At 36.0% G+C, this 57,179-nt stretch carries 70 protein-coding genes, 1 pseudogene and 1 other annotated feature (2 of these 72 only partly in view); of the genes and pseudogenes, 19 read left to right on the top strand and 52 right to left on the bottom strand.

The genetic code is table 11. From position 1 onward, the window contains the following. From K332_RS0101560 to K332_RS24145, 4 genes are all read right to left on the bottom strand, one after another. Positions 1-559: the start of a MotA/TolQ/ExbB proton channel family protein gene (locus K332_RS0101560; RefSeq protein WP_026905844.1), read on the bottom strand. It extends 1,271 nt beyond the left edge of the window; the window shows 559 of its 1,830 coding nt (coding positions 1-559); the start codon lies at positions 557-559; the stop codon falls past the left edge of the window. A gap of 312 nt (positions 560-871) precedes the next feature. Beyond that, the gene (locus tag K332_RS21805) at positions 872-2,083 is read right to left on the bottom strand and encodes an alanyl-tRNA editing protein (protein ID WP_084287617.1); all 1,212 of its coding nucleotides are present in this window, start codon (positions 2,081-2,083) and stop codon (positions 872-874) included. A 141-nt stretch (positions 2,084-2,224) separates the two neighbouring features. After that, on the bottom strand, positions 2,225-3,055 hold the full coding sequence (locus tag K332_RS0101550) for a mechanosensitive ion channel family protein (RefSeq protein ID WP_026905843.1): 831 nt from the start codon (positions 3,053-3,055) through the stop codon (positions 2,225-2,227). A gap of 155 nt (positions 3,056-3,210) precedes the next feature. Next, the gene (locus K332_RS24145; RefSeq protein ID WP_169727339.1) at positions 3,211-3,378 is read right to left on the bottom strand and encodes a hypothetical protein; all 168 of its coding nucleotides are present in this window, start codon (positions 3,376-3,378) and stop codon (positions 3,211-3,213) included. Between the two features lie 142 nt (positions 3,379-3,520). Between K332_RS24145 and K332_RS0101540 the strand changes: the two genes are divergently transcribed. Next, the gene (locus K332_RS0101540; protein ID WP_026905842.1) at positions 3,521-4,438 is read left to right on the top strand and encodes an SDR family oxidoreductase; all 918 of its coding nucleotides are present in this window, start codon (positions 3,521-3,523) and stop codon (positions 4,436-4,438) included. 36 nt (positions 4,439-4,474) lie between these two features. On the opposite strand, the gene K332_RS0101535 is transcribed toward K332_RS0101540, so the two are convergent. The 9 genes from K332_RS0101535 to K332_RS0101495 all read right to left on the bottom strand — a co-directional run bounded on the left by K332_RS0101535 (position 4,475) and on the right by K332_RS0101495 (position 9,605). Next, a complete protein-coding gene (locus K332_RS0101535) occupies positions 4,475-4,999 on the bottom strand; it encodes a hypothetical protein (RefSeq protein ID WP_026905841.1) in 525 nt (174 codons plus the stop codon). A 292-nt stretch (positions 5,000-5,291) separates the two neighbouring features. After that, complete coding sequence (locus K332_RS21800; RefSeq protein ID WP_036687818.1) at positions 5,292-5,807, bottom strand: STM3941 family protein; 516 nt, start codon at positions 5,805-5,807, stop codon at positions 5,292-5,294. A 123-nt stretch (positions 5,808-5,930) separates the two neighbouring features. Next, positions 5,931-6,395 carry an NUDIX hydrolase gene (locus K332_RS0101525; protein ID WP_026905840.1) on the bottom strand — a complete coding sequence of 155 codons (465 nt, stop codon included), beginning with the start codon at positions 6,393-6,395 and terminating at the stop codon, positions 5,931-5,933. Positions 6,396-6,408: 13 nt separating this feature from the next. Further along, positions 6,409-6,840: an NUDIX domain-containing protein gene (locus tag K332_RS0101520; RefSeq protein ID WP_051359311.1), complete on the bottom strand. Its 432-nt coding sequence runs from the start codon at positions 6,838-6,840 to the stop codon at positions 6,409-6,411. Between the two features lie 110 nt (positions 6,841-6,950). Continuing rightward, positions 6,951-7,169 carry a PepSY domain-containing protein gene (locus K332_RS0101515; protein WP_026905838.1) on the bottom strand — a complete coding sequence of 73 codons (219 nt, stop codon included), beginning with the start codon at positions 7,167-7,169 and terminating at the stop codon, positions 6,951-6,953. A 151-nt stretch (positions 7,170-7,320) separates the two neighbouring features. Then, positions 7,321-7,461 (bottom strand): YpzI family protein, encoded by a 141-nt coding sequence (locus tag K332_RS23505; protein WP_010098795.1) that lies wholly within the window; start codon positions 7,459-7,461, stop codon positions 7,321-7,323. Between the two features lie 174 nt (positions 7,462-7,635). Further along, the gene (locus K332_RS0101505; RefSeq protein ID WP_026905837.1) at positions 7,636-8,400 is read right to left on the bottom strand and encodes a MerR family transcriptional regulator; all 765 of its coding nucleotides are present in this window, start codon (positions 8,398-8,400) and stop codon (positions 7,636-7,638) included. Positions 8,401-8,618: 218 nt separating this feature from the next. Beyond that, positions 8,619-9,002: a CopG family transcriptional regulator gene (locus K332_RS0101500; protein WP_036687814.1), complete on the bottom strand. Its 384-nt coding sequence runs from the start codon at positions 9,000-9,002 to the stop codon at positions 8,619-8,621. Positions 9,003-9,131: 129 nt separating this feature from the next. Beyond that, positions 9,132-9,605 carry a DinB family protein gene (locus K332_RS0101495; protein ID WP_026905835.1) on the bottom strand — a complete coding sequence of 158 codons (474 nt, stop codon included), beginning with the start codon at positions 9,603-9,605 and terminating at the stop codon, positions 9,132-9,134. 109 nt (positions 9,606-9,714) lie between these two features. Here K332_RS0101495 and K332_RS0101490 point away from each other — a divergent pair, with 109 nt between their 5' ends. After that, entirely contained in the window at positions 9,715-10,029 is a 315-nt protein-coding gene (locus K332_RS0101490; protein ID WP_026905834.1) for a hypothetical protein, read from the top strand. Positions 10,030-10,077: 48 nt separating this feature from the next. On the opposite strand, the gene K332_RS0101485 is transcribed toward K332_RS0101490, so the two are convergent. Then, a complete protein-coding gene (locus K332_RS0101485; protein WP_026905833.1) occupies positions 10,078-10,926 on the bottom strand; it encodes a DegV family protein in 849 nt (282 codons plus the stop codon). Positions 10,927-11,223: 297 nt separating this feature from the next. On the opposite strand from K332_RS0101485, the gene K332_RS0101480 reads away from it, so the two are divergent. Continuing rightward, the gene (locus K332_RS0101480) at positions 11,224-12,780 is read left to right on the top strand and encodes an ABC-F family ATP-binding cassette domain-containing protein (protein ID WP_026905832.1); all 1,557 of its coding nucleotides are present in this window, start codon (positions 11,224-11,226) and stop codon (positions 12,778-12,780) included. Positions 12,781-12,852: 72 nt separating this feature from the next. Here the strand turns inward: K332_RS0101480 and K332_RS0101475 are convergent, their stop codons facing one another. The 6 genes from K332_RS0101475 to argS all read right to left on the bottom strand — a co-directional run bounded on the left by K332_RS0101475 (position 12,853) and on the right by argS (position 16,936). Next, positions 12,853-13,158, bottom strand: a complete 306-nt coding sequence (locus tag K332_RS0101475; RefSeq protein ID WP_026905831.1) for an MGMT family protein — start codon at positions 13,156-13,158, stop codon at positions 12,853-12,855. A gap of 98 nt (positions 13,159-13,256) precedes the next feature. Next, positions 13,257-13,388, bottom strand: a complete 132-nt coding sequence (locus tag K332_RS24645; protein WP_281170883.1) for a hypothetical protein — start codon at positions 13,386-13,388, stop codon at positions 13,257-13,259. Between the two features lie 62 nt (positions 13,389-13,450). Further along, entirely contained in the window at positions 13,451-14,074 is a 624-nt protein-coding gene (locus tag K332_RS0101465; RefSeq protein WP_026905830.1) for a class I SAM-dependent methyltransferase, read from the bottom strand. Positions 14,075-14,217: 143 nt separating this feature from the next. After that, positions 14,218-14,304 carry an anti sigma factor C-terminal domain-containing protein gene (locus K332_RS24350; protein WP_281170885.1) on the bottom strand — a complete coding sequence of 29 codons (87 nt, stop codon included), beginning with the start codon at positions 14,302-14,304 and terminating at the stop codon, positions 14,218-14,220. Positions 14,305-14,530: 226 nt separating this feature from the next. Then, positions 14,531-15,169, bottom strand: coding sequence for a PAQR family membrane homeostasis protein TrhA (trhA, locus tag K332_RS0101460; protein ID WP_026905829.1), 639 nt, complete (start codon positions 15,167-15,169; stop codon positions 14,531-14,533). A gap of 87 nt (positions 15,170-15,256) precedes the next feature. Then, positions 15,257-16,936 (bottom strand): arginine--tRNA ligase, encoded by a 1,680-nt coding sequence (gene argS / locus K332_RS0101455; RefSeq protein ID WP_026905828.1) that lies wholly within the window; start codon positions 16,934-16,936, stop codon positions 15,257-15,259. 69 nt (positions 16,937-17,005) lie between these two features. Further along, positions 17,006-17,229, bottom strand: a binding site (T-box leader). A gap of 145 nt (positions 17,230-17,374) precedes the next feature. Here argS and K332_RS0101450 point away from each other — a divergent pair. Continuing rightward, on the top strand, positions 17,375-18,643 hold the full coding sequence (locus tag K332_RS0101450; RefSeq protein ID WP_036687810.1) for an ATP-binding protein: 1,269 nt from the start codon (positions 17,375-17,377) through the stop codon (positions 18,641-18,643). Between the two features lie 118 nt (positions 18,644-18,761). Beyond that, the gene (locus K332_RS24345) at positions 18,762-19,061 is read left to right on the top strand and encodes a hypothetical protein (RefSeq protein WP_245604615.1); all 300 of its coding nucleotides are present in this window, start codon (positions 18,762-18,764) and stop codon (positions 19,059-19,061) included. 388 nt (positions 19,062-19,449) lie between these two features. Here K332_RS24345 and K332_RS0101435 read toward each other — a convergent pair whose 3' ends face one another. After that, the gene (locus K332_RS0101435) at positions 19,450-19,926 is read right to left on the bottom strand and encodes a hypothetical protein (RefSeq protein ID WP_026905825.1); all 477 of its coding nucleotides are present in this window, start codon (positions 19,924-19,926) and stop codon (positions 19,450-19,452) included. A gap of 89 nt (positions 19,927-20,015) precedes the next feature. Here K332_RS0101435 and K332_RS0101430 point away from each other — a divergent pair, with 89 nt between their 5' ends. Next, on the top strand, positions 20,016-21,512 hold the full coding sequence (locus K332_RS0101430) for a nitrate/nitrite transporter (RefSeq protein ID WP_026905824.1): 1,497 nt from the start codon (positions 20,016-20,018) through the stop codon (positions 21,510-21,512). Between the two features lie 275 nt (positions 21,513-21,787). Here K332_RS0101430 and narI read toward each other — a convergent pair whose 3' ends face one another. The 7 genes from narI to K332_RS0101395 all read right to left on the bottom strand — a co-directional run bounded on the left by narI (position 21,788) and on the right by K332_RS0101395 (position 29,400). Continuing rightward, on the bottom strand, positions 21,788-22,483 hold the full coding sequence (gene narI / locus K332_RS0101425) for a respiratory nitrate reductase subunit gamma (protein ID WP_026905823.1): 696 nt from the start codon (positions 22,481-22,483) through the stop codon (positions 21,788-21,790). 36 nt (positions 22,484-22,519) lie between these two features. Then, positions 22,520-23,122: a nitrate reductase molybdenum cofactor assembly chaperone gene (narJ, locus tag K332_RS0101420; RefSeq protein ID WP_026905822.1), complete on the bottom strand. Its 603-nt coding sequence runs from the start codon at positions 23,120-23,122 to the stop codon at positions 22,520-22,522. Continuing rightward, complete coding sequence (gene narH, locus K332_RS0101415; RefSeq protein WP_026905821.1) at positions 23,119-24,627, bottom strand: nitrate reductase subunit beta; 1,509 nt, start codon at positions 24,625-24,627, stop codon at positions 23,119-23,121. Before narH ends, narJ begins: the two co-directional genes overlap by 4 nt. Then, positions 24,617-28,294 carry a nitrate reductase subunit alpha gene (locus tag K332_RS0101410; RefSeq protein WP_026905820.1) on the bottom strand — a complete coding sequence of 1,226 codons (3,678 nt, stop codon included), beginning with the start codon at positions 28,292-28,294 and terminating at the stop codon, positions 24,617-24,619. The genes narH and K332_RS0101410 overlap by 11 nt, the downstream gene beginning before the upstream one ends. Beyond that, a complete protein-coding gene (locus tag K332_RS0101405; RefSeq protein WP_026905819.1) occupies positions 28,295-28,564 on the bottom strand; it encodes a hypothetical protein in 270 nt (89 codons plus the stop codon). Between the two features lie 62 nt (positions 28,565-28,626). Further along, a complete protein-coding gene (locus K332_RS0101400; protein ID WP_026905818.1) occupies positions 28,627-28,944 on the bottom strand; it encodes a hypothetical protein in 318 nt (105 codons plus the stop codon). 39 nt (positions 28,945-28,983) lie between these two features. Then, positions 28,984-29,400, bottom strand: coding sequence for a hemerythrin domain-containing protein (locus tag K332_RS0101395; protein WP_026905817.1), 417 nt, complete (start codon positions 29,398-29,400; stop codon positions 28,984-28,986). Between the two features lie 443 nt (positions 29,401-29,843). Here K332_RS0101395 and K332_RS0101390 point away from each other — a divergent pair, with 443 nt between their 5' ends. Then, positions 29,844-30,431 carry a cell wall hydrolase gene (locus K332_RS0101390; protein ID WP_026905816.1) on the top strand — a complete coding sequence of 196 codons (588 nt, stop codon included), beginning with the start codon at positions 29,844-29,846 and terminating at the stop codon, positions 30,429-30,431. Positions 30,432-30,511: 80 nt separating this feature from the next. Here the strand turns inward: K332_RS0101390 and K332_RS0101385 are convergent, their stop codons facing one another. The 5 genes from K332_RS0101385 to K332_RS0101365 form a co-directional block, all read right to left on the bottom strand. Next, positions 30,512-30,871 (bottom strand): VOC family protein, encoded by a 360-nt coding sequence (locus K332_RS0101385; RefSeq protein WP_084287613.1) that lies wholly within the window; start codon positions 30,869-30,871, stop codon positions 30,512-30,514. 13 nt (positions 30,872-30,884) lie between these two features. After that, the gene (locus tag K332_RS0101380) at positions 30,885-31,835 is read right to left on the bottom strand and encodes an RNA polymerase sigma factor (RefSeq protein WP_026905814.1); all 951 of its coding nucleotides are present in this window, start codon (positions 31,833-31,835) and stop codon (positions 30,885-30,887) included. A 722-nt stretch (positions 31,836-32,557) separates the two neighbouring features. After that, positions 32,558-32,869 carry a DMT family transporter gene (locus K332_RS0101375; protein WP_026905813.1) on the bottom strand — a complete coding sequence of 104 codons (312 nt, stop codon included), beginning with the start codon at positions 32,867-32,869 and terminating at the stop codon, positions 32,558-32,560. Continuing rightward, on the bottom strand, positions 32,869-33,210 hold the full coding sequence (locus K332_RS0101370) for a DMT family transporter (protein ID WP_026905812.1): 342 nt from the start codon (positions 33,208-33,210) through the stop codon (positions 32,869-32,871). Before K332_RS0101370 ends, K332_RS0101375 begins: the two co-directional genes overlap by 1 nt. A gap of 128 nt (positions 33,211-33,338) precedes the next feature. Next, positions 33,339-33,932: a TetR/AcrR family transcriptional regulator gene (locus K332_RS0101365; RefSeq protein WP_026905811.1), complete on the bottom strand. Its 594-nt coding sequence runs from the start codon at positions 33,930-33,932 to the stop codon at positions 33,339-33,341. 206 nt (positions 33,933-34,138) lie between these two features. On the opposite strand from K332_RS0101365, the gene K332_RS0101360 reads away from it, so the two are divergent. After that, positions 34,139-34,600, top strand: coding sequence for a CBO0543 family protein (locus tag K332_RS0101360; protein WP_026905810.1), 462 nt, complete (start codon positions 34,139-34,141; stop codon positions 34,598-34,600). A 22-nt stretch (positions 34,601-34,622) separates the two neighbouring features. After that, positions 34,623-35,147 (top strand): CBO0543 family protein, encoded by a 525-nt coding sequence (locus K332_RS0101355; RefSeq protein ID WP_026905809.1) that lies wholly within the window; start codon positions 34,623-34,625, stop codon positions 35,145-35,147. A 17-nt stretch (positions 35,148-35,164) separates the two neighbouring features. Here the strand turns inward: K332_RS0101355 and K332_RS0101350 are convergent, their stop codons facing one another. Then, positions 35,165-35,590 (bottom strand): OsmC family protein, encoded by a 426-nt coding sequence (locus K332_RS0101350; protein WP_026905808.1) that lies wholly within the window; start codon positions 35,588-35,590, stop codon positions 35,165-35,167. 184 nt (positions 35,591-35,774) lie between these two features. Between K332_RS0101350 and K332_RS0101345 the strand changes: the two genes are divergently transcribed. Together K332_RS0101345 and helD are read left to right on the top strand one after the other, a co-directional pair. Next, entirely contained in the window at positions 35,775-36,152 is a 378-nt protein-coding gene (locus K332_RS0101345; protein ID WP_026905807.1) for an SLAP domain-containing protein, read from the top strand. A gap of 160 nt (positions 36,153-36,312) precedes the next feature. Then, a complete protein-coding gene (helD, locus tag K332_RS21790) occupies positions 36,313-38,586 on the top strand; it encodes an RNA polymerase recycling motor HelD (protein WP_036687805.1) in 2,274 nt (757 codons plus the stop codon). Positions 38,587-38,675: 89 nt separating this feature from the next. Here the strand turns inward: helD and K332_RS24780 are convergent, their stop codons facing one another. The 7 genes and pseudogenes from K332_RS24780 to K332_RS0101315 form a co-directional block, all read right to left on the bottom strand. After that, complete coding sequence (locus tag K332_RS24780) at positions 38,676-39,155, bottom strand: GyrI-like domain-containing protein (protein ID WP_342665442.1); 480 nt, start codon at positions 39,153-39,155, stop codon at positions 38,676-38,678. Between the two features lie 78 nt (positions 39,156-39,233). Beyond that, positions 39,234-39,377: pseudogene (locus K332_RS24775) on the bottom strand (helix-turn-helix transcriptional regulator); the annotation flags it as partial. Then, positions 39,378-39,536: an AraC family transcriptional regulator gene (locus tag K332_RS24770; protein WP_342665441.1), complete on the bottom strand. Its 159-nt coding sequence runs from the start codon at positions 39,534-39,536 to the stop codon at positions 39,378-39,380. 102 nt (positions 39,537-39,638) lie between these two features. Further along, positions 39,639-40,295, bottom strand: coding sequence for a reverse transcriptase-like protein (locus K332_RS0101330; protein WP_026905806.1), 657 nt, complete (start codon positions 40,293-40,295; stop codon positions 39,639-39,641). A gap of 753 nt (positions 40,296-41,048) precedes the next feature. Continuing rightward, positions 41,049-42,218 (bottom strand): hydroxymethylglutaryl-CoA synthase, encoded by a 1,170-nt coding sequence (locus tag K332_RS0101325; protein ID WP_026905805.1) that lies wholly within the window; start codon positions 42,216-42,218, stop codon positions 41,049-41,051. 120 nt (positions 42,219-42,338) lie between these two features. Further along, positions 42,339-42,512 carry a hypothetical protein gene (locus tag K332_RS24140; protein WP_169727342.1) on the bottom strand — a complete coding sequence of 58 codons (174 nt, stop codon included), beginning with the start codon at positions 42,510-42,512 and terminating at the stop codon, positions 42,339-42,341. 67 nt (positions 42,513-42,579) lie between these two features. Continuing rightward, the gene (locus tag K332_RS0101315) at positions 42,580-42,870 is read right to left on the bottom strand and encodes a HesB/YadR/YfhF family protein (protein ID WP_026905804.1); all 291 of its coding nucleotides are present in this window, start codon (positions 42,868-42,870) and stop codon (positions 42,580-42,582) included. Positions 42,871-43,067: 197 nt separating this feature from the next. On the opposite strand from K332_RS0101315, the gene K332_RS0101310 reads away from it, so the two are divergent. Beyond that, entirely contained in the window at positions 43,068-43,769 is a 702-nt protein-coding gene (locus K332_RS0101310) for a Crp/Fnr family transcriptional regulator (RefSeq protein WP_026905803.1), read from the top strand. Positions 43,770-43,812: 43 nt separating this feature from the next. On the opposite strand, the gene K332_RS0101305 is transcribed toward K332_RS0101310, so the two are convergent. The 4 genes from K332_RS0101305 to K332_RS0101290 form a co-directional block, all read right to left on the bottom strand. Beyond that, positions 43,813-44,208, bottom strand: a complete 396-nt coding sequence (locus K332_RS0101305; protein WP_026905802.1) for a VOC family protein — start codon at positions 44,206-44,208, stop codon at positions 43,813-43,815. A gap of 67 nt (positions 44,209-44,275) precedes the next feature. After that, positions 44,276-44,863: a GNAT family N-acetyltransferase gene (locus tag K332_RS0101300; RefSeq protein WP_026905801.1), complete on the bottom strand. Its 588-nt coding sequence runs from the start codon at positions 44,861-44,863 to the stop codon at positions 44,276-44,278. Further along, positions 44,853-45,377: a DNA topology modulation protein gene (locus K332_RS0101295; RefSeq protein WP_026905800.1), complete on the bottom strand. Its 525-nt coding sequence runs from the start codon at positions 45,375-45,377 to the stop codon at positions 44,853-44,855. Before K332_RS0101295 ends, K332_RS0101300 begins: the two co-directional genes overlap by 11 nt. Before the next feature lie 13 nt (positions 45,378-45,390). Next, entirely contained in the window at positions 45,391-45,945 is a 555-nt protein-coding gene (locus K332_RS0101290) for a histidine phosphatase family protein (protein ID WP_026905799.1), read from the bottom strand. Positions 45,946-46,818: 873 nt separating this feature from the next. Between K332_RS0101290 and K332_RS0101285 the strand changes: the two genes are divergently transcribed. Continuing rightward, entirely contained in the window at positions 46,819-47,544 is a 726-nt protein-coding gene (locus K332_RS0101285) for a Crp/Fnr family transcriptional regulator (RefSeq protein ID WP_084287611.1), read from the top strand. A gap of 205 nt (positions 47,545-47,749) precedes the next feature. On the opposite strand, the gene tnpA is transcribed toward K332_RS0101285, so the two are convergent. After that, entirely contained in the window at positions 47,750-48,232 is a 483-nt protein-coding gene (tnpA, locus tag K332_RS0101280; protein WP_026905797.1) for an IS200/IS605 family transposase, read from the bottom strand. Positions 48,233-48,448: 216 nt separating this feature from the next. Between tnpA and istA the strand changes: the two genes are divergently transcribed. The 6 genes from istA to K332_RS0101250 all read left to right on the top strand — a co-directional run bounded on the left by istA (position 48,449) and on the right by K332_RS0101250 (position 52,920). Beyond that, positions 48,449-49,900: an IS21 family transposase gene (gene istA, locus K332_RS0101275; RefSeq protein ID WP_026905796.1), complete on the top strand. Its 1,452-nt coding sequence runs from the start codon at positions 48,449-48,451 to the stop codon at positions 49,898-49,900. Next, positions 49,897-50,628 (top strand): IS21-like element helper ATPase IstB, encoded by a 732-nt coding sequence (gene istB / locus K332_RS0101270; RefSeq protein ID WP_026905795.1) that lies wholly within the window; start codon positions 49,897-49,899, stop codon positions 50,626-50,628. Before istA ends, istB begins: the two co-directional genes overlap by 4 nt. Positions 50,629-50,891: 263 nt before the next feature. Further along, a complete protein-coding gene (locus K332_RS0101265) occupies positions 50,892-51,134 on the top strand; it encodes a DUF2249 domain-containing protein (RefSeq protein WP_026905794.1) in 243 nt (80 codons plus the stop codon). Beyond that, a complete protein-coding gene (locus K332_RS0101260) occupies positions 51,134-51,352 on the top strand; it encodes a DUF2249 domain-containing protein (RefSeq protein ID WP_026905793.1) in 219 nt (72 codons plus the stop codon). Before K332_RS0101265 ends, K332_RS0101260 begins: the two co-directional genes overlap by 1 nt. A 1-nt stretch (position 51,353) precedes the next feature. Continuing rightward, positions 51,354-52,601, top strand: a complete 1,248-nt coding sequence (locus K332_RS0101255; protein ID WP_026905792.1) for a hypothetical protein — start codon at positions 51,354-51,356, stop codon at positions 52,599-52,601. A gap of 16 nt (positions 52,602-52,617) precedes the next feature. Beyond that, complete coding sequence (locus tag K332_RS0101250; protein WP_026905791.1) at positions 52,618-52,920, top strand: metal-sulfur cluster assembly factor; 303 nt, start codon at positions 52,618-52,620, stop codon at positions 52,918-52,920. Between the two features lie 149 nt (positions 52,921-53,069). Here the strand turns inward: K332_RS0101250 and K332_RS0101245 are convergent, their stop codons facing one another. The 6 genes from K332_RS0101245 to K332_RS0101220 all read right to left on the bottom strand — a co-directional run. Next, the gene (locus K332_RS0101245; protein ID WP_026905790.1) at positions 53,070-53,630 is read right to left on the bottom strand and encodes a hypothetical protein; all 561 of its coding nucleotides are present in this window, start codon (positions 53,628-53,630) and stop codon (positions 53,070-53,072) included. Position 53,631: 1 nt separating this feature from the next. Next, entirely contained in the window at positions 53,632-54,264 is a 633-nt protein-coding gene (locus tag K332_RS0101240; protein WP_026905789.1) for an SCO family protein, read from the bottom strand. An 80-nt stretch (positions 54,265-54,344) separates the two neighbouring features. After that, the gene (locus K332_RS0101235) at positions 54,345-56,018 is read right to left on the bottom strand and encodes a cbb3-type cytochrome c oxidase subunit I (protein ID WP_026905788.1); all 1,674 of its coding nucleotides are present in this window, start codon (positions 56,016-56,018) and stop codon (positions 54,345-54,347) included. Between the two features lie 18 nt (positions 56,019-56,036). Next, the gene (locus K332_RS0101230) at positions 56,037-56,504 is read right to left on the bottom strand and encodes a cytochrome c oxidase subunit II (RefSeq protein ID WP_026905787.1); all 468 of its coding nucleotides are present in this window, start codon (positions 56,502-56,504) and stop codon (positions 56,037-56,039) included. A 16-nt stretch (positions 56,505-56,520) separates the two neighbouring features. Beyond that, the gene (locus K332_RS23860; RefSeq protein ID WP_156914126.1) at positions 56,521-56,676 is read right to left on the bottom strand and encodes a hypothetical protein; all 156 of its coding nucleotides are present in this window, start codon (positions 56,674-56,676) and stop codon (positions 56,521-56,523) included. A 408-nt stretch (positions 56,677-57,084) separates the two neighbouring features. Then, a protein-coding gene (locus K332_RS0101220; RefSeq protein ID WP_036687939.1) for a multicopper oxidase domain-containing protein crosses the window boundary here: on the bottom strand, positions 57,085-57,179 show its 3' portion. It continues 925 nt past the right edge of the window; only the last 95 of its 1,020 coding nucleotides appear in the window; its start codon lies off the right edge, out of view; its stop codon occupies positions 57,085-57,087.

The raw sequence follows: 57,179 nt of genomic DNA, 5'->3' as shown, positions 1-57,179 counted from the left end.
TGTCAGTGAGTACATGCTCTGTATTCAATGCTTTTAGTAAAATAGTCATAATTAAGGAAAATCCCATTCCAGCAATACTCGTGTAAAATGCTACATCAATACCAGTGAGTACTGCTGCAATATTTTCAACTAGTTGATCACCTGTCGAATCGATACTTCCTAGAGAAATAGTTAGACCTATAAACGTACCTAACACACCAATTAGTATAAAAACTGAAACTGTCATTTGAATGATCTTAATTAAATTTACAACAGGTATCCCAAACACGCGCCAGCTGGAAAATCTTTCTTGGACAAAGGTTTCTACGGCAACAGGGTCTTCTTGCTGCCTTTTTTCATATTCTTTTTGAAATGCATTCAAAGGCTCTATATCCATTCGATTCGTGTCATTAAAGTAGTTCCTCAGTTTTCTTAGCTTCGTAAACAATGCTAAATGAACAAACAATGTAACAACAAAACCTATAAATAACACCAAAAAAATCAACTCAATCAACGGACTCGCCAAAATTGCCTCTGCCTTTTCCTCACTAGTAAATAACCCCAAAATAAACTGCACCACAACTACCTCTCCCAACTATAAATAATCATTAGTACATGTTATTCGAACACTAATTGAAACATGCTTATGAAGCTTGTTTTGTGGTGCCTGTCACTTCCCGATTTTTGTCAGATTTAGTCGAAGCGCTTTCCTTATTTCCATTAGAAAAACCCACATTCGCTCAGTCCCTAGCGAATGTGTTAGCTTTTCTTATGTCGGCGGAAAGTTTTTTATACTTTCCTATCTACCAAAGAAAAGGCTACCCCATGAGAGTAACCTTTAAACTGATTTATTATATATAATTTCTGATTTCATAAGACTAAATGGCGTATATCATTCCAATTTTAAACTTATTACATCAACTAATAATTTCATTAAGTCATCTGCAGTGATTACTTTCTCTCCACCACCTTGAGCGATTAAATCATTTCCTCCTCCCTTACCATTTATAATTGGCAATACCTCCTTCAACACTTGATTCATACTAATGGAAATATTCTTCCCACGTGCACAAACAAATTGAAGAGTATCCCCTGTTTCGTTAATCAAAAGAACAATAATTTCATCAGACCGTGATGTTATATTTTTAGCTAACGACTGAAGTTCAGCAAATGCCCGGTCAACATATAGTTCTTTTATTAACTTGTAAGAATGTTTAGCTTCAGCTTTTGTAATCAGCGATTCAGCCTCGTATGTATTAAGTTGCTGTTTTAAATCCGCAATCTCCTTTTCTAATGCCTTCGACTGGTCAAGAACTCGCTTAGCTTCCTTTTCTAGTTCCTCTTGTGGGGAGCTTAATAGGACAGTTAGATTTTGTATCACTTGATGCTTTTCATGAAGCTGTGTACGTACCCTTCTACCACAAACAAAAAATACACGAATGAAATTCTTCTGTTTTTCCCAATGTAATATCTCAATCGAACCAACTTGTCCGGTTGCTTTTGGATGGGTACCGCCACAACCGTTATAATCAAAATCTGGAATAATCACTAGACGAATATTATCATTGACAGCCACTTCTTTTCTAAGCTTGTATTTATTTAGATCATCTTTCTTAACCCATCTTGTTTCAATTGGGCGATTTTCGATAATGATAATATTTGCTACTTTTTCAGCTTCGTTGGCCTCTTGTTCAGTAAGACTTTCAATAGATAAATCAATGGTACAGAGTTCTTTCCCCATATGAAAGCTTACCGTTTCATAACCAAATTCCTCCTCAAAGGCAGCTGACAATATATGTTGACCCGCATGTTGTTGCATATGATCCATACGTCTTTCCCAATTAATTTTTCCAACACATTCCGATTTCACTTTAATTGGCTCAGAGATATAATGCCTAATTTCCCCATCAATTTCCTCCACATTATACACTTCCAAGCCATTCAAAGTACCTATGTCATGAGGTTGCCCACCTCCAGTTGGATAAAAAGCTGTTTGATCTAGAACCACAAAATGTTTGGACGCCTTATCTGTTTCCGATTTAAGAACTCTTGCCGTGAAGCGTCCTAGATACTGGTCTTGATAATATAGTTTTTCCGTTACCATATACATTCTCCATTCAAGCTATAAAATCTTTATAAATATATCAATAATATAACCTCCAACGCGTATGAAATAAAGTTTTAAACTAAATATTATAATTTAAAAAAGTAACCACTATAGTTAGTCCTTCTCTCCTTGAAAAAATTATGCTTCTTTACTAATATTCACTTGATGAGGATATGGACTATCGATACCACTTAGATCAAGGGCTTCTTTAATTGCTTTTCTTAAATTACGTTCTACTCCCCATTGCTCACCATTTCTTGTTTTTGCAATTACGCGAAGTACAATTTCAGATGAACCAAAAGCTTGTACACCTATTACATTTGGTCCTTCTACTAATGTTTCATCCTCTGAAGCAATTCGTTCACAAACTTCTTGTAGTATTTGTGTTGCTTTATCAATATTTGTGTCATAAGGAATGCTAATATCTACAAGTGCCTGCATACTTCCCCGGGAATGATTACTTACATTTGTAATTTCCCTATTTGGTACATAGTGAAGTGTTCCATCAAATCCTCTGAGTTTAGTTGTTCGGAGCCCAACTTCTTCCACAACTCCATCTTTACTTGCGACGGTAACATAATCTCCTACATCAATTTGTTGTTCAAGTAGAATAAAAAAGCCAGTAACAACATCACTTACCAAGCCCTGTGCGCCAAAACCGATGGCAAGACCAACAATTCCCGCTCCTGCTAACAGTGTTGTAATATCAAAATTGAAAATCGAAAATACAAAACCTACAAAAATAAACAATAAGAAATAAGCTAAAATATTTTTGGATATGGATTCGAGTGTCATAGCTCTCCCATTAGACATGTCTTTCTTTTTTCGATTAAAAATTCTTTCTATCGTTCTGTTTCCAATTGACTTCACAATATAATATACGATAACAATGGCAAGTAATTTAAACATAATAATGCCTGTTTTCATCAGTATATCTGCCCAATTAATACTATCTAACCAATCTAACATAATACCACCTCTAGTAATAAAATCTAGTAATCTAAATAAAGTCTTAAAAAGATTACTATATAAATGTTTCCCAAAATCTATCAAAATAAAACATGTAGCTTGTCAAAATACATCGAATGCCAGGCACCGGAATATTTTAAGGTGCCTGGCTATTCTTATAGTTTCGGATAATATTGTTGATATGTTGGGTTTGTAAAGTATGGCGGTCTTGGTCCAATTTCAGGTAAATGAAACTTTCTGTTATTACCATAACGGACTGTCACTTTATTATCAGATTGGTTGACAAGTAGAAGCTTTACCTCAGGATTAAAATAATAGCTCATCATATACCTCCTCATATTCTAAATATTGTATTCTCCTTCTCCAAGGATGGGACTGTTAGGATGGATAGTTTTAGGACTAGGCACACTATCTGCCCAGACAGAATAAAGTATCTAAGGAATTAGGAAGAGGAGGATGAATACCATGGCTAAGGATAAGAAAAAGCCTTATGATTATCCAATGTATCCAAACTACGGAAAGATTACTCGATTTCAAGAGGTCCCTGTCACTGTGCCAGAGCAAAGACAATATCAACAACCTGGTCTGGAGAGTCTAATGGTTCCAAAACCAATTATTGAAAATCCCAATTATATAGGAACTGAAAAATTATATGGAAAAGTAGCTTTAATAACTGGCGGGGACAGTGGAATAGGAGCAGCAACAGCTATCGCCTTTGCCAAAGAAGGTGCAGATATAGCTATTTCCTATTTGGATGAGCATGAAGATGCAAACCGGACAAAAACGAGAATTGAAGAAATTGGAAGGCGTTGTCTACTATTACCAGGAGATGTCCGTGACAAAAATCAATGTGTAGATATTGTTAAAAAAACGATTGAGACTTTTGGGGAGCTACACATACTTTGTAATCATGTAGGAATACAGTTTCAACAAAAAAGCTTACTAGATATCTCTGATGAACAGTTTGATGATACGTTTAAAGTAAATATATATTCCCATTTTTATACTACTCGAGAAGCATTAAGACATATGAAAGAAGGTAGTACGATTATTAATACAACCTCTGTTGTAACTTTTGCCGGTAACGATCAATTAATTGATTATACAGCAACAAAGGGAGCAATTGTTGGTTTTACAAGAGCACTTGCAAGAAGTTTATCGGAAAAAGGGATACGCGTTAATGCTGTCGCCCCTGGAAGGATTTGGACACCATTAATTCCAGCCAGTTTTTCTGCTGATCAAGTAACACAAGTGAACAACTTGATGGACCGTCAAGGACAGCCATTTGAACTAGCACCAACTTTTGTATATCTCGCTTCTGATGATTCTAGATTTGTTACAGGTCAAATATTACATGTAAATGGTGGAGAAGTATTTGGGTAAAGCCGGGATTACTAATACCCGGTTTTTCTCATATATTTAGTATTGTTTTGGTAACTTTTCCACTAATTCTATTAATATATCCATCTGCTTTTGCTGTTGTTCTTGAGTTTTTTCAACCTGTTGTTGGAGATTTAATAGCTGTTGTTGAAATTGTTGGTTTTGATTCTGTTGTTGGTTTTGCTGCATATTTTGTAATAATTGAAACAACTGTTCTGTCTGTTGTTGGTTCCCCTGTTGTTGATTCTGTCCTACTTGCTGCTGTTCTTGTTGGGTTTGACTAGATTGTTGTAATTGCATGATTTGTTCCTGCTGTTGCTGAATTTGTTGCTGGAGATCTTGAAATTGCTGTTGAATTTGCTGTTCTTGCTGCTCTTCCTCTTTTATTCCCATTACTTGACCTATCACTCCAAGTGAGTCACCCACAACATTAAATAAGTTTCCGATTAATTGAACATAATCTGCAGGACTACCTCCAGAAAATGAACTAATATTCTGTTGTCCGTTTTGATTAAAGGGATTTGTCTTATTCCTTGCACGATTATACCGCTGAAAATCCTGCATTCACGGTTCACCTAACTTTTCTAATTCTATATATTAATGAAAAAGCCATTATCTCCATACAACATTTTATGGGCTCGAATTAGAAACGTTCTTAGAAAAATTTGCATTCACTAACCCTTTTTCTAAGCATTTTTTATAAAACTTCATGGGTCATCCCTCGAGTAGACTTCATATTGCAGGAGTAATGCTCATTTAAATAATCATTCTATACATGCAGGTAGTGTTTGAATTTCCTATCCTGCTTAAGTAAAAGAGGACGTAGCACCATCCATGACGGTGTTACATCCTCTTTTTAATTTGCCGTTTTCCAGTACTTATTTATTGTGTTCGTCAACTCATCCATTGAACAATCAAGAATTTTAATAGGGATGTTAACTTGCGTGTCCATTAATCCCTTATTCATTTGATTAAGCATTTTCTTAAAAGAACTAGACCTATCAATTATTAATTCTGGATCCAATGTATAAATACCCAAATATGTCTGTCCACTAAAGCTCACAAAATCAATATCTGCAATTTCATCCCATTCAACGAGCCCTGCTTTAATATATGTAGATTGATCTATAATCCCCTCATGATTAATAATAATCACAGGCTTTCTTTTAACCATACTTATCACCCAGTAAACCATACAAAAACCAAAAATTATCAATCCTAAAGCTCCAATAATAATAAATTTCATACTATCTCGACCACTTTCCGTGAATCCTATGAACAATAGAAATCCACTAACAACTACAAATATCAAGCTTAGTACTCCATACAATATCAGCTTGCCTCTTTTAGCATAAATAACGAGTTCATTCATTTCAAATTCTCCTTCCCCTTCAATAAGTATATCTTTTGCACTATATCCGACAAGGGTAAAAAGTCCTTTTAGAGTTCGGGACTTTTGATTTAAAATGGAACGACAAATTTTAAGGAGGCGGTTTTAATAACCGTCTCCTTTGCTTGATAAATATTCCTTTAGTATTTGTCTGTGACTTCCTACCATTTTTTCTGGGAAGTATTCCGGATAGAAAAATTCAAATTTAATTGACTCTGATTTATCAATGTCTAAATCCCCTTCATATTCATTCGTGTGATAAGCAATGGTTACAACGTAAAATTGATCGCCATTTTCAGCTACAATAAAATGATCTTTTCCTGAATATACATTGATTAGATTAAGTTCACCAATCGTCAATCCCGTTTCCTCCAACACTTCTCTTCTTGCCACGTCTTCCGTAGACTCACCAAGTTCCATTAGTCCACCAGGGATACCCCATACACCATTTGGAAACCTTCTTTGTTGCAATAAAATCCTGCCCTCATTATCCGTAATAACTGCGACTGCCCCAACAAATATTAGTGGCCTTTGACCGACCAACTTCCTTAATTCTTCTATGTATCCCATCTCTCTACCCTCCCTATTTTTCAATCGCCTTCTGAACTGCCCAAATTTGATGTTTGTAGAAGAAATACCTCTCCATATCATCAATAGTTACCCATTCCATCCTATGGTCTTCCTCTATTGGTTCTTGTATTTTTTCCCCAAGTTCAACTAAATAGAAATATCCATCACTTAATAAATACTCATCCTTGCTAGAGACAAAATAAAACTGTGCTGTACCAATAAATGACCCAATAATTGCTCGATAACCTGTTTCTTCAATCATTTCCCTCTCTATACAAGTTATATTACTCTCATTTCCCTCAATTCCACCACCTGGTAAAAAATGATAGCCTTTATTGTAGACAGTTAGAACGTTATTTTTTGAGGAATTTAGAATGACTGCGTAAGTACCTTTTCTTACTTGATAATCTTTATTTTCAGCTGGCTTACCAAAAATAAGCTTCAAAATACCAACCCCTAAAAAAGGAATAAAAAATCATAATTCCGAAATATAACTTTCTTTATTATATACGGAATATCTAAAGAAGCGCCATAATTTGGCGCTTATCCTATTACCTATTTATTAAATTTCACTATTTTTTTCATTATATCCCCAGTACGTGCATTTACTTCCACTTCCGCTTTTCCATTACTCATTTTTATAGTTAATTCATAAACAAATTTTCCATTATCCTCATCAAGTTCCATTTCAACTACGGATCCTTCAACAACACTCTCTGCAATTTCAATTGCTTGAAGTTCAGAAATGAATTTCTCGGTTAAAGCTTGTTCCATCCTAAGTACCTCCTTTTGCTTAATTCCTCCTTAATGACAGTATCTAAACTATAAACAACCATTCTTAGGAAACTATAATAGCAAGATTAGAAATTGATTAGAAAACAAAAATCCCTCACTACTTGATGTAGCGAGGGATTGACATTCCTGATTATTTTTTACCATCATTTAATTCCATTGCTTCTTCAGGACTAGACATAATCGTTGAATTTTTATACTTTAATCCAACATCACGGTCCGATTCTACACGTCTACTTTGCTTTAGCTTTTTTTCTTGACGATCTTTTCCCATCATAGCACCTCCTAATAGTAAGATGCTTTGTTTAGTAAGAATTATTCTTAAAATGGAGATAAGATGAAACATGTATAACCCCGTGAAACGATTTACTTATTTTTGAATAAGCAGTTGAAAAAGTAAAGATTTTCAGTATAGTTAGATAGTACGATTCACACAGGATTATGTTGGCTATTCGTCCACTCCCAAGTAATTTAAAATCGCATCCCGCAAAAACTTAGTTCCACCAGTTACTGATTTCTCATAATATGCCGCAAAACGTTCATCAGCAACATACATTTCTGCAAGTCCCGCGTGTGCTTCTTTAGAGTAACTAGTCCATGAATACATGAGCCATTCTTTGTGTTTTTCAGCAAGCTTCCTAGCTTCAGGTGATGCTGGGTCCCCGGTAGCGTATGCTTTGTCTAGAAGCACAAAGATTTCTTCTCCCAGTTTGGTCATTTTCTCATAATCTTCCTGGGACATGCCTCTCAGTTTTGCATTACTCGCATCAATCGTTTCATCACCGTATTTTTCGCGAATTTCTTCTCCGTATTGCTTTTCATTATCTTCAATTAGTTTTTCCTTAAATCCCTCAAACTTTTCCTTATCTTGCATTGGTTTTCCTCCTTCAATACTAGCAATTGTCTTCTCCACCGTTGCCATTATTTTGTCAAGACGGGTTCGTTTTTCTTTAAGTTTCTCCAAATGAGTTAGTAATGCTTTACTACGATCAAAACCTGGTTGATTGATAATGTCCAAAATATCTTCTAAACTAACTTCTAACTCCCTATAAAATAAAATCTGCTGAAGAAGATCAACTTCCTTTTGTCCATAGATTCGATAACCAGACGAATTAATTCTAGCCGGCTTTAATAATCCAATTTGATCGTAATATCGGAGCGTGCGGCCGCTTACTCCTGACATAACTGCTAGCTTTTTTACGGTATATTCCATTGTTCAACCCTCCTGACAATTCTTATCATAAACGTTTACGCAACGTAAAGGTCAAGGGAAAATAAAAAAGTATTTCAAAAAAAATCAAATTCATGTTTGAAAGAATAAGTGTAATAGTAATCAGGGAACACAAGGCAGATCCGGAAGTTCATCATGAAGAAAGCCAAGTTTCCAAATAATCAAAGGACCTGGCATAGATTTTTAACAGTATGAAAAAATCACTTCAATCCCTCTAACGCCTTCCGCACTTCTGTTGTAGCACGTAATACTCCCAATACCTTTAATGTTCGAATGGATTTTCTAATTAGTTCTGCATCAACAGTGTCCTCAAAAACAAGCATCCCTATAACCTTAATATCTAATACTTTTCCAGACTTAACCACATTCTCTAGTTCCCCACGAGTGTAGTACGCTACGCCAATTGCCAATGCCTTGTCAGCAATAATCTGATCGACCACATCTGCATGTTCTGAAAGATTATTTCTAATTGCATTTTTTATGAAATCTGTTCGATTAGAGTAAAATCCTTGCTCCACTAACAAGTCAATCTTTCCTAAATCTACAACATTCAAGTTTACTGTCACTTTTTCTGTTTCCGCCATCTTTACTCCCCCTCTGTTTATTTTACCTTTAATATAGCATATACTCCATTCACCATCCATACAGATGGTGAATAAAATTCAAAAATTTAGGCAAAACCCTTAAAATAAGTGTTTTGCCTAAATTTAGGATTACATCTGATCCTCTTTAGTAGGTCCCATTACACCTGGAACTCTAAGTCCTGCTTGTCTTAACAGCACTGTCATCTGACCACGATGATGCGTTTGATGATCAAGCATTGATCGTAAAAGTGACCCTCTAGAAATAATTCCTGCAAAGCTATCTACAGCTTCGACTAATTGTTCATCTGACAATTTTTCAACCTCTTGTTTGATTTGGTCAGATGCTTGACGGTATGCTTCAACAATATCGGCTGCACTATGTGGAACATCATTAGGTCCTCCAGCCGCCTCTATTTTAAGTCCAACTTGACCGCCAAAAAATGAAGGTGATGTTGCTAAATGCCAGCCCAACCAACCAAGTGTATTATGTCCTTCTGCAATTGCTTGATCTAATGTTTCATCAGTTAATGCTTGAAGAACTTTAAGTGTTCCCTGTGAAGCAATATCCCATTCTTGTAAGAAATCATCTTTCTTTCTATACATATGTCATGCTCCTTTCATCTTCATTTGTAATCATTTTAACCAATTTTACTATTATTTGCACTGGACATGCATATATATTACTAACCAGAATGAAGAAGGGAGAAATTATATGAATAAAAAACTGTCTTTACTCGGGGCTTTTTTAGTTCTTGCTGTAACTGCATTATTAGATACACCAACAAATTCCAAGGCAGATTCCATGTACTATAATTTTGACAATGAAAATTCAATGGAAGCTGATGCGCAAAATGTTCAACGTACCGCTTCCTATTCCTATGAATTTTTGTTAGATGATATGCAGGAAGTGGATGATTATATTGTAGAAACATACAAGGAGTACCAAGTCCATGAGGATACGGAAGGTAATATTATTTCGAGAATTCCAACGACTAATTACCAATATTTAAAATATGAAAAAGAATAAACCTATTAGAAAACGACATAAGCTAGTGTTAGCATTATGTCGTTTCTCTTATTCAAACCAAAACACTGCAATTGCTCCCTCACCAGCATGGACTGCTAGCGAAGAACTTATTTCTCCGATTACAATGTCAAGACCAGGCACTTTTGATCTGATTATTTCTTTCAAACTATTTGCCTTATCAGGTGCATTAGCATTTGCGATTGCAATTTTCTTAACAGCATGTTTTTCACAGGATGTTTTAATTAAATCTACCATTCTACGGGTTGATTTCTTCTCTGAACGAATTCGTTCCACCAACCCTAACTCACCACTTTTCCCAATGGAAAGTATTGGCTTTATTTTAAGAAGATTTCCAATCACAAAGGATGCTCCGGTCATTCTTCCACCTTTAAATAGTTGATCTAACTTATCTAACAAAATCAAATTTCGATGTCCTTTTGTCTTCTCCCGTAATAGCCTAGCAATTTGTTCACTTTCTAAACCCTGTTCTGCTAATTCTATTCCGCTTTCTAATAAACCAGTAATAGCAAAAGAAAGGGAATGTGAGTCAATTATTTCAACATCTAGTCCTACCTGCTCCACAGCTGTTTTTGAACTAGAAATAGTACCACTTAATTTTGAAGAAACATGTATAGCAATGACTTGTTCATATTCTTCTTTTAGTTTTTCATATAATTCTATAAATTTCCCCACATTTGGCTGTGAGGTTTTAGGGACTTCTTTTTCCCTACGAATCATTTCATATAATTCTTCATTCGTTAAATCAATCGTGTCCTCATATTCTTTTCCATCCGAGATAATAACAATAGGTACTACATATATATCCGGGTGTGATTTTAATTTATCTGTTAAGTAAACTGTACTATCTGTAACAAAGGCTATTTTTTTATTAGCCATTCCGGTTCCCCTCTCTATCCCATGTCTATTTATTAAATAATTATACATTTAATCATATTTTATACCAAGTATTAATAACTAGTAATAATAATAGATGATAATTATTGATAATATCAATCAAAATTGTAAAAAGTTGATAAAACCTATTTCCCGTACCTTTCTATCAAAAGAATAGGTACTTCGTGACATAGTAAGATTCATTGTAAAGAAATAAATTAAAATTCCCCCTACCCCTTTTCCGATATGAACCGTATAATAAGAAAGAATGTACCAAAGAAGGAAAAGGTGTTATGAATCATGAGTTTACTAACTGTAAAAAATTTAAGTCACGGTTTTGGTGATCGTGCAATATTTGAGAATGTATCTTTCCGTTTACTGCAAGGGGAACATATTGGTTTAATTGGAGCAAATGGTGAAGGTAAATCTACTTTTATGAATATCATTATCGGAAATCTAGAACCTGATGCTGGTAATGTTACTTGGGCAAAGCATGTTCGGGTTGGCTATTTAGACCAACACACTGTTTTAAATCAAGGTATGTCAATTCGTGATGTACTACGAACTGCTTTTCAGTATCTATATGATATGGAAGAAGAAATGAACCAGCTTTTTGCTAAAATGGGTGAAGTAGAACCTGACGAATTAGAAAAATTACTTGAAGAAACTGGCAGAATGCAAGATGCCTTAACGAATAACGATTTTTATACCATTGATGCGAAGGTTGAAGAAGTTGGTAATGGACTAGGCTTAAATGATTTTGGGCTTGACCGTGATGTGCATGATTTAAGTGGTGGTCAACGAACAAAGGTACTTCTTGCAAAACTACTCTTAGAGAAGCCAGAAATTTTACTTCTTGATGAGCCTACCAACTATTTGGATGTGGAGCATATCGAATGGTTAAAGGGTTATTTACAGAATTATGATCATGCTTTTATATTGGTCTCTCACGATATACCGTTTTTAAATAGTGTTGTTAATTTAATTTATCATATGGAAAATCAAGAGTTAACAAGATACCCTGGGGACTATGATGAATTTTTACGTTTACATGAACTTAAAAAACAGCAACAAGTAGCAGCGTTCAAGAAGCAACAGAAAGAAATTGCTAACTTAAAGGACTTTGTTGCTCGTAATAAAGCGAATGCGGCAACAGCAAGAATGGCTCAATCACGTCAGAAGAAATTGGATAAAATGGACGTAATTGAACTAGATGCTGAAAAGCCAAAGCCAGAATTTAATTTCAAACAGGCTCGGACTCCAGGAAAATATTTATTTGAAACGAAGGATCTTGTAATTGGTTATGATGAAGCTTTATCCCGTCCACTTAATTTGGCTATGGAACGCGGCCAAAAAATCGCATTATATGGTGCAAATGGAATTGGAAAAACAACATTACTACGAAGTATTCTAGGTGAAATCCCTCCTATATCTGGAACTGTACAATTAGGAGAACATCTTCACATTGGTTATTTTGAACAGGAAATCAAAACAGAAACAACCAATACTTGTATTGAAGAAGTATGGGAAGATTTTCCTCATTTCACCCAGTATGAGGTTCGTGCTGCATTGGCAAAATGCGGCCTAACAACCAAGCATATTGAAAGTAAAGTTCAAGTTCTAAGTGGTGGAGAGAAGGCTAAGGTTCGCTTATGTAAGTTAATGAACAGCGAGACCAATTTACTCGTACTCGATGAACCTACAAACCACTTAGACCAAGATGCCAAAGTGGAATTAAAACGTGCACTGAAAGAATATAAAGGTAGTGTTCTTCTTATATCTCATGAACCGGAATTTTATGATGGTGTTGTCACGGATATATGGAATTGCGAGGACTGGACGACTAAAATATTTTAAGAGAAGAATGCCAACAGTTATCTGTTGGCATTCTTTTTATGTTTTTTACTATATATCTACTAACCTCCAAAATTATGGATGCCACTGATATTTTTCCAAATCTATTTGTTTATTAACTCCTAACTCCACATCTTCTATCTCAAGATTAAGGACTTGTTCCTGATAGGTAGCTTCATCTTTAATGACAACTTGTCCTTTTGCATTAATGACCCGATGCCATGGAAGTTGATGTTTCTTGCTCATGGAATGAAGAATTCTTACAACCTGCCTAGCCGCTCTTGGACTCCCTGCTAACCTAGCAATTTGACCGTAAGTCATAACTTTTCCCTCTGGTATATTTTTTATAATATTTATAACCTCTTCTGTAAAATGTGTCATTACCATATCTCCTAATTAATAGACAGAGTTAATATTTATAATTGATTATAACATTAGATAAAAAATGCGCCCATACTTGAAATGGGCACATTTTTTTCTTAAGGACTCTCATCTGCAGAAACAAATTCTGCCTTATTCATGGCTAGATGTACATCACCTTGTCCCCACACAAATCCCATAGCTATGAGAAGCGCAGAGCCAAACAATACCATTACTAATCTTTTCTTCATTGTTTTCACCTCCGTGATGATTATATTCTGCTCTATAATAAATATGTCAATTATTTCTAATTTTATATTATGGCTAATTTAGAAGGTCTTGCCCAAATGATGATTCCAATACCAGACCAAAACCGCTCCACTTTATCAATAATAAGTTGTGATTCTTCTACAAGCTTTAACATATTCCGATTACAATGACATCCTGATATTTTCCTGTAAATCGGATCAACAACCCTTTGAGTCATTGATAAAAATCCATTCGTACTAAGACCGTGTTCTAACAATAATACCCTTCCATCTTTTCTACACCAATTATTGAATTGATTTAATGTTTTGATTGGTTCTGGGTAACTGCATAACGTAAGTGTTGATACAATCGTGTCGTAGGAATCTGATTCAATTTGGAGTGTGGTTATATCTTGATTGATGAACTTCGCATTGATTTGATTCCTTCTTGCCGCTCTAACTGAACTTTTAATCATTTCAGAGCTAAAATCAACTCCCGTAATACCGGTAATCTTTTCCTTATCATAGTAAGGAAAATTTGCTCCGGCACCTACGCCAACTTCTAATACATTTCCACTTGCATCTCTAATTACCCTTTTTCTCCAAGATTCTAGTTTAGGATTTTGTCGATTATTTTCGTACATCATCACTTGCCTATCAAATTTTCGAATAAGTTTTTCTTGTTTCATAATAAGACTCCTTTAATTAATATTTAAGTTCTATGTAAATGCGACATGTGTGAATAGTAATTACCATTTAATCTAATTCTCCTATTATCCCAATTCCAAAATCCGACCTCATCTACTTCAAGGTTACTAATCCATTCATCGTCTTATAATCTTAGTATTTCTTTTGTAGGTCCCGTGATGACTACTCCGTAATGGTTTATCCCATTTTTCTCGAGAAAATCATCTGTTATTCTTTTCAGACCTCCTTTGTCTAATAGCTTGTCTACCCCGGAATAGTATTAACATTTTCCTTCATTTCCCCTGCCCCTCATCTATAGAACGAATAAGTTGCAGAATAGTAACAATTAATATTAATATTTTAAAAGTTTATTCCATTATACGTTACAAATTCTTAATTTGATGAATTAAAAAAGAGCTAAGAGAAAATTCTCGTAGCTCAAGTTGGTATGTGATTGTTTACACCAAATATAGGAGGACACAAAAGAAATGACAAATAGTTCCCGCTAAAACAAATAAATGCCAAACCATATGATGATATTTAAATCCTCGCCACATGTAAAAAATGGTTCCTATCGTATAACAAAGTCCACCAATGACAAGGAGAACAATTCCACCGTACTCTACATTTGCGGTGATGCGACTCCAGCCTAAAATTACCAGCCATCCCATTAGCAAATAAAGTAGTGTGGAAGTAACTAGGAATTTTTTAACATAATAAGCTTTAAATATCACTCCTGCTACAGCTAATCCCCAGACAATCCCAAACATTGTCCAGCCTAGTCCACCTTTAATGACAAGTAATGTGAAAGGTGTATAGGTACCAGCTATAAATAAATAAATGGAAGAATGGTCAAATATCTCGAATAAATCTTTTGCCTTTCCTGGTGGAAAAGCGTGCGCAAGTGTTGATGATGAATATAAAATAACCATTGTTGAACCAAAAATAGTAAAACTAACCACATGTACTGCAGTACCATTGAAAGCTGCGAATACGATTAACAATACCAATCCAGCAATACTTAATAATACGCCAATTCCATGGGTTACAGCATTTGCGATTTCCTCACCTTTAGAGAATGTATGTGTTTCTGCCAAACCAATCATCCCTTACTTTTTGTTATTACATTCATTAATTATATACTTAATATACCAATAACAATACTTGCAAATCAAAGTGTTACATTACATTTGTTCCGGAGCCTGGATGCCTAGCAGATTTAATCCCTCTTTCAATACTATTTTAACTGCCGAGACAAGTGAAAGACGATTATATAATTGGTCTTCATCTAAGATTTTTACAGCTGCATAGTATTTATTAAATGCTTTTGATATTTCTAGCAGAGTTTTTGCAATTTGCGATGGATCATAGTCATCCAATGCTTTTCCAATGACTTCTGGAAAAGAGAATAATAGCTTAATAATTGGCCATGCCTCTTCGTCTAGCAGATTGGGTTGGTTGTCTTCTTTAAAGCTATAATTTCCCTTTTTAAGTAAAGATGCTGCTCGCGCATGAGTATATTGCACGTATGGCCCCGTTTCCCCTTCGAAACGAAGCATATCTTCTAGTGAAAATTCAATATCATTTAGTCGATAACTTTTTAAATCATGGAAGATAATTGCTCCAACACCAACCTGGTTTGCTATTTCCTCTTTATTATCTAGATTTGGATTTTTTTCTTCAATATTGGTTAAGGCCAATTGGATAGCTTCTTTGATTACTTCTTCTAGTAATACAACCTTTCCTTTTCGAGTGGACATTTTCTTGCCATCTTTGAGAATCATACCAAACGGAACATGTGCCATGCCTTCTTGCCACTGATAGCCCATTTTTTGCAGAACTGTAAATAGCTGTTTAAAATGAAGTGTTTGCTCATTTCCGACAACATAAAGTGACTTATCAAAATGGTACTTCTCTTGTCGATAAATTGCTGCTGCTAAATCTCTCGTTGCGTATAACGTTGTACCATCACTTTTTTTAATCAAACAAGGTGGGAAGTTTTCTACCTCAACAACTTGTGCAGCATCCGATTCCACTAACAATCCTTTTTCTTTTAGCTCCTCAACAACAGATTCCATCTTATCATTGTAAAAGGCCTCTCCATGATAAGAATCAAATGGAATTCCTAAACGGTCATAGATTTTCATAAACTCATTTAATGATTCTTCACGGAACCATTTCCAAAGCTCAATTGTTCCTTCATCTCCCTCTTCTAGCTTTTTGAAGGCAGCACGTCCAAGATCATTTAGCGTTGGATCTGAATCCGCTTCTACGTGGAACTTCACATATAAAGCTAATAATTCTTTAATCGGGCTTTTCTTAACCTTTTCTTCATTCCCCCACATGTCGTATGCAACTATAAGTTTTCCAAATTGCGTTCCCCAATCACCAAGATGGTTAATACGCACCACTTGATAGCCCTGTTTTTCCGCAATTAATGCTAAGGAATTTCCAATCACTGTAGAACGCAAATGTCCCATAGAAAATGGCTTTGCAATATTTGGTGAGGATAAATCAATCGTCATTACTTTATTTGTATTTGGTGATGAACCGTACTGTTCTCCTTCCTTTAATATCTTACTAATAGTAAACATCGATACGAGCTCTTTCTTTAGAAAAACATTAATATATCCACCAACAGGTTCTACTTTATAAGCAATTTTCAAATCTATCTTGTTAGCAATCTCTTCAGCAATGCTATTCGGTGACTTACGATAATGTTTAGCTAATTCAAAACATGGAAAAGCTAAGTCACCTAACGAGTTAAACTTAGGCTTTTCTATCATCACCGTTATATTTTCCTCTGTTAATGCCTCTCCTAGCACTTGAATCAACGCATTTGCAAACTCTTGTTTATACTGCATTTCCATTCCCTCCAATAATCAGGGGACTGTCCCCTAAATAAAATAAAAAAACTCCCACCTCTTCCATAAGAAAGAGGCGAGAGTTTCAAATCCCGCGGTACCACTCCATTTATTTTTAACAAAAGTTAAAAACGACTCAAAATTGTTAACGAGGGTTCTCCCCGACTTCCCCTACTACTAATTCAGAAAAGCATCTCCAAAGTCCGGTTCATCATTTGATCAAGCACCAGGCTCCCACCAACCCCAGCTCGCTTAGCCTCACAAACAACTACTCTCTTTATCAACGATTTTAATTGTTTCCATAATTATAACAGATTTTGGTGGTGCCTGTCACCACCCGATATTTGGCGAAGTTTGTCGAATAACAAAAGATAATTTCCTATTCAAATTTGGTATACTTTTCTTAATACAAACTAAAAACGAAGAAAGGTTTTGTGCATGAGCAAACAGAATACATTAATTCAATATACAAATGAAGCAAGTAAAGATTTACGTTTCTATTATGGTTACGCTTATCCAATAAAAAAATCAGAAGAATTATTAAACGAAAAGTATGGTTCTGGATTTTCACTTTATAACATGGATGTAGATAGATTTTCCGACTGCCAAGAGGTAATAGAAGATATACTCACCCATTATCCAAATGAAATTGAGCCAGTCCATAGAGTTTTTGACACAATTGGTCCATCTAAGATAGTAGACTCAGAAGAAAGCAAATACAGTATTAGACCATCAACCATTAATACTTTGTTCTACTTTCATAACTATGAAGTTGCACTTGTTAGTTTACCAATTTATAGCTATGGACACCCACATCAGGAAGCTTTTCTTTTCGGAAAAACCGATGAACTGGTTACTAAGTTCCTACAGTTCTATGATGAGATGGAGCACAAGTTTATGCTTCAAGGAATTACGATTTTCACAGATACAGATGAGGGTCTAAAAAGATCAAAAGAAAAAATCACCATGCAAATTAACCGTGAAGATGTGCTATTAGAGAACCAACTTAAAACAGAAATTTACCGTTCTATAGATGAATTTTTCTTACATAGCGGTAATTTCTTCAAAAAATATAATATCCCGTATAAAAGAGGGATTTTATTATATGGGAGTCCAGGAAATGGTAAAACTACTTTAGTAAAATCAATCGCAGGAAGTGTTAATGCACCTATAGTATACTGGCAAATCACGGAATACACCCACAGTTACTCCATTCAAGAGATTTTTTCCAAGGTTGTAAAGCTTTCACCTATGGTTCTAGTGATTGAAGATATAGACTCCATGCCAGAAGAGTCCCGCTCTGTATTTTTAAATACATTAGATGGAGCAACTACAAAAGAAGGGATATTTTTAATTGGTACAACAAATTATCCCGAGAAAATAGACCCCGCCTTAATTAACCGCGCTGGTAGGTTTGATAGAGCATATGAAATCAGACAGCCAAATGAAGATTTAAGGAAGAGTTATTTAATTAAAAAGGGAATATTGCAATTGCTAGAAGATGACCTATTAGATGAAGTGGTTAGAAAAACAAATGGTTTATCCATTGCTCAACTTAATGAAGTCTACATGTCTGTCGCATTAGAATGGCATTATGAACAACGAGTCGATATTATAAAACTAATTCATGATCTACAAGAAAATCAGAAAAAAGTCTATAAACAAGACTGGATAAACAATTCTGAAGGTGCAAAGCTAGGTTTTTAAACTTAATAAATAGACTATCTCTTTGATTATTAGGAGGTAGTTTATTTCTAATCAATTCTTGTAGCATACAAAAGCTTTATTCTGTATAATAAAAGCAAATTAATAAAGGAGTGTTAGCATGAGCAAATCAAAAGCCCAGAAGAAACGAGATAAGTTAGTTCGTGAGGGGAGACTAAATCCCGAAATTAACCGTAGTCCATATGCCACATTGGACCTAAGCACCAGAAGAACAAAAACAAAAAAAGACCATCTATATCGAATGAAATACAAGAACCGTCATCCAAAACATGAGGAAAACGGTTCTTTTTATTTTGCTGTTTTACATAGTTTGCAGGTTTGGGTATTCGCTATTGATGGAAACTGTGCGGTAACTAGAGCCCTGTCAAACAAAGCATGTGACCGACTCAGGAAAACTTGAGCCCCTTCAAAACAAACCATGTGACCGACTCTGGGAAACTTGAGACCTGTCAAACAAACCATGCGACCGACTCTGGGAAACTTGAGCCCTTCAAAACAAACCATGCGACCAACTCTGGAAAACTTGAGCCCTTCAAACCAAAGTATCTGACCAACTCAGGGAAACTTGATCCCTTCAAAACAAAACATGCACCCGACTCAGGGAAACTTGAGCCCTGTCAAACAAACCATGTGACCAACTTAGGAAAACTTGAGCCCTTACAACCAGAGCATGTACCCTGATCAGGAAACTAGGGAAATTATTGCCGCACACTCTATAAAATTTGAGTAACTCATGTCACCGTTATAGAAATTTGCAAAATCCGCTGCAAATAGTCTTTGACTTATCCTCATAAAACAATATGCAGAAGGATAAGAAAAAATAAAGTCATTCCCATGTATAAATGTATATATCGCAATTTAATGGTTGGTTTATAAAGTCTTAACCAGCCTGTTGCAATTTGAATTGCAAGTGTTACTAAAGCAATTACACCAACTACCATTTTATAATTGGAGATGGAAAACCCGTATCGATACATCACTAATGAACCGTGAGCCAATATGGCCACAAGCGCAATATTACCTGTCCATCGATGAAGAGTAACTACCCTCTTAGAAAGCCTCGCCAACTTCACTTTTGTTTTTCGATTAGGAACGTTCCGAATAGTTTCAAAGACTGCATTTCTTGTCCAATTGTAGATAAATAATAAAGCCCCCATTAAACCAAACCAAATATGTATTTGTAAATTCGGAAATGAAAAATGCCCCATCACATTCCAAATTAAAATGATTAATAAAATAAAATTAAAAAGGAACCATTTACTCATGAAATTCCCCCTTTCTTCCCATACTATAAATACTATTTGCTTTATTATAAATTAAAAATATCACACGAACGAGAAAGGCTTGTTATTCCATGAAAAAACCTGGTTTACAACTAACTTTGCAAACTTCAAGTCTTGTTATTGGCTTTATGGTTTGGGTACTTATCTCTTCATTAATGACTTACATTCAAGAAGATATTACATTAACAGATGGACAAGCATCTATTGTAACAGCAATCCCGGTTATCTTAGGTTCGTTACTTCGAATTCCAATTGGTTTTTACTCTGATCAATTAGGTGCTAGATGGATATTTTTTATTAGTTTCATCATCTTATTGTTTCCTGTTTTCTATATTAGCATAGCAGATTCTTTCGCGGATTTAGTAATAGGTGGACTTTTACTTGGTATTGGTGGAGCAATCTTTTCTGTTGGTGTAACATCACTCCCTAAGTATTTCCCTAAGGAAAAACATGGCTTTATTAATGGTGTATATGGTGTCGGAAATATTGGGACAGCAGTGACCACTTTTGGTGCCCCAATAATTGCCGAAGCTACTAGCTGGCAAACTGCAGTACGATTTTATCTAATTTTGCTATTGCTATTTGTCGCATTAGTATTTATTTTTGGAGATCGAAAAGAACAAAAATCAAAGAAATCCTTGGTTGAACAAATTAAAGGTGTTTACCAAAATCCAACCTTATGGTTTTTAAGCTTATTTTATTTCATAACGTTTGGTTCTTTTGTAGCATTCACCATCTTTTTACCATCTTTTTTAGTAAGTAACTTTGGTCTAGATCCTGTTGATGCCGGTATTCGTACCGCAATATTCATTGCTATTACAACATTACTACGGCCTATTGGTGGTCTCCTTGCAGATAAATATAATGCTTTCGTTATCTTGTTGTTTGTATTTATTGGCGTATCGTTCTCAGGGGTCCTACTCTCTTTTTCACCAGGGATTAAATGGTACACGGTAGGTTCGTTATGTGTTGCAATAACTTGTGGAATTGGAAATGGGACTATATTTAAACTAGTTCCACTATATTTTTCACAGCAGGCTGGAATTGTCAATGGAATTGTTTCTGCTATGGGTGGCCTGGGTGGCTTTTTCCCACCACTACTATTAACAGCAGTAAGTAATATAACAGGACATCACTCCATTGCATTTATGTTATTATCTGAGTTTGCTTTAGTTAGCTTTGTCATTGTTATCTTTATGTACTACCGGGATCGTATGAATATGGAACGCCATATTATCGAAGGGACTGCAGAAGGTATTATGGTAACGAATAAATCCGGGGTAATCCAAAATGTTAACCCTGCTTTCACTCGCATTACAGGCTATTCATTAGATGAAGCAAAAGGGAATACGCCAAGACTTCTTCAATCTGGTAAACACGGGAAAGAATTTTACGAAGAACTATGGAAATCAGTTAAGGAAAACGGGTATTGGGAAGGAACAATATGGAACAAGCGTAAGAGTGGCGAGCTTTATCAAGAACTACTTTCCATTAGTCCTATTAAAAATAATGTTGGAGATACCGTGTATTATGTTGGAATCTTTAATGATATATCAGAGCAAAATTAATACGTGATGATTTCCCGAGTTTTTAGGACTCGGGATTTTTTTGGTTCATGATTATTTGGAATTATATAACCCGAAATCTAAATCATCTACCCAATTCCTAATATCATGTGACTGAAACCCCATACCTTGCAACTAGGAGCAATAACCATCAGCCACTAAAACCATGGAACCTTATATCCAAACCATCCGACCATATCCCCAAACCTTATGACCATAAATATCCCCCACTCCAACAAAAAAAGCCTAAGAGCACAAACTCTCAGGCCTTATTCCAATTACAATCCTTCTCTCCGATAATTCGATCTTGATCGATACTGCTGTGGAGGTCTTGCAGGATAGCGAATCGGAAAGCTGAAGATATGAACAAGTCTTGTAAATGGAATAGCAGCAAAAAAAGCAAAGGCTGAAGCGACATGAACCTTAAATAACGTTGGAACCCCAATCATTAATTCATAATTAGGTTGTAAAATGAACAAGCTTCTAAACCAAGGTCCAATCGTTTCCCGGTATTCATATTCGACAACTGTAGTGTTAAAAATTAGTGTCATATATGTACCCGTTCCTGCCACAAATAGTAACATTAGTACGGAAGCGAAATCCGCAAAAGTTGCCTTAATACGTACTGGATCAATCGTTGATTTACGAATTAACAAAATAATTAATCCTACTACAACCATTAAACCAGCTAATCCTCCACCCCAAATTGCCCCGAAATGGTATAGGTGATCCGATATTCCTAGTGATGTATAAAATCCATGTGGTATCACCATTCCCATGACATGCCCAATAAAGGCAAATATAATTCCCCAGTGGAATAATGGAGAACCAATTTTCAACCACTTTTTTTCAAATATTTCCGTTGATGGTGCTGCCCATGTTAATTGTCTAAAGGCAAATCGGTACAGCATACCAAGGATCATAATGGTCAACATAATATATGGGAAAATAACCCACCAAAACATGTGAACCATTGTTATCCCTCCTTTTAAGTAAATTGGGTACCTATCCTACTGATACATAATTGGGTAAGGCATTTCTTCTAAGTCTGCTTCTTCTTGGTTGTTTTCCAATTCTTCAATTTCTTCCTTGGAAGGGTTAGGGAAAACATAATCCATTAATATACTTAAAACTTTGAAATAAGGGGTTTCTTCGTTAAGGTGACTACGAATACGTCCTAGCGCAATAGATAATCTATACTCCAGGCGCTCTTTTTCTTTCGATTCTGGTGAAACAGCTAGAAATTCCAAGAGCATTGGAATATAATCCACTAGCTCTTCATCCACCCGTTCAAACCCTGCTTGGTTAATGATCTTTTGTAGTTTAATTAATGCTGCTCCCCTTTTATTACTATCACCCAACTCATGAGCAGTTAAATACATTCCGGTTTTGGCTTTTAAGTCAAATGTCTCCACATAGAGTTCTTGAATTTCTTTAATTGCACTGTCTTCTAAGGAAGAATAAATTTCTATAAATTCATCCTTGATAGCGTTAGAATCGAGAACATCATCTGACAGCATCTTAAATTCTTTTATTTCTTCCAAAAATTCAATGGAAGGATATCCTAGTAATCGGGATGCGATTACTAGGATAGTTTGTTTTTCAGTACTCATAACTTCTCTCTCACCTTCAAATAGCCAAATGTCGGATTGACCCCTTCTTTTGGAGCTAACTCTTCCAGACTGCATACACCTTGTTCCAAATATAAATTGTCATCCATTTCTCTACGTCCTGTTGGAATAACAAACCGTTCATTATACTTTGCAACTCCAAGAAGACGAGCCATTTCTTCAATTTCCTCTGGATTCGTATCGGCCTCTTTTACTAACTCGCTTTGTTTAAATTCATCCACACCACCGACTGTTTTCCCTCTCATATATACTCGCATAGCAGAAAGTTTTAAGAGAACCTTACGAATCACACTCGTGTCACCTGCAGATAAAATGGAGGCTAAATACTCCATTGGAATACGCATTTGATCAACTGCTGGTATATATCCATCTGTCTTTAAATCATCTTCATTCGTAATATGGTTCATAATCGGACTTAGGGGGGGTACATACCAAACCATTGGCATTGTGCGATATTCTGGATGAAGTGGTAAGGCAATCTTCCATTTCATCGCCATTTTATAAACAGGTGATTCTTTCGCCGCTTCAATCCAAGCATCATTAATTCCAGACTTACGAGCCTTTTCTTCAATTTCTGGATCAAATGGATCTAAGAAACATCCTAATTGTGCCTCATATAAATCCTGAGGATCTTCGACAGAAGCTGCTTCTTTAACCTTGTCCGCGTCATACAACACGACACCAATATAGCGAATGCGACCAACACATGTTTCCGAGCAAATGGTTGGAAGACCAGCTTCTGTTCTTGGGTAACAGAAATTACATTTCTCCGCTTTGTGGGTTTTCCAGTTGTAATACACTTTATGATACGGGCATCCATTTTGGCAAAATCTCCAGCCACGGCAAGCATCATGGTCCACAAGTACTATTCCATCTTCATCTCGCTTATATAAAGCACCGGCTGGACAAGAAGCGACACATGATGGATTTAAACAATGTTCACAAATTCGCGGCAAGTACATCATAAATGTTTTCTCATATTCCATGGCAATATGGTCTCCAAGCTTCTCTACGTTGGGATCCATTGGAACAATTTCACTTCCACCAGCTAAATCATCATCCCAGTTAGATCCCCATTCCGGCTTATCGATATATTCGCCAGTAATTTGCGAAAATGGCCTTGCCACTGGTAGATTTTCACTTTTAGGACTATGAATTAAATTGTCATAATCATACGTCCAAGGCTCGTAGAACTCATCTAATTTTGCCTGATTAGGATTATAGAAAATAGTTGCTAACTTTGTAATAGGGCCACCAGCACGTAGCTGGAGTTTGCCATTCTTTAATATCCATCCGCCTTTATAACGTCCTGTATCCTCCCACCTTCTTGGATATCCAGGACCTGGCCTCGTCTCCACGTTGTTAAACCACATATATTCTGCGCCAGGGCGATTTGTCCATGTGTTTTTACAAGTAACGGAACAGGTATGGCATCCAATACATTTATCCAAATGCATCACCATAGCTACTTGCGCCTTAATTCTCAAGCCAATCAACCTCCTTAAGTCCTCTGATGATCGCAATCGTGTCACGCTGATGTCCGGTCGGTCCATAATAGTTAAATCCATAACTTAATTGAGAGTACCCACCAATCATATGAGTTGGTTTTAATGTGATTCTTGTAACACTATTATGTGTTCCACCACGTTTACCGCTGACCGTTGTCCCTGGCACACCCATCGTTCGATCCTGGGCATGGTACATATAGGCCATCCCTTTTGGTATCCGGTAAGTTAGAACCACTCTTGCAGCTACTGCTCCATTCCGGTTATAGACTTCAATGAAATCATTATCCTTCAGTCCAATTGATTTACCATCATCCTCGTTCATCCAAACAACTTGCCATCCTCTAAATAAGGTAGACATATTAGTAGTCTCCGTGAACATGGTATGGATGCCCCACTTTTGATGCGGAGTTAGGTACCGCACAGTTATAGACGGAGTCGTTTCTTTCACGTGATTCTCGTTTTTCATAAATGGACCCTTATTGAGTGGTGGTAGGTATAATGGTAGCCCCTCACCGAAGTCCAACATCATTTCGTGGTCTAAATAGAAACTTTGTCTACCAGTTAACGTCCTCCACGGGATGTTATATTCCTTGTTAACAGTAAATGGCGAATACCGCCTGTTATCTTTTTCCATCCCACTCCAAACAGGTGTTGATATCGAAGTTCTTGGCTGTATGGTTAAGGCATCTAATGTAAAATCTTCTTCCTCTCTTGCCTCTGCAATCTCAGTTAATTTTTTTCCAGTCTTTGCTTCCATAGACTTCCAACCCTCTACAGCACGTTTCCCGTTAGTTGCACCAGACATAAGAAGGATGGCATTAATCGCTTTTTTGTCCGTATACAAATCTGGATTACCTTTTCCGATTCCATCGCGCTTACTTACACCAAGTCTATCCTTCAGCTCATCAAAAACCTTCTCACCAGGAATTTTAACACCCTTACCACCATAACCCTTCTTAAGTTCAGGACCGATTGTCGTCATTTTTTGATAGACATTAGGATAATCACGTTTCACGACAGAGAAATTTGGCATTGTTTTTCCTGGAATCGCTTCCACTTCACCAGTTCGCCAATCCTTAATTTTTCCATACACTTGCGCAATTTCTCCAACAGAGTCATGACCAAGTGGGCGCATCATAATTTCTTCTTGTTCCGGGAGATGAGTTTCTGCAAGCTCTGAAAATACTTTGGCAATTTCCCGGAATGAATCCCAATCGCTCTTTGCCTTCCATGGTGGTGAAATTGCAGCATTAAATGGATGAACAAATGGGTGCATATCAGTACTACTAATATCAAACTTTTCATACCAAGTTGCTGCTGGAAGTACAATATCTGAGAAAAGCCCTGAGCTTGTCATACGGAAATCAATACTAACGAAGAGGTCTGTCTTTCCTTCTGGCGCATCTCCTTCTACTTTGACATGTTCAGGCTGCCAAGAGTGAGAGGTATCTGACAAGACGGCATGATCAGCACCAATTAAATGCTTAGCAAAATACTCATGCCCTTTACCACTATCACCGAGTAAATTAGAACGCCAATTGAAAAATAGTCTTGGGAAATTTTGTGGATGATCTGGATTTTCAATTGCCCATTCGATTTCTCCAGTTTTTATACGTTCTACTACATCATCAACTATTTCCTGTGGACTTTTTGCGCCACGTTCTTTACTTTCCTTTACTAGATCAATTGAGTTTTGTGTAAATTGTGGGAATGATGGCAACCAACCGAGCCGTGCTGCTAGTGCATTAACATCTGCCGGATGCATATTATTATATTTACCATTCCATGTTGTGGTTTCCTTATTTATTTCGTCCTCATATCGGAATTGATCCGTTGCAAAATAGAAAAATGAAGTCCCATTCTGTAATCGAGTGGCGGAACCCCAATCACCAGCAAAAGCTACTTGCTGCCAGCCTTCAACAGGGCGAACCTTCTCTTGTCCTACATAGTGAGCCCATCCACCACCATTAACCCCTTGAGACCCAGTTAATAAAATTAGATTTAATATCGAACGATAAATTTGGTCACTATGATACCAATGGTTTGTTCCTCCACCCATGGCAATCATAGATTTCCCTTCCGTACGTGCTGCATTATCCGCAAATTCCTTTGCAACGGTGATCACATGGTTACGATTAACACCAGTAATACTTTCCTGCCAGCTTGGAGTATATGGCTTTGGATCATCGTAATCAGTAGGGTAATCACCAGCTAAGCCCCTATTAATTCCAACATGTGCCATCATCAGGTCGTAAACCGTAGTGACTGTTATAGTATTACCATCTTTATCTTTCATCTTTTTTACTGGAACTCCCCGGGTTACTGTTCCTCCTTCTTCTTCGGCAAAGTATGGAAAAGTAACTTGTGCGATAGAATCTGAAGTTTCCAGAAAGCTTAACCTTGGTTTTATATTAGTCCCGTCTTCATTTTCCAAGTCCAGATTCCACTTGTTTCCTCCGTCCCATCGAAAACCTTGACTACCATTTGGTGTTTCAATCTGATTTGTAACCTCATTCCAAATGACAGTTTTCCATTCTCCCAGATTTTCTCCATCGTGAAAATCAGAACTACGTAAAAATCGGTCGGTACGTACTTCACCATGATGATCCTTTAACATAATGAGAAATGGCAAATCTGTATATTGTTTTACGTAGTCCATAAAATATGGCGTCTGCTTTTTTACGTAAAATTCTGTTAGTATGACATGGGTCATAGCCATCGCTAAAGCTCCATCTGTCCCAGCACGTGCAGGTAACCAAATATCTGCGAATTTATCATACTCCGCATAGTCCGGACTGACACCAACTACTTTTGTTCCATTATAACGAGCCTCTACCATAAAGTGGGCATCTGGTGTACGTGTTTGCGGGAGATTAGTTCCCCAAATAATAAAGTATTTCGTATTATACCAGTCCGCACTCTCTGGCACGTCTGTTTGTTCTCCCCAAACTTGCGGGGATGCAGGTGGTAAATCCGCATACCAGTCATAGAAGCTTAATATAGTTGCACCCAGTAAGGACAGGAAGCGTGATCCACCGGCATAGCTGACCATTGACATTGCAGGGATTGGACTGAATCCAACAATTCGGTCCGGTCCATATTTTTTAATCGTATGGATAGCAGAGCTACTAATCATTTCGCAAACTTCTCGCCATTCTGCACGAACAAACCCACCCTTTCCACGGGCTTTAACATACCGTTTCCGCTTTTCAGGATTACTTACAATATTCTCCCAAGCTACTACTGGGTCATGGCCAGCGTCACGTTCTTCCCGCCACATTTCAAACAAATCACCACGTACGTAAGGATATTTCACCCGTGCAGGACTATAGGTATACCAAGAAAAACTTGCTCCCCTTGGACATCCCCTAGGCTCATATTCTGGAAAATCACCCCCCGTGGATGGATAATCTGTTTGCTGTGTTTCCTGTGTAATAATTCCATCCTTTACGTAAATCTTCCAACTACAGGATCCGGTACAGTTAACACCATGGGTAGAACGCACAACTCTGTCATGCCCCCATCTTTTCCGGTAAATATCCTCCGTATCACGGGACTTAGGGCTTTCTTCTGTCCAACCGTCATTAATTACATTTCCCCGCTTTAAGTACTTGAACTTTTCGAGCAACTTATTTCTATGCCCCATTTACAAGTCCCCTTCCTTTAAAGAACTTAATGGATTAAAACGTTCTCCAACAATCCTGAAACTTCCTTCTTCTTGTAGTTCTTCAAGAAATACCTTAGCGGTTGGAGCATTAGCTGCAACCAGTATAAGTCTCTCAATGGTATTTAAATCACTTATTTCATATATGCTTTGTACAACCTTAGAACTCATTTCGCCAAAACGCATACGTAAGATAGAAAGCAAATCCTCTCGGTCCTGGACCAAATCTGCTTCCTCTTCAAATAAAAACACTAAGTTTTTCCTCCTTTTTCCATCCAGCTTCAACACAGCATTTAGTCCACCGGAACCATAATCTAAGGTGCATGAATCTTAAAATAATCATCAATTAAGACTTCGGTACATGCCTCACCAGTTTGTGCAACAAATTCTTTAACTTCCTTACTTATTTCCTTTACTTGTTCATGTGTGAAAAATTTGGTTTCTATATTAGAAAAAGTTTCACCAAAACGAATGGCTATCTCGATTCCTTCATCCATTAGGGATGCATCAATTTGCAGGTCATAGGAATGAATATTATGTTTATCTTCTAGTTTTTCTGTTATGTAGTTGTATAGTCTAGGGGAAACGAGTCTCAACGATTTCTTTTTGTCGTTCGTTTTACTTTCATTCATATTAGTCACCTCCAATACCATGCATCGCTTAATCTATAATTAATGATGTGGAAGAATACGTTCTTCCTCAAGATTATGGTAAACATCAACATGTACTAATGCATAAAACTGTTCCAAGATGTGTATTGAAATACCCTCTGAATCTAATGATTGTTTAATGTTTTTCACCAGAAAACGCAATGTATCATGGTCTCTTTTTAAGGCAATAATAGAATCCCTAAGTTCGGGATTTTCTTCTTCTAATTCTTTATAAAGCCCTCTTTCCTCTGCATCTGCATGTCGAAGTGTCCTTGTTTCCCAATGTTCGACCGTAACATATGCAATTTCTAATGCTCTTTCCAAATCCTTATTTTCAATCAGCTTTGCTAAAATTTCATTTAATTCTCTTGCTTCATTCAAAGCAGCCTCATGAATTGCTGCGTGGCTTTCAGCATGTTTTAAACCTGGTCCCGACATTTTAGAATCACCCTCCTATTAACTTCATTTATGGAAATACCTGCTAAAAAAATATACATATACCATTATTAGATGTAAAATCCTTTTTTATACATACATCGACAAACCATTCGACATTTTGTCGAAAACCTAAATACGTTTATACACCAACATTTTTTCCTTTATAAAGGTTGGTAATACTTATGAAATAAATGTAATCATTCACCCACAGGTTGGTACCATTACCAGCAACTGGGTTTCTATAATATGGGGAAATTTATACCATTCACACTTCCTTCCCTTGTCCCAACTTGAATTGCTAGATTGAAAGATTAATTTCCAGTTATTGCTACTGATAAAGTGTGTTACATCTAGTAATCTCATAAGTGTCCGGAAAAAGTATCCGCACACTGAAATTACCAATTCGATATTTTCATATATACAAACATTTAGGAGGTAACAACTTGAACAAATTAAAAAAGCTTATCATAACTACCACATTAACGTTATCAATATTTGCATTACCAACAGTTGGAGGTGCGTCACCTTATAGCGTACAGAGTGGTGATACATTTTGGAAAATAGCGCAAAAATACGGTACTACCGTAGCAAATCTTCAAATCGCCAATAATCGTAGTGGAAATCAATTATTTGTTGGAGAAACGGTTCAAGTACCCGATTATGTTTCTAAAGCAGATAAGGAGCTAATGGCAAAATTAGTACATGCAGAAGCTAAGGGTGAGCCATATGCAGGAAAAGTAGCAGTTGCGACAGTTATATTAAATCGTGTTGACCATGTAGAATTCCCAAATTCTATTAAAGAAGTAATCTATGAAAAATCCGGTGGGCACTATGCGTTTACTCCTGTTCAAAATGGACAAATTAACGGAAGCTATACAGATGAAGATATGGAGGCAGTTAATGAAGCAATAGCATTCCGTGGCCAGGGAAGTGGTTCCATTTACTTCTACAATCCAAAAACTGCTAAAAGCAACTGGATTACAACTCGTGATGTTACTGTAACAATAGGTAACCATCGTTTTGCAAAGTAATTCTTGTAAAAAATTAAAAGCCAGTATCAACGCGATTTTAAAGTTTTTTGCGTTGATAACTGGCAATTTGTACTACATATCTATTGACACACCATAAGCATATTTCCATCTGGATCTTTTAAAATAAAAAAATGATTATGTTCAATTTCTGTTACTAATTCCACACCGTTGTCTTTCATAAATTGGTAGGATTTTTGAATATCATCTGTTCCGAATTGTACAGTTGGAACATGATTTGGTGTGATTTTTCCTTCTTCATTTCTCCATAATGGCATTTCATCTAAAATAACTCCAGTACCTACCATATCTAATACACATAGATGTTCATGTATAATTTCTCCATCCACTCCGAGGATTTTACCATACCATTCCTTTGCATTTTCAATATTATTTACTGGAATGAACACAGAATTAATCTTATTTTTTAACGGACTGTTCAACTTGCTCTCCTCCTTATTTTTTATCCCAACCAATTGGAAACTTATCCAATTGTGGCTTCATTCCCAATTCATCTGCGGCTGCTACAATAAATTCTTTTCTAAAATAGAAACTTCGATGGAATACAATCTTGCCATTTTCAACTTCCTGATATTGTATATCATGAATTAATGGTCCTTCAGAACTATCAACAATTTTAAGAATGACCAGTTTCCCCCATAACCAATGCTCCTCTGCAAGATAGTTAGGAACCCCATTCTGCATGGAACCTTTACGGATGGATTCTTGAGAAAACTCTTGGAACCCTAGAGATGCTTCATTGTGCATATGCTCACTAATGATTTCAAATAAAGCATCTAAATCGCCATTATTTAATGCATTTATATACGCCTGAATAACCTCGTTCCTTGTTATTTTTCCATGTTGAATATTAGGTTTTATTTCAGTATAGAAATCTTTATTACTTAGTCGCTTTTCCATTCTTCTAACTGTCGAATAGACTCCACCTTTAGTGGTTTTAATTATACTAGCAACCTCTTCAGCTCTAAATTTGAACACCTTCACCAATAAAAATACGGAAACTTGTCTTGGTGTGAACAATGCAACCAGATACTCTAGAGCCTCTTCTATGTTTAGATTATCGGAAAAATCCTCACCTTGTTCCTCTAACTCCTCCAGGGATCCAACTATACGCTTCTCCCTTCGACAATGATCAATCCATGTATTGGTAGCAACTCGGTATAAATAAGACTTTGGATTTTCTGGTTGCCAAACTTGATAAAAACCACCAAACGCCTTAATCAATGTTTCCTGAAACAAATCTTCCCCATCCCATGGAGAACCGGTCAAATAACGGCAATATTTCCATAAATCCTCACGATAAAGAAGAATTAATTCACTAAACTCTTCTCTTAATTCCCTTGATTTCTCTGTAAATAATAATGTTTTTTCCTGTAATGAATTCATGTATTATTTCCCTCCTTTAAGACTATCTATTTATACTAACGAATATGTAATGTTAAATTATACTACCTTTTTGAAATTACTCTCCCATACCTAATTCTAATTCAACAATAAAACCTCATTCCCAGCAAATATAAAAAGGCTATTTTCTGAGAAATTGTTCTTGCGGATACTGAATTTAACAAATAGTAGATAGAAACTGTGCGGTAACTAACTATTTTTGCTTTAGCAACGCACCCGCGGGGGAAATACACTTCGCTTTCCGTGGGCGGCTGGAGAGCCTCCTCGCTCCTTCGTCGCTGCGGGGTCTCACCTAGGCCTGTCCTCCCACAGGAGTCTACGTGTATTTCCCCCGCTAATGTAGATTCAATTAGATTAGACTGCCAGCACATAACACTAGAAACATGTAATAAAGAAATATATATTTTGAAAACTAAAACCAGCGTAGGCAGAATACGGAGACTCCTGCGGGAACAGCACGTGTCCGAAGACCCCGCAGTGGTGGTCTTTCCACGAGGAGGCTGAGGCCGTGCCCGCGGAAAGCGGAGTATTCTGCCGGAGCGGGGTGATAGCAGTTCACCAACTCCAGCTATACACAAAAATTACCGCACAGTCTATACAATAATAGCAACAAACTGCGCAAAAAGAGCAAAAAGAGCAAAAAAAAGATGCATGTATCGCCGCTAGTTCACATAGAACAAGGGACAATTCAGGCATCTTTTATGTTATACAACCTTTAATCCGGTTACTCCAACAATAATCGCTAATAAGCTTACCAATCTAAATACGTTCTTAGATTCTCCAAAGAAGAGCATATTCATGAGTACCACCCCACCTGTACCAACTCCGGTCCAAGTAGCATAAGCAATACTAGTTGGAAGGTAATCAAATGAAGCATAGATAAAAGCAAAAGATAGACCTAGTCCACCAACATAAAGAGATGCATTGGCTATATTCCTTTTCTCGCTAAAGCGGTTCAAGCCCCATACTCCAATCAGCTCATTAACAGCGGCTAAAACTACATAAAACCACCCCATTATTCCAACACTCCTTTCGATTCTTTTTTATCGTCAGATAGTTTTAATCCAACAACTCCAGCAACAATCAAGAGAATAAAGAAAATCTTTGATACACTGATATGCTCATGAAAAATAAAGATATCCATTAAAAAAGTTCCAACTGTTCCAAACCCAGCAAAAATCGCATACACCGTACCTGTAGGAAGACCTTCACAGGCTTTTGCTAGAAAGTGTAAATCTAGTAAAATAAACGAAACAATTAACGCCCAATGCCACCAGGTAGATGCCGTGTTGAACCCGTAAATCCAAACTAGTTCAGCTAAACTCGTTAACACTACATATATCCATGATTTATTCATACTAACACTCTCCATCTTCTCCGTGACTGACATTCAGTCATTTTTTACCTAAAAGAAAATTCCCTTTCATTATTAAGGGAAATATTCTTTTTATTAAACACGATTGGCATCTTTAGGTGAGCTAGGCATTAATCTTCTTTATGATTTAACTTTACCCCTAAACCATACATGGAGAACTCCCAGACTTCTTTCTTCTTGATTGCTTCCATATCTTTATCTCCATGAGAGTATAGAAAAGTCTGCTCAGCTGCTGATTCAATTAAATCAATCAAAAGTACAGCAGTTTGATCAGGATCTAGGTTTTCACGTAATGTCCCAGCATCCTTTGCACGGTTCAAAAATCTACTCATCCAAGTATAATATTGGGAATAAAGAGCCTCCCATTCTTGTAAGTAGTCCGTTGATCCTAATCCAGCATATACCAAAGCAAAGATTTGACGGTATTCTTTTGTTACTGAAAACACTACATCAATGACATCCTTCATTTGATCTGAAAAAGGATCATTTTTATTTACCTTTTTAATAATTTCATTTAACGTCTTTTCTACCATAATCTCCGCAATAGAAGGAACTACAGATAATTTAGAAGAAAAATAAATATAAAAAGTACCTTGTGCAATCCCAGCCTTCTTTACGATATCAGATACTTTTGTTTTTTCTAGTCCTTTTTCCGTAAAAACATCCATTGCTGCATGTATGATTCGTTCTTTCTTATTATCCATTTTGCTTCCTCCACCAAAATGACTGATTGTCATTCATTATACAGTAATTTTCAAAAAAGTCAATACGAATACTTGATTATAGGCTGTTTCTCCCCTCGACAATAGCCCTCGAATTTCCCTATGAATCATTCTTATTCTACACCTGATAGGTATAAAATAACTACCAATAAGAATAATAACGATAACTTATTATGGGGTGCGATTTCATGGTCTTTGCTTTACTTTCGGCATTTATTTTTATAGTGATTGCTTACATGATACATAAAAATATTAGCTATGTAGAAATGTATTTAACCATATTATTCTCAACGGTATTGCAACTAATTGTCGATATCGTATTAGAATTTAACTATGAGTTATACGGGTACTTTGATAAGGGCGTTGACTACGAAACATTCATCTATATTTTCATGATTTATCCACCACTTACGATCCTATTTATAAATTATTTACCCATTGAAAGAGAAATCATCTTAAAAACAATGTATATATTGGCCTGGACAATATTTTCAATTGGATATGAGTATTTATGTATTCGAAATGGAACTCTTTATTATGAAAATTGGAAGCTATGGTATTCTGCAATCATATATCCATTTATATATTTGCTAATTATACTGAACTTTCTTTTCATAAGAAAATTACTGTTACTTGATAAGGATTGTTGAGACTAAGTTTGGAGCGATTACTATGCATTTAATTTATAACTTAGTGTTTTTATTAGCTGGAGTAAAATGGGGGAAATGGCGGGATTGGAAAAAATATTACCCGACGATATTATTTTTTATTCTTTGTGATTTATTCGCTAATATGCTAACCTCTAAATATCCTTTATGGAGATACCAAGAAACAATCTTTGCAATGGACATGTTAACTAATCATACCATCATTAATCTTATGACTATGCTTATCATATACCCTACTACAATACTAATTTATCTTGGACATTTTCCTAAGAAAACTAGTAAAAAAATTCTTTGGGTGTTATTTTGGGTGGCTCTCTATTGGATAGGGGAATTTATTAATCTACATTATTTAAAAGAAATCACACATGAAAATGGCTGGACCATGACTTGGTCCTTTGCATTTAATATTGTCATGTTTTCAACTCTGTGGATCCATTACAGAAGTCCAATTATTGCTTGGGTATTTGCAATTATTTGGTCCATTATATTATTAATGTTTTTTAAAATCCCTTTTGGTTCATTACCATAACCAAAAAAGAGAAAAGCTTATATGCTTTTCTCTCCATCAACACCATTAATTGAATAACTTGCTGTAATCTCAGCACTTAAAGAATGCGACACTGAACAATATTTATCCATCGATAATTCAATTGCGCGCACTACTTTATCTTCTGGTAAATCTCCTTGAAGAGCGTAATGGATATTCACCTTAGTAAACTTTTTAGGATGTTCATCTGCTCGATCACCGCTTATATCCATTTGGAACGAGGTAGGATTAAGCCGCATTTTAGTTAATATGGATATAATGTCAATTCCTGTACAACCTGCGACAGCACTTAATAATAACTCTGTTGGTCTTGCACCCGTATTCTCCCCACCGACCGTTTCTGCTGCATCCATTTTTAGTTCATGACCAGATGGAGCAAACCCGGTAAATGCCATTTTCCCATCCCATTTTACATTCATTTCCATAGTTATTCCCTCCAATAATTTTATCTTACTAACATGTAGTTTGTCTTTTATTGTAGTAAATTACAACTTTGTTGACTTAGAATTTATTTGGCTACCAACAAAGAAAGTGATTATTATGTTCGTTTCACTTAAATATACGATATAATTAATTTCTTATTACAATCATTACTAAGGGGATCTAACCATGCAAAAACTTATCTATGAACCAGCCTGGGAAAAACAGATATCAGATAAAGACCGATATTTAGTTGAGGAAGCATTTTATGAAGTAATATTAACTGAAGAGCCAATCCAATTTACCACCTTACGAATGGATCGGAATTATAAAAACGAATTACTTATTATGGTGATTGTCCATAATACAACAACTGAAAAAATATTTTTCAATAAAAAAAAGCTATGCTACAAACATAATAATAATGTTTTGGCTGAAAATATATTCACCTTACCAAACCTTACAATTGAATCCAAAGCTAGTATGCCATGGACATTTATTTTTCCGGTTGGAAGCTATGCAGAAAATGCAAATGTTCAACTTGGGGAATTAGAAATAAAAGCATAAAAAAAACACTTAAATTAAGCGTTGTCAGTTCATACTAGATATGGTAAAATAATAAAGTAATTGTCATTTTTGTTGCATTTGATATAATTATCCAATTTTATTATATCATTCCCTATAGAAGGAGTCAACAAAAAAGTAAAATTAGATTGGGGTTGATTTAGTGAGTAACGACGAAAATATACAAAATGAACAGAAACGTGTTGATGAAGTCGTACAGGAAATCAACATCAAAGAAGAAAAACTAACTTCAAAAGCAGGCAGTCTTAAGGATAGTATTGTCGATCTCCGTAAAAACTTCTGGGAGGATGTTACAGTAAACTTAGATGAGCCCGATGATGTCATTGAAACACAGGCTAGTCTAAAACAACAAGCAGAGTTACTTGCTGAACGAGAGAGATCTCACAGCGAAATTGGAAAAAAGTTAAAAATATTACATCGTCTTAAGGATTCACCTTATTTTGGAAGAATTGATTTTACGGAAATGCCCGGAAATGAAAAAGAGCAAATTTATATCGGACTTGCCTCACTGATGGATCAAAATGAAGAGGATTTTCTTATTTATGATTGGCGAGCACCAATTTCTAGCCTTTATTATGATTTCCCACCCGGTGAAGCTTCTTATGATACGTCTATCGGCATTATTGAAGGTAATATTTCTCTTAAAAGACAATTTATTATCAGACAGAGCAAAATTAAAGGCATGTTTGATACGGGAGTCACAATCGTAGACGGTTTACTCCAAGCAGCCCTAGGAAATAATGCCAGTACAACAATGAAAAGTATTGTTTCTACTATACAAAAAGAGCAGAATAAAATTATTCGTAACGAACATAGCAAACTACTCGTTGTTCAAGGAGTCGCTGGTAGTGGGAAAACATCTGCAGTACTACAACGTATTGCCTACTTATTGTATCGCTTCAGGGGTAGCTTAAATTCAGAGAACCTAATGTTATTTTCACCAAACCCATTGTTTTCAAGCTATATTGCCAACGTACTCCCTGAACTCGGTGAAACAAATATTAGCCAAACAACCTTCTTAAACTTTTTACGGGAGGGCATCGAGAAGAATATTACAATCGAATCTCCTTTTGAACAAATGGAGTATATGTTAACCTGTAAAGATAAGGAAAAGTTGGCTTCGCGAGAACAAAATATGAAGCTAAAGTCTAGTATTGAATTTAAAGCTGTACTAGAAGATTATATTTCTACTTTGTTAATCAGAGGAATTCAATTTAGAAATATTACATTCCAAAACAGAATACTAATATCCAAAGAACAAATTTCCGATTACTTTTATTCTCTTGATGAAATTGTATCGATTCCAAATCGAATGGAATTTGTAGCAAAATGGATTTTAAATGAGTTGCGAATCCACCAAAAGAACGAAAAAAGTAAAGACTGGGTCATGGAACAAGTTGAGCTGTTAGATAAGGAAGCATATTTACAGGCTTATTACGAAAATCAGCGGGTTGACGAAGATGATATTAGCTTAGAGGAAGAAATTCTACGTGCTGTTGTCGTAAAGAAACAATTTGCCCCTGTACGCAAGCAAGTAAAAAGATATGCATTTGTTAATAGTCTAGCAACGTATAAGCAACTTTTCGAAAGACAGGATTCAGAAATTGATAATTGGCAATCAATTTCTGATATATCACTCGAAAATATTTCTAATCGTTTTCTTACTTGGGAAGACGCTACTGCCTACCGATATTTTAGGGGAAAATTAATCGGTGATAAAGAAAATCGTGGTGTTCGCCATCTATTCATTGACGAGGCTCAAGATTATACCGCATTTCAATTTGCATATATTAAGGAAATTTTTCCTTATACGCGAATGACGCTCTTAGGTGATGTTAACCAGGCAATTTACACCTATGCCTCAAATGATAATCCGTTGGTACCTGAATATATAGAAGGAAATCACGAAAGAATTACACTTACCAAAAGCTATCGGTCCACAAAACAGATTGTTGAGTTTACTAAAAAGTTTGCACCTGGCGGGGAAATGATTGAGGCTTTTGAACGTGAAGGAAATCCTCCTCATATCGTTATGCTTAACGAACAATCAAGGTTAACAGAAGAATTACTTGAAACGCTTAAGAATTTACAAGATAAAGAATTGGAGACAATTGCATTAATCTGTAAAACGTTAGAAGAAAGCAATCTTATATACGAGCTATTGAAGAATCATGTTCCAGTTAAACAAATCAATGAAGATACGTATTCATTTGAAAAAGGTATTGTTATATTACCAGTGTATTTAGCTAAAGGAATTGAATTTGACGCAGTAATTATTCCGGATGCTTCGAGTGACCATTACAATCAAGAATCAGACCGAACATTATTCTATACTGCATGTACAAGAGCAATGCATTCCTTAACCATTTGCACAACCAATAATCCATGTATCTTTCTTCAAGAAGCACTTAGTTAACAAGATAGACTTTGCCATGCCCTTCTTCAATTATTATAAATTAGGCAACCGTACGCAAAAAGCACACGATCCGTGTGCTTTTTCAATACCTATTTCTTAATAGGGATCCAGATTTCACTGTAATAATTCTCAGAAGAGGGGTCATCATTACTAAGATACACTTCCATTTCCGGTCCCCCTGCATGTTCATATCCAGTAGCAGGGAACCATTCGGAAAAAATCCGTTGCCATACTCCAGGCATTGCATCTGGCATAGCTCCTCTTACAGGGAAAACAGCCCAAGTTTCTGCTGGAATTATCTTTTCTTCCCAATCTGGTGGTACAGATTCAATATTCTTTTCTGCAGCAATTAAATAAGATAGTTTCTCTAGGTTTTTATCATATTCCATACAAATCCCAAGCAAACCAAGAGGCCCACAATTTTTCGCTAATTCATCCGCAAATCCATTTGAGTTTACTTCATTCCAGAACGAGGCAATTTTTCGATTGTTTTCTCCTCCAACTGTTGTTGTTCGAATACTTTTCCCAACTACTGAAAATGCTCCTTTTTCAACAATCTTGTAATCCATTTCCACATCACCCTTTATTTGAATTTGGAAAGAAAGCTTAGGATAGACTTTTAAGACTTGGCTGTTTTTCTTTGCTGTAGTTGGGGTAACACCATGAATACTTCGAAAAGCCTTTGTAAATGATTCCGGACTTTCGTAACCATACTTTAAGGCGATATCTATAACTTTTTGATTCGTATTTACTAATTCTTGAGCAGCTTTGGTGATACGACGATTACGTATTTATTCACTAACCGTATAACCAGTTAACATGCTAAACATTCTCTGAAAATGAAATTTAGACATATACGCTGCCTTTGAAATATCCTCGATATTGAGTTCCCCACCTAGATTTGATTCAATGTAATCAATGCTATCAATCATACGTTGAAGTTTCTCCAATTCCACCCCTCCCTTTCCTATATTCAATCTAACAAATAAATAATGGTGAATCCTGTTTTTCTGTGCTCTTTTAGGTCAGTATACGGTACTTCCATTTTATCCCTAACCTACCTCACTATTACTAAATACGTCTACTCCATTTAGGGCTTGGGTTGCAAGGTGATCTGCTTCCCGATTCTTTTTCCTTGGTATTGATTTATATTCTGGTGTAATTCCTAATCCATCTATCTTTTTTTCAATTCGACTTATCCAACGAAGTAATTCTTCTTCATAGCAAGGCCATTCATCATTCATTTGATTGATGACACCTTGGGAATCCCCAGTAAATATAACCGGAATGTGATGCACTCCCATAAATTCCAGCTCTGTTACTGCTAGATGCATGGCTGCATATTCTGCCTCCCCGTTTGTATTTAATTCCTCAACAAGGGCATTTTTTCGGATACGAAATTGTTTACCACCTTGTTCATAATAAATCACACATCCAAGCCCCGAATTCTTCGTTTCAACATCAAAACCACCATCAAAAAAAACTACTATATTATGCGGCTCATCCTCTACACTATTTACATATTTCCTCAGCTCTTTTAACATCCAGGTAGTGTCATGATTATCATAGAAAGTCATGCTTTTAATTCGTCCCGTTCTCTCCAAATCTTCTGCAAGTAACAATGCTTTCTCTGGATTCATTTCATCTGAAGAAAATGTTCCTTCTGTTCCTTTTGGCGTTTTATAAATGATTTCTAGTTTAATTTTCATTAAAAATCATCCTAACTTTGTTTAGTTATTTTTTATAAGTATTGTCGTCCAATTTTCTTTAAGGACCGGAGATTCCTAATATGTACCTTCCTAAAGACGAAGGTTACAGTAGAATATTTCCTCTTCAAGTAATCGAATTTAGTATGTACTTTGTATAAACTGTGCGGTAAGTACTGTAAATTACCCCCTCAAATTTATTGAGTGGAGTGGGTATACTGCTATGCTACCGCTCCGGCAGAATACTCCGCTTTCCACGGGCACGGCCTCAGCCTCCTCGCGGAAAAAACGCCGCTGCGGGGTCTTCGGACACGTGCTATTCCCGTAGGAGTCTACGTATTCTGCCTGCGCTAGTTAGAGTTTCCGCTTTATGGATTGTTTGTAACGCATTTTTTCAGTAATTACGTACAATAATTCTAATTCACTACCAGCGTAGGAAATACACGGAGACTCCTGCGGGAGGATAGGCATAGGTGAGACCCCTCAGTGCGTAGCACGAGGAGGCTCACCAGCCGCCCGCGGAAAGCGGAGTGTATTTCCGGAGCGGAGTTAGATGCTCAACTCATAATCCTAAGTTAAGTTACCGCATAGTTTCCATCAACTGTCCATTTACATTTTTCTAATAACAAAGCACATAGCTTACTAGACCCAACTAAAATAAAAATCCGAACTAATACGAATTCTATTAGTAGAATTTGGTATTATAGTTCGGATTTTTTCCATGATTAAACAATTGTGTATCAATCTAGTTGTATATTATCGATTCTTATTCACATATTGGCGTTTATTCTCTAATGATCCACTTAATACGATTGTTGCTGGATCCCTAGAGATATCAAATTCTATATCGGAGCCATCTGCAGGTAAAGTTTCTTCAAAAATTCTTTCATATTCTTCAACGGAAACTTCTTGTCGAGAATTAAATAACTGTTGGTGTCCCTCCAAATTTAAATGTTGACGATAATTTGGTTGAAGAATTCCAGTGAAGAACTCCCCGACTGCACCTGAACCGTAGCTAAACATCCCAATTCTAGAACTATCTTTCAATTCTTTGTTTTCAAGCAAGGATAACAAACTCAAATACAATGAACCAGTATATATATTTCCAACATTACGGTTATAAATTGTGCTTATTTGATAATTTTCCAATAACCGCTCCTTCACCTCTTCAGGTGCATCATCAAGAACCGTACGCAGTGCTTTTAATCCCATCTTCGTATAAGGAAGATGATAACAAATTGCTTCCATATCTTTTAATTCTAGGCCAGATTTATCCTTATAAGCTTCCCATACTTTATTAAAGAATAAAATATACTGCTCATTGGAAAACTTTCCATCAACAAAAGCCTTGTCCGAATATATTGGTCGCCAGAAATCCATAATATCATTTGTTAAATAAACATTTTGATTATCTAGCTCCATAATTCGAGGATTTGCACTTATAATCATGGCCACTGCACCAGCACCTTGTGTAGATTCACCAGATGTATTCAAACCATAACGAGCAATATCTGTGCCTAAAACTAATACTTTACTTTCTGGGTTTAAAGCGACATGACCTTTTGCCATTTGTATTCCTGCAGTTGCCGCATAACAAGCTTGTTTCAATTCAACTGCACGGGCATTTGGATTTAAACCAAGAAGATGATGGACATAAACCGCACCAGATTTGGAATGATCAATTCCTGATTCTGAACCAAATATAACAAAATCGATTTTTTCTCGGTCTTCATCATTAATTATTTCTAATGCTGCATTTGCTGCTAAAGTTACTGAGTCCTGTGTAGCAGGTGCAACAGACATTTGACTCTGACCGATTCCTATTGTAAACTTCGCAGGTTCTACATTTCTTGCAACTGCTAATTTTTCCATATCTACAAAAATATGCGGTGTGTAAAATCCTATTTTATCAATACCAATTTTCATGCTGTATTCTCCTTTACCGTTTCCTCTTTCCCTATTATATCTTCATGTGAATAATCACACAATCCATAACTCTTCTATGTATAATGGAGCTTGCTTAGACATTAAACAAGCTCCATCCGATTAACTATTATCTCTATTTCGTTTGTTCCTTTTACCATTTATATTTAAAAATTCACTGTCACTTGCAAATTCTTCGTCATGTTTCCCATTTCTTTTTGGTTCGGTATTGTATTTTATTCCATGGTTCTTCTGCTTACCAGTATCCCGGTTCCTATTTTTGTTTTCTTCAGACATCATTCATCCTCCTAAAAAATACTTTTCAGGAATTATTATGTCCATGATAAACTTTCTTATTTCTCTACTATTTCTCAGTAAATTGATACTCTACCTCATCTTTTCCCATAACAACTTTCATATCATATTCATTTAAGAACCAAACATCTTTCTCAGTAAAATAAAATGTTATTCCATCGATGACTAATTTTTCACCTATCTCACCATCTTGCCCTACTGAAAGACCTAGAAAGTAGTTAGGATGATCCGTTTGGATCCCTCCATATATTTTCAGGAAAAACTGGACATAGTCTCCTTCTACTAATCCCATCTCATCTATATACCATTTTGCTGCCTCATCCGTTATCTGAAAACTCATTGGTACACCCCACTCATATTTTTTCATTGTTATACTCATATTCTATTATAGATTAACTCAAAATGCAGAGGATATGACTTATTTAACTTGAAATCACCTATCATGGTAATTAAATAACCGGGAGTAGTTCCATTCTAGGCTACTATATCCATTTAGTTTGCTATACTTATATAGAGCAGTATAAGGAGAGGATAATATTGAAGAAGGATAACCAAACATCCTGTATCCACCATAGTGGTATACTATCTTGCGTTTCACAAGTCCCTATTTTCAATCATTTAGAACCAAAGCATTTGGATGAAATTATGTCCATGACAAGATCAATTTCATATGAAAAAGGCGAACATATTTATCATGCTGGAGATGAGTCTGATTCTCTTTATATCGTAAATAAGGGGAGAATCAGGATTTATCGATTATCTGAATCAGGTAAAGAACAGATAGTCCGTATATTAAATCCTGGTGATTATACTGGGGAATTAGCTTTATTTAAAAAGTCTCAACATGAATCTTATGCAGAAACAATGGTGAATACAAGTATTTGTATTATTACTAGAGAAAAACTTCAAACTTTGCTTACTAAATACCCAACAATTGCTTTAAAACTACTTACGGAATTCTCTAATCGACTGGAACAATCTGAAAAACAAACTACAAGATTTTCAACAGAAACAGTAGAAACTCGCATTGCACTTTTTCTTGCAGAAAGTGTGGATCCAGATTCTAATTCAAATGAAATAATATTACCTATGAGTAAAAAGGATCTGGCATCTTATTTAGGAACTACTCCTGAAACAATTAGTCGTAAATTGGCTGAACTCGAGGAAAAAGGATTAATTAAACAAAAGCTACAAAAGAAAATTGAAATATTGGATTTGGATAAATTATTGATGAATTGAGTAGACCTTCGGGTGATGAAGGTCTTTTTTATTTCAAATGGGTTTACCTAAAGCTTTTACTTAATTCACTCCAAACATCAAATTTATTTCCATCTAAATCATAAAAAACAAAATTATTTCCTGGATGTCCCCTGTCCTCTATTTCACCTATCTTTACTGAATTACGTTTTAGATATGTATGAAATTCTCTCAATTGTCCTAATCCATCAACCTCAAATGTCAGTGAGAAGTGTTCATTTCCACTGCTATCCAGAAATCCAGATTGCTCACCTGGTGATGCTTTCACAAGGAAAAAACTTTGATTAGCAAAATCTAAGATAGCTTTTTGTTCATCAAGATAGTTAATACTCGCTCCAAGAATAGTTTGGAACCATTTTGAAGAAAGCTCCGGATTTTTTACTGGTAAATAAGTCGTCCCCACCCGTTTTATAAAGTTCATGTATTTTCCTCCTAAATTCTATATATATCTTTTAGCGATAAATAGCCCTCACCAGTTTATTATTCAATTAGATTAATGACTTCTCGAAACAAATACATTCATGTACACGTTTAAAGCTTTGCTTCATTTCATCTTTGTCCTCACCAACATAATGTGCAAATGTTTGGAGTGGAAATAGCATTGGGTATTCGCTTTTGATATAACCAGCCAATTCCTTGTTACCTTCTATATAAACATGAAGATAGGAATCCACCATTTGAAAACCGCTTCTTTCATACCATGTATTAACCCATTTATCGTCTCTCGTCCATGCTTCCAAACGATTCAATTTTTTATCTATAGCAATTTCTTCTGCTTTTTTTAATAGCTGTGATGCAATTCCATTACGACGATAATCCGGATGAACGGCAATATGCCAAATCATCCCTCCCAGTCCAGTTCCTCTTGAACACACAACTCCATCAGTTACTTCATACTCAATATCCAGTAACCCTACAATCTCTTCATTTTCCACAGCAACTAACTCAATCGAAGGATTTTCATAATGTTCTTTTTCCTGTAGGACATTATCAAAATAAGCAGTATCTAAAAATGCAAGCACCCTGCAACGTAGCCAACCTTGTTCATCTGTAGGTTGGTATTGTCTAATTTCCATCTATACTTTCCTCCAATTGGACTAAAAACTTCTCCACTTCCTTCGGTGAAGATAGTATAATAATTTCCTTCTCTTCTTTTTCTTTTTCCAACCTTTTAAGTATTTCTGGCTTTTTGTCCTTAGGATAATTCCACACCCATTTGACAAATTCTTTATCGAGTCGCTCTTCACACCCCTGGGCCATATCAGGTCGAGTTTTATTTCGATATATTATACGCCTCTTTATGATTCGAATGAGACAAATAATTCTTGAGATATTTAAGAAAATAATGGTATCTGCATTGTTCAACCTAATATCCATTGTGCCACCATAGTTGCCATCAAAAATCCACTCATTTTGTTTAACTAGTTTTTGTTGCACTTTTCTTTGTTCTTCTTTACTTGTGCCAACCCATCCTGGTTTCCAAAATAATGCATCAAGATGATACACATCAATGTTAAGAATAGACCCTAACCTCTTGGCCATAGTTGATTTTCCAGAACCACCAGATCCAATAACTGTTATTCGCTTCAAACCATCCCCTCCACTATTCCCAAATTCTTTTTACATCTATTAATCTATCTTCATCAAAAGAAAGCATAAAAATATCTGGCATTTCTAGAGTCTGCCAAAACACGAATCCATAAGAAGGATCAAAGTAATTCATCATTAATACCATAATATTTCCATGGGTTCCAATTACTATATTCTTTCCTTCATGTTGTTTGAGGACCTTTAATAAGGATTTCATACCTCTTTCCTGTGCCATGTGATTGGATTCTCCGCCTTTATAATGGAAATCATAATCCTGCCACACTTTCCCCATTGCTTGCGTAAAATCATCAACAGGACCCTCAGCAAGTCTACGTTCTTTAAAGCCATCCTCCAGAATAATACTTGCCCCAATATTCTCCGCAACTCCAAGGACAGTTTGAACTGCTCGTTTGTACGGACTAGCATAAACAACATCAATATATTTATTTTGAAGTAACTCAGCTACTCTAATAGCATCTTTCATCCCTTTTTTAGAAAGTGGTCTACCTAATTCATCTGGAGTATAGGTTGAATGTGCATGTCTGACAAAGTATATATTGGTTTGCATTTAATCACCCTGATTCTATTAGGTAATTTTCAAGTAAATTATTGTTATTTACACAATTTGTATAAAGTATGCGGTAAAGAAACTAATAATTTTTGGTTGAGCATCGTACCCGCTCCGGAAATACACTCCGCATTCCATGGGCGGCTGGTGAGCCTCCTCGCGCTTACGCACTGCGGGGTCTCACCAATGCCTATCCTCCCATAGGACAAGGAAAGCTTCTTAGTGAAACATCGCACGCAGAAAAAGTGCTTTTCTTTTTCAAGGAGTCTCCGGTATTTCCGGAGCTGATATAGCTCTAATTTGATTAAAAGTGATTTTAAATGAAAATATGTGATAAAACAATTTTTAATTTGAAAGCCAATACTAGCGTAGGCAGAATACGGAGACTCCTCGAAAATAAAAACCGATTTTCTTCGTGCGATGTCTTGCTACCGAAGCCTTCCTTGGGACTGCGATTACTCGCCCCACCGAAAATATTTGTCCTACGGGAATAGCACGTGTCCGAAGACCCCGCAGCGGTGCTCTTTCCGAGAAGAGGCTGAGGCCGTGGAAAGCGGAGTATTCTGCCGGAGCGGTAGCATAGCACTTTACCCACTCTCTTCTAATTAGAGTGAGGAAAGTTGATATTAGTTACCGCACAGTTTCCATCAACAGAGAATGGTAAAAACAACAAAAATATGAAAACGACCTTCTTTTATTACCTAAAATAAATATTAGCATAATTCCGAATTCATACAAGAATAATTTGGTAATAAATTATTAATTCAAGTGTGTAAAGTTTCACAATATCGTAACGAGTCATATGATAGTTATCACTTGTTCAATGGTAAACTAAAGGTAGAGTTTATCACCCTTGTTAAAGGAGATGTTGTTATGCTAGCCGGTTTAATGTTAGGATCTAGAAACAATACAAACTTACCTATTTCACATGAATTAAGAGATTTATTAAATTCTATCAGCACAACTAGAAAGATTTATAAAGGAGCCTATCTATTCCATGAGGGTTTAGAGGCAAACGAAATATATATCGTAAAGTCAGGGCTTGTTCAAGTGTCTAAGTTAACTGCTGATGGTAAGGAATTAATATTAAGAATATGTAATCATGATGACATCGTTGGCGAATTGTCGCTATTTAGCGATAACGCTGTGTATTTATTAAGTGGGAAGGTACTTATATCTGGTGAAGTACTCGTCGTCAACAAAGAGCAACTTGAAGAAGTGTTAGTATCTAATGGCAATCTTACATTTGAGTATATGAAATGGACCAGTACACAGCTGCGAAAGTTTCAATCTAAAATAAGAGACCTATTATTAAATGGAAAAAAAGGTGCACTATACTCCACCTTAATCCGTTTAGCAAATAGTTATGGCCTTGAAGGTGATACCGGTACATTAATTAACGTAACTCTTACAAATCAGGAGTTAGCAAACTTCTGTGCAGCATCAAGAGAAAGTGTAAACCGAATGCTTGTTGAACTACGAAGATTAAATGTAATTTCAATTGAAAAATCCGGAAAAATCTTCATTAAAGACCTTGAATACCTAAAAGACGAAATTGGATGTGAAAATTGCCCACTTGAGATATGTAATATAAACTAAACGAGCCCGTATTGAGGTTCCTGTATTGAGGTGCCTGTCACTTCCCGAATTTTAACAAAAAATGTCGAATAAAAACCACCCGTGTGAACGGGTGGTTTTCTCTGCGGCTGAAAGCCTTTGTTACTGACCAGACCCTAAAGGGCTACTGAATGGTTCGCCATTTGTACTACTTCTACTGGCCAGACCTCAAAGGCCTTCCACACTCCTATCTTCGTTTCTTTTTCTTCACCTCTTCTCCTGTAAAGGGATCAATATATTCCATCATCGTTAACTGTTCTGCGACTATATCATCTTGAATTTGATTTCGAATATAGGCTTCAATTACTTTCTTATTTCTGCCAACTGTATCTACATAATATCCTGTACACCAAAATTTTCTATTCCCATACTTATATTTTAAGTTTGCATGTCGATCAAATATCATTAAGCTACTTTTCCCTTTTAAATATCCTACAAAAGCTGACACACTTAATTTAGGCGGGATACTTACTAGCATATGTATATGATCCTTACAAGCTGTTGCCTCAATTATTTCAACGCCTTTTCTCTCACAAAGAATTCTTAGGATTTCTCCTATATCTTTTTTTATTTTCCCATAAATAATCTGTCTTCTATACTTTGGTGCAAATACGATGTGATACTTACAATTCCATCTTGTATGTGCTAAACTGTTAGTGTCTTTTGACATGAAAACTCCTCCAAATGCTCATATATTGGTTGGCGAACCAAATATATTTTAGCACCTTGGAAGAGTTTTTGTGTATGGCAAAATAAAAGTGCAGAGTTATGAAAGGTAAAAGTACATAACATTGCACTTTTATTTTTATAAAAAAAAGACTTGCCAGCCCTCCAATCTTTCTCTACTGTTAATGTGTCTAAGCAAAAGCAGTGGAGGTTGAAAGGAATGCTAGCAATGTCTGAAGTTAATTGTATCAAAACTTTACGAAATAGAAAATCACTATCAATAAATGAAATATCTAAAACGTTGGGTATCAACTGGAGAACCGCTAAGAAGTATGCAGATGAAGATCATGTTCCCGAAGAAAAGATTAAAAAGAAAAGTGGAATGATGTATGAAGAAAAATGGGGGGAGATAGTTTCTGACTGGCTTATAGAAGATGAAAAGCTAAAAAGAAAACTTAGAAGAACTAATAAAGGGATTTTTAATGACCTTGGAGAAATGGGATTCACTGGGTCTTATCGAACCCTGTGTTATTTCATCGCGGATTGGCGTAATGGTAAAGATCGCATAGAGGAAGAGAGGGATAAGAATTCGGAACGCTTAGACCATCCGCCCGCTGAAGCACAAGTTGATTTTGGACTTACTGAGGCAGTGAAGGATGGGAAGTTTATTGATATTCATTGTCTTCTTATGACACTTCCATATAGTAATACAGCCTACTGTATGCCGTTACCAGGTGAAAATCAAGAATGCTTTTTATATGGACTTAAAGCGATGTTTAATCAACTGGGTGGAATACCTAAGAAAATTCGGATTGATAATTTAAAGGCAGCTGTTATTCGTCCAAGGGGGCGAGATCAAGAGGCAACGTTTACAAATGAGTTCCTTCAATTTGCAAGTCATTATGGTTTTGAACCACAGGCATGTAACCCACGTAGTGGTCACGAGAAAGGAAATGTTGAAAATAAAGTGGGTTATATTCGGTACAACTTTGTAACACCTGCACCTGTAATAAATGATCTCGAACATTTGACTGAAATACTTGAGGAACATTTAACAAAGGACCGTGAGCGTATTCATTACGAAAAACATGTTTCTATTCAGGAATTATTAGAGGAGGAACATCAGTATCTTTTAGCCTTACCCGATGAAGATTATCCTATTTTCAAAGAAGAGACAGCGCAATCAAACAAGTATGGAGAAATAGTAATTGATAATACAAAGATACATATACCAAAGGGATATAATTATGGTCAATTACACGTTGTAAAGTACTGGGATCAATTTAAAGTAATTTCTCCTTACGGTGAAATCTTACATACAGATTATCGTCCTTACATGAATAAAGGTCGCAAAATACCTTGGGAATCAATTTTAAAAACTTGGTTATATAAGCCGCGGGTTGTAACTTATTCACGTTATTCCCCATATCTACCGGGTCGAATCTATGAATATATTAATATTGATAATTTGACGATAAGAAAAGAACGATTGAAATGGTTAATTAGTTTACTAGCTAATCATGAAATGGGAGAAATAAATGATCAATTTTATGAGTTAATGAATAAACAAACAGAAGAAATAAACGAATCCTATTCTCATCCTTATGATGTAGATTGGGCAAAGTATGATGCGCTCCAATCCCCTTCTTGTGAAGGAAGTGGTGTGCTGTGAATACCGATTTAAAAAGGATATGTAAAACACTTCGGCTTGCCTATGTAGCTGATATATTTAATACGATTCCTTATGAGGACCAAAGCCAATATCTAGAAAGTCTATTTAAAATGGAACTCCAGTTACGAGAGGAAGCAAAGGCTGAACGTTTAATCAAAAAAGCCCGTTTTCTAAACAAAAAGACATTAGATTCATTTCAATGGAGTGAACAAGTTCGTTTCCCTCCACATATAGACGCAAAAGAACTATGTGAATTACATTTTATAAATCAACATGAGAATGTCATTTTAACAGGATCTCCCGGCACTGGGAAGACACTTTTGGCTACAGGGTTAGGTCGTAAGGCCTGCCAAAACGGGTATGAAGTCCGTTTCTATCGTGTATCAGATTTAGTTGATTCATTAGAAAAAGCATGGAAAGAAGGTAAGCTTCAACAATTTCGAAATAAATTCAAAAAAGTAGATCTCATTATTCTTGATGAGATGGGGTATATCCCATTCAGCAAAGAAGGGGCTGAGTTATTATTTCAGTTGATTTCCGACTGGTATGAACAGAAAAGTTTAATCATCACATCGAATCTGGAATTTAGCCAATGGAATCGAATCTTTGTCGATTCCAGGCTAACAGCTGCATTAGTTGATAGAGTCATTCATCACGCACATATTTTAAGTTTTACTGGAGATAGTTACAGAGTTACACATGCATTATCACGACAAAATAACCACTAAAATGAGGGCTGGCAAGCTTCTGTATTTTTCTTTGCATTATTATGTACTTTTTACTTGCAAAACACAGTTTTTTTAATACCATGCTAGAAGCTTTTTAGAACCCCAGGCATAGCCCGGGGTTTTCGTTTTTTAATAATAAATGTCTACCATCTTATGGTAGACATTTTTTTGCCATATAAATCCACTTTACTGTGATATACGTCACATCTGGGCTAATTGAAAATCATTATCATAGAAGTAAATATAGATAATGAGGTGATAGTATGGATCATCAAGATTATATTGAGGTAGATGTACGGGAGGATCTTCGTTTAAAGAAAGAACCCTTCGATAAAATAATGAGTGCAGTTAAACAGCTTCAGGACGGTCAGGCATTTATTTTACATGCTCCTTTCAATCCTGTTCCTTTACACAAAGTGTTGGGTCGTAAAGGCTTTGAATATGAAGCAGAAAAAATTGAAAAAAAGCATTGGAAAGTTATTTATACAAAAAAGGAGGTTATCTAATGAAAATCCTTGATAATAGAGGATTGGAACCACCTCAACCAATGATGAGAACACTAAAAAACCTTGATAAAATGAATCCCGGAGAAAAGTTAGCAATCATCAATGATCGTCGCCCAATGTTTTTATACGAAGAATTAGACGACCGAGGCTATCTACATGAAACAGAACCGCAGGATGATGGTAGCTATAAGATTACAATAACAAAGACTGGTGATTAATATGATATCCAATCCTAGTCCAAAGTCCGCAACAAATATCAAGCTACCGATTTCATTCATAGTATACGCATTATTCGCTTTTTCCTGCTCTCAAATCATTTTATTTATGAACAGTAGTGACATGTTAATAGGACAATTTAGATTACCAGATATTTGGATGGGAGCTCACTTTCTTCTACTTGGTTTTGCCGTAATGGTGGCAATGGGAGCAATGTACCAACTTGTCCCCGTTGCCTTCTTAACTCCTATTTGGAATGAAAGATTTGGCTTTATCCAATTTGGAATAACGGCATTAGGAGTTGGATTTTTTTCAACTCTACTAAGTTTTAAACCAAGTGTTGCTATTTATGGTGGCATGCTTGCTGTTATTGGAGTTGTCATGTTTATTATTCAAATGGTAATAACAATCCTATCGCAACAGAAAAAGTCTCTCATGACAATCACAGTATTAGTTGCCATTATTAGCCTTTTTTTAACAATTGTAGCTGGACTTTTATTAGCTTGGAATATTGCTTATGGTGGAATTATCAATCACACTTCTATTCTTTATTCCCATATTGCATTAGGAATAGCAGGATGGTTTACATTATTAATCTTTGGCTTTTCTTATAAATTAGTTCCGATGTTTAGTTTATCACATGGTTTTTCCATGAAGTGGGCAAAACCCATGGTTATTACCTATATAACTGGTCTTATAATGCTGCTCCTATCATTCTGGATACAAGTAACCTTCTTACCAACTATAGGATGGTTTTTATTATGCTTAGGATTTACATTCTTTGTTTTAGATGTTAAAGAAATTATCAAAAAAAGAATGAAGAAAAAACTAGACAAACCGTTCATATTTTCCTTGTTCGCAATTGGTAACGGGCTCGTTATCCATTTCATCGCACTTGTCGGAAGTCTTTACCATATTAAAAGCTCCATATTTTGGGGATGGTTAATATTCCTATATATCTTTAGTTGGGTAATATTTAGTATCCTTGGATATTTATATAAAATTGTTCCATTTTTGTGGTGGACTCATAAGTACGCGGACCGGATTGGGAAAGAAAAGGTACCAACATTAAAAGAAATGATCCATGAAAAGGCTAGCATTAATATCCTAACACTCTTTATTATTGGAATTGTTGGTCTAGTATTATTTGTTATCTTGCAAGTAGGGATTGGCGTATTTGTCTTCCAAGGGATATTAGCTGTTGCTTCAATACTTTACGCTATTTCAATCATTCGAGTGTTATTTATCTAATGGAGGGGAAGTAAAAATGGATTTAGAAAATGAAATACAAACAGCCTTGTACGACGTTATCGACCCTGAATTAGGAATTAATATTGTTGATTTGGGTCTAGTTTACGGTATTAGTTTAGATGAAGAAAATAATGCCCTAATTGCTATGACTTTAACAACTCCTGGTTGTCCAATGCATGATAGTATTACGAAAGGTGTAGAACATCGTTTGAAGTCCATAGAAGGATTGGGAGTAATAAAAGTTAATCTCGTCTGGGAACCTGCTTGGACCCCAGAAAATATGAGTGAAAAAGCAATGCAAATACTATGGGGCAATTAGTAAATCAAATGGTCAAAAAGTGTTGTTTACAAACACTTTTTGGCTTTTTTTGTTTGGTAAAAAAGATCATACAAGGCTAATAACACAAAAAAACACCTGCTTAAAATAACAGCAAGTGTCACCTCTAGAATTTGAATCCTATCTACTATCTACTCGTACTCCTCCTCATCAATAAACAAAGACTGTACATAATAAATCATGATTCCAATTGCAGTAAATAATGATGTCCACCCTAGAGCCTTTTGTTCTGCTACAAGATAGTTATTACATAATTGAGCAGGAGAAGCAATGTACAGCAATGCCACGGCGCCATAGATAATAGAAATACAAATCAAGGTTACATTCTGTCCTTTTTTAGATAGTTTTTTCCAGCTATCCCGTAATGGAACGCCAGCTAAAAATGGTAAGCTTATAAACTTAAATATTTCTACTAGTACATTTGAAATGGCATCATCCATTGCCCTTGGAATCATCATCCAATATAAAAGGATAATGAAAAACAATACTATTCCTGGAACGCCATTGTCATTCCATTTTGCAAAAAAACTAGGAAACTTTTCCCTCAAATATGGTACAAATAACATACCAATAATAACAAGAAGTGGCATTTGCATATGCATGTGTAAGACCATGATGGACTCAGATATCGAAATAACTGGAGGAAGTATTAGAAAGATATAAAATATTAACCCATATATTGCTTGTTTCATTTTACTCCCCTGCTTTCTTATCTAATGTCGCATTCACCTTAAGTGCCGCTTCATCGGTTTTTGTATAATCCATTATCTCTTCCAATTTACCATCTGGATCAACTAAATAGAATGCAGAGTTATGTGTAAAGTTTCCAGTACCATCCGGAATAACAATAACCCCAAAGGCATCTAGTAAATTTTGTAATTCTTGTTTATCAGGAACTCGAGTCATTCGCCACGTTTCCTCATCTGCATTAAAATAGTGACTATACTTTTGCAAAGCGCTAATATCATCTCTATCTGGATCAAAGCTTATACTAAGGAAAACAATGTCATCGCCAAGGTACTCTTTAGGAATTTGTTGGTATACCTCATTAAGATTCATTTCTAATTGCGGACATACATCTGTACAAGCCGTATAGATAAAAGTAAGCATGACATATTTTCCTTCAAATTCAGAGAATGTATAAGCTCTTTCTTTACTATCTTCCAATGTTACTTCTGGAAAAGTTGGTCTTTCCTTTTCTAGTTGGAGACTTCGTGCTGTTTCTGCTGTATATGCTTGAAATCCATCTGTCCCAATATAAAAGACAATAAAGCCAAAGACCATTATAAGGACAATAGCTATTGTTTGATGCTTATTTTTCCTCATATTAATCTCACATCCTAATGATGATATTAAAAATAGAAAGAGATAGCCTAACAAAGTCAAGACTATCTCCATTTTAAAATTTACCAGGTTCTAATTGGTGGTGATCCTGGAGGTCCATTAAATATCATTTCAGTTAATGGCATTACATACCCCATTGCTAAGATTACAATCAACATTGCAACCACTAGACCCCAGCGTTGGGTCCATTTTGGAGTATTAGCTGTTCCATCAGTCTCAGCAACTGGAAATTCTGTATGACCTTTTGGTGCCTTGAACATTAGATGGAAGCAAATATATGTGATCATAGCTACTGCAATCATTAGTAATGTTCCACCGATTGCTAAGAAGAACAAGTATGGTTCCCACTCAAGTGCTGTTGCGTTATCGCCGTAAGTTGAATAGGAAGTTCTTCTTGGTGAACCAAGTAACCCTACCCAGTGCATAGCACCAGACATGAAGATCATACCCACAGTCCATAAAACTGTTTGGATAACGCCTAATTTATTCAATTTTGGTGTTAGTGTACGACCTGAAATATGTGGAACTAACCAGTATATAATACCAAAGAATGTTAATGCTACGGTTACCCCAACCGTTAAGTGGAAGTGACCGGTTACCCATAATGAGTTATGAACAACTTGGTTTAGATGGTGGTTTGTTTGAGCGATACCACCCGCTCCACCAGGAATGAATGCTGCCATTGCTATGAATGGTGCTAAGAAGCGTACATCACCCCATGGTAATTTCTTCAACCAACCTAGTAAACCTTTACCACCGTTTTTACGTCCAACTTTTTCAAATACTGCAAACATCGCAAATGCTGTCATTAATGAAGGGAATGCGATAGATAAACTCATAAATACGTGAGCAAATTTCCAACCCTCTGTAATAGCTGGGTCAATAATTTGGTGGTGGAATCCACCTGGGATGTTTAAGACAACCATTAAGATTACAACTAATCTAGTTAAGGAATCACTAAATCCTTTACCACCGATAAGTTTTGGAACGGCAACATACCAAGCTGATACTGCTGTGAAATACCATACGTTAACTAATGTATGACCAAATCCCCAGAACAGTGTTCTTGATACCATAACATTAACTGTTTCGGTCCATCCGAAGGCCCACGGAATAAGTGTTAATACTTCAACTGTTACTAAAATACTTGCACTAAATACTAGAAGGAATGCACCCACTGCAAAATATGCTAGTAATGGAAGATGCTGTCCTTTGTTTTTCTTCTTCCAATCTCTTGCATTAATAAATACCCCAAATGCTGATAACCAAATTGCTACTACTAGAAATACTAATCCAATGTAGAACCAAGGTGAAGCTTGCATTGGTGGGTAGAATGTGTACATTACAGATGCATCACCTGCAATGATTGTTACTGCAACTAATACTGTACCTAATAATGCGGATGCAAGTGCGATCCAACCTAATTTCCTTGTAATTGGTATTAATCCACCAAGTACATGGGAAATTCCTGCATAAAAGTATCCAACCATAAATAATGTTGTAAATACTAATAACATTAAGATACCGTGTGCTGTAAGTGTTTGATAATAATCAAACCAACTTGGTAGATTGAATAAACCAGCACGGTTTAAACCTTGTGCTAGACCTAAAACTCCTCCGATAAATAATACAATAAATGCTAGAGACAAGTAGGTTTTTGTTAGTTTAGCATCTTGCGGATTAACACCTAATGCTTTATTTACCTTTTCTCCTAAATTCTTTTCTGAAAGCGCCATGTAAATCTTCCTCCTTTCCTATTTAACAGTAATCGTTGTTCCCATTAATTGGTGTCCAATACCACAATATTCGTTACATAATACTAGGAATTCTCCTGGCTCATCAAATGTTTGTTTAATTCGTTGAATATATCCAGGCATTACCATAGCATTTAAGTTTGTTCCTGCAACTTGGAAACCATGAATAACATCTTTTGATGTCATAATAAATTCAACTTCAGCTCCAGCAGGGATTTCAATATTATTTGGTGTAAATTGGAATGCTTGTAAGGTCATAACAACTTGATACTTGTTTTCTCCTACTTCATAAACACCAGGTTCACTAAATAATTCATGTTCATCTACTTTTTCTGGATCAAGTGTTTCCATACCACTTGGTGGCCCCATTTGTTTAGCAAAACCTTGATATCCAGTAATAACCATTGATAGAACAAGAATAGCAACACCTATTACTAGAAAAATTTCTTCAGCGCGATGAAATTTCATTTTCATTACCTCCTTTTTATACTCGGGTCATATATAGAACCAATAGTAATGCAATAACTAATACAATTCCCCCACCTACAAAAATTAGGGAAGAAGCAAGTGCTCCTCTATAAGAATGATCTTCGTGGTTATTATCATTTTGATTTGTTAAAACCTCTTTATTAACTGCCACCTGAATCCCTCCTTTTATCTTCATCTATATTGTATTTTTAGTTGGGTCGTTTCAAAGTGAAATATGTCACACCCTCAGTGTGATTTTTGTCTCATTTCGATTGGAAAATGACAAGATTGTGAACAGGGTTACATATACGAGTAGTGGCCTTAGTTTATGGGTAGAATTAGGAAATTAGTGTTTCTCTATCTGGGAAGTAAATAGGTTGATTACTTGGATTTTGACCGAGTCAATACCCGTAGGCCCCTATAGTCGGTGCTTGCGAGAGTAATTTTAAGAACTTTGTGACCTCACAGCAAGAGCTTGTGAACAATTACACTATCGATTTACCACATCAAATTACCACCATACAAAAAAGCACTAGGCCCCAATTAATCTCAAGGGGTCTAGTGCTTATTAGGACTATTATTATTCAGTTACAATGATTTTACCTGCTGCGCCTTTTTCAACGTGTTCAAATTGATGTGTAACAAATTTGTATTCCCCAGGTTCTTGTACAACGA

Origin of the sequence: Paucisalibacillus globulus DSM 18846 (genome assembly GCF_000482485.1) — a bacterium.
Classification (GTDB): Bacteria; Bacillota; Bacilli; order Bacillales; family Amphibacillaceae; genus Ornithinibacillus; species Ornithinibacillus globulus.
This window is presented reverse-complemented; position numbering and strand designations above follow the sequence as displayed.

Coding starts and splice junctions, on each gene's coding strand:
- K332_RS21805 (WP_084287617.1), bottom strand. CDS start 2,083: ATGGTAACGGAAAAACTATATTATCAAGACCAGTATCTAGGACGCTTC.
- K332_RS0101550 (WP_026905843.1), bottom strand. CDS start 3,055: ATGTTAGATTGGTTAGATAGTATTAATTGGGCAGATATACTGATGAAA.
- K332_RS24145 (WP_169727339.1), bottom strand. CDS start 3,378: ATGAGCTATTATTTTAATCCTGAGGTAAAGCTTCTACTTGTCAACCAA.
- K332_RS0101540 (WP_026905842.1), top strand. CDS start 3,521: ATGGCTAAGGATAAGAAAAAGCCTTATGATTATCCAATGTATCCAAAC.
- K332_RS0101535 (WP_026905841.1), bottom strand. CDS start 4,999: ATGCAGGATTTTCAGCGGTATAATCGTGCAAGGAATAAGACAAATCCC.
- K332_RS21800 (WP_036687818.1), bottom strand. CDS start 5,807: ATGAATGAACTCGTTATTTATGCTAAAAGAGGCAAGCTGATATTGTAT.
- K332_RS0101525 (WP_026905840.1), bottom strand. CDS start 6,395: ATGGGATACATAGAAGAATTAAGGAAGTTGGTCGGTCAAAGGCCACTA.
- K332_RS0101515 (WP_026905838.1), bottom strand. CDS start 7,169: ATGGAACAAGCTTTAACCGAGAAATTCATTTCTGAACTTCAAGCAATT.
- K332_RS23505 (WP_010098795.1), bottom strand. CDS start 7,461: ATGGGAAAAGATCGTCAAGAAAAAAAGCTAAAGCAAAGTAGACGTGTA.
- K332_RS0101505 (WP_026905837.1), bottom strand. CDS start 8,400: ATGGAATATACCGTAAAAAAGCTAGCAGTTATGTCAGGAGTAAGCGGC.
- K332_RS0101500 (WP_036687814.1), bottom strand. CDS start 9,002: ATGGCGGAAACAGAAAAAGTGACAGTAAACTTGAATGTTGTAGATTTA.
- K332_RS0101495 (WP_026905835.1), bottom strand. CDS start 9,605: ATGTATAGAAAGAAAGATGATTTCTTACAAGAATGGGATATTGCTTCA.
- K332_RS0101490 (WP_026905834.1), top strand. CDS start 9,715: ATGAATAAAAAACTGTCTTTACTCGGGGCTTTTTTAGTTCTTGCTGTA.
- K332_RS0101485 (WP_026905833.1), bottom strand. CDS start 10,926: ATGGCTAATAAAAAAATAGCCTTTGTTACAGATAGTACAGTTTACTTA.
- K332_RS0101480 (WP_026905832.1), top strand. CDS start 11,224: ATGAGTTTACTAACTGTAAAAAATTTAAGTCACGGTTTTGGTGATCGT.
- K332_RS0101475 (WP_026905831.1), bottom strand. CDS start 13,158: ATGACACATTTTACAGAAGAGGTTATAAATATTATAAAAAATATACCA.
- K332_RS24645 (WP_281170883.1), bottom strand. CDS start 13,388: ATGAAGAAAAGATTAGTAATGGTATTGTTTGGCTCTGCGCTTCTCATA.
- K332_RS0101465 (WP_026905830.1), bottom strand. CDS start 14,074: ATGAAACAAGAAAAACTTATTCGAAAATTTGATAGGCAAGTGATGATG.
- argS (WP_026905828.1), bottom strand. CDS start 16,936: ATGCAGTATAAACAAGAGTTTGCAAATGCGTTGATTCAAGTGCTAGGA.
- K332_RS0101450 (WP_036687810.1), top strand. CDS start 17,375: ATGAGCAAACAGAATACATTAATTCAATATACAAATGAAGCAAGTAAA.
- K332_RS24345 (WP_245604615.1), top strand. CDS start 18,762: ATGAGCAAATCAAAAGCCCAGAAGAAACGAGATAAGTTAGTTCGTGAG.
- K332_RS0101435 (WP_026905825.1), bottom strand. CDS start 19,926: ATGAGTAAATGGTTCCTTTTTAATTTTATTTTATTAATCATTTTAATT.
- K332_RS0101430 (WP_026905824.1), top strand. CDS start 20,016: ATGAAAAAACCTGGTTTACAACTAACTTTGCAAACTTCAAGTCTTGTT.
- narI (WP_026905823.1), bottom strand. CDS start 22,483: ATGGTTCACATGTTTTGGTGGGTTATTTTCCCATATATTATGTTGACC.
- narJ (WP_026905822.1), bottom strand. CDS start 23,122: ATGAGTACTGAAAAACAAACTATCCTAGTAATCGCATCCCGATTACTA.
- K332_RS0101410 (WP_026905820.1), bottom strand. CDS start 28,294: ATGGGGCATAGAAATAAGTTGCTCGAAAAGTTCAAGTACTTAAAGCGG.
- K332_RS0101400 (WP_026905818.1), bottom strand. CDS start 28,944: ATGAATGAAAGTAAAACGAACGACAAAAAGAAATCGTTGAGACTCGTT.
- K332_RS0101395 (WP_026905817.1), bottom strand. CDS start 29,400: ATGTCGGGACCAGGTTTAAAACATGCTGAAAGCCACGCAGCAATTCAT.
- K332_RS0101380 (WP_026905814.1), bottom strand. CDS start 31,835: ATGAATTCATTACAGGAAAAAACATTATTATTTACAGAGAAATCAAGG.
- K332_RS0101375 (WP_026905813.1), bottom strand. CDS start 32,869: ATGGGGTGGTTTTATGTAGTTTTAGCCGCTGTTAATGAGCTGATTGGA.
- K332_RS0101370 (WP_026905812.1), bottom strand. CDS start 33,210: ATGAATAAATCATGGATATATGTAGTGTTAACGAGTTTAGCTGAACTA.
- K332_RS0101365 (WP_026905811.1), bottom strand. CDS start 33,932: ATGGATAATAAGAAAGAACGAATCATACATGCAGCAATGGATGTTTTT.
- K332_RS0101360 (WP_026905810.1), top strand. CDS start 34,139: ATGGTCTTTGCTTTACTTTCGGCATTTATTTTTATAGTGATTGCTTAC.
- K332_RS0101355 (WP_026905809.1), top strand. CDS start 34,623: ATGCATTTAATTTATAACTTAGTGTTTTTATTAGCTGGAGTAAAATGG.
- K332_RS0101350 (WP_026905808.1), bottom strand. CDS start 35,590: ATGGAAATGAATGTAAAATGGGATGGGAAAATGGCATTTACCGGGTTT.
- K332_RS0101345 (WP_026905807.1), top strand. CDS start 35,775: ATGCAAAAACTTATCTATGAACCAGCCTGGGAAAAACAGATATCAGAT.
- K332_RS24780 (WP_342665442.1), bottom strand. CDS start 39,155: ATGGATTACAAGATTGTTGAAAAAGGAGCATTTTCAGTAGTTGGGAAA.
- K332_RS0101330 (WP_026905806.1), bottom strand. CDS start 40,295: ATGAAAATTAAACTAGAAATCATTTATAAAACGCCAAAAGGAACAGAA.
- K332_RS0101325 (WP_026905805.1), bottom strand. CDS start 42,218: ATGAAAATTGGTATTGATAAAATAGGATTTTACACACCGCATATTTTT.
- K332_RS24140 (WP_169727342.1), bottom strand. CDS start 42,512: ATGTCTGAAGAAAACAAAAATAGGAACCGGGATACTGGTAAGCAGAAG.
- K332_RS0101315 (WP_026905804.1), bottom strand. CDS start 42,870: ATGAGTTTTCAGATAACGGATGAGGCAGCAAAATGGTATATAGATGAG.
- K332_RS0101305 (WP_026905802.1), bottom strand. CDS start 44,208: ATGAACTTTATAAAACGGGTGGGGACGACTTATTTACCAGTAAAAAAT.
- K332_RS0101300 (WP_026905801.1), bottom strand. CDS start 44,863: ATGGAAATTAGACAATACCAACCTACAGATGAACAAGGTTGGCTACGT.
- K332_RS0101290 (WP_026905799.1), bottom strand. CDS start 45,945: ATGCAAACCAATATATACTTTGTCAGACATGCACATTCAACCTATACT.
- K332_RS0101285 (WP_084287611.1), top strand. CDS start 46,819: ATGCTAGCCGGTTTAATGTTAGGATCTAGAAACAATACAAACTTACCT.
- tnpA (WP_026905797.1), bottom strand. CDS start 48,232: ATGTCAAAAGACACTAACAGTTTAGCACATACAAGATGGAATTGTAAG.
- istA (WP_026905796.1), top strand. CDS start 48,449: ATGCTAGCAATGTCTGAAGTTAATTGTATCAAAACTTTACGAAATAGA.
- K332_RS0101265 (WP_026905794.1), top strand. CDS start 50,892: ATGGATCATCAAGATTATATTGAGGTAGATGTACGGGAGGATCTTCGT.
- K332_RS0101260 (WP_026905793.1), top strand. CDS start 51,134: ATGAAAATCCTTGATAATAGAGGATTGGAACCACCTCAACCAATGATG.
- K332_RS0101255 (WP_026905792.1), top strand. CDS start 51,354: ATGATATCCAATCCTAGTCCAAAGTCCGCAACAAATATCAAGCTACCG.
- K332_RS0101250 (WP_026905791.1), top strand. CDS start 52,618: ATGGATTTAGAAAATGAAATACAAACAGCCTTGTACGACGTTATCGAC.
- K332_RS0101245 (WP_026905790.1), bottom strand. CDS start 53,630: ATGAAACAAGCAATATATGGGTTAATATTTTATATCTTTCTAATACTT.
- K332_RS0101240 (WP_026905789.1), bottom strand. CDS start 54,264: ATGAGGAAAAATAAGCATCAAACAATAGCTATTGTCCTTATAATGGTC.
- K332_RS0101235 (WP_026905788.1), bottom strand. CDS start 56,018: ATGGCGCTTTCAGAAAAGAATTTAGGAGAAAAGGTAAATAAAGCATTA.
- K332_RS0101230 (WP_026905787.1), bottom strand. CDS start 56,504: ATGAAATTTCATCGCGCTGAAGAAATTTTTCTAGTAATAGGTGTTGCT.